This is a genomic window from Pseudomonadota bacterium, assembly GCA_027624955.1.
Lineage (GTDB): Bacteria > Pseudomonadota > Alphaproteobacteria > UBA828 > UBA828 > PTKB01.
The window spans coordinates 1-43,453 of record JAQBTG010000034.1 but is presented as its reverse complement, the minus strand read 5'-3'; the positions used below and the strand labels follow the sequence as shown (position 1 = coordinate 43,453).

The 43,453-nt window shown below is 60.5% G+C and carries 34 protein-coding genes and 1 other RNA gene; 7 read left to right on the top strand and 28 right to left on the bottom strand.

The features are described from left to right. Nucleotides 1-91: 91 nt before the first annotated feature. From O3A94_13080 to carA, 4 genes are all read right to left on the bottom strand, one after another. Nucleotides 92-1,531 (bottom strand): aldehyde dehydrogenase family protein, encoded by a 1,440-nt coding sequence (locus O3A94_13080; GenBank protein MDA1357184.1) that lies wholly within the window; start codon nucleotides 1,529-1,531, stop codon nucleotides 92-94. A 76-nt stretch (nucleotides 1,532-1,607) separates the two neighbouring features. Beyond that, nucleotides 1,608-2,081 carry a transcription elongation factor GreA gene (greA, locus tag O3A94_13075; protein ID MDA1357183.1) on the bottom strand — a complete coding sequence of 158 codons (474 nt, stop codon included), beginning with the start codon at nucleotides 2,079-2,081 and terminating at the stop codon, nucleotides 1,608-1,610. A gap of 98 nt (nucleotides 2,082-2,179) precedes the next feature. Then, a complete protein-coding gene (gene carB / locus O3A94_13070) occupies nucleotides 2,180-5,461 on the bottom strand; it encodes a carbamoyl-phosphate synthase large subunit (GenBank protein ID MDA1357182.1) in 3,282 nt (1,093 codons plus the stop codon). After that, entirely contained in the window at nucleotides 5,454-6,632 is a 1,179-nt protein-coding gene (gene carA / locus O3A94_13065) for a glutamine-hydrolyzing carbamoyl-phosphate synthase small subunit (protein ID MDA1357181.1), read from the bottom strand. Before carA ends, carB begins: the two co-directional genes overlap by 8 nt. 244 nt (nucleotides 6,633-6,876) lie before the next feature. Here carA and O3A94_13060 point away from each other — a divergent pair, with 244 nt between their 5' ends. The 6 genes from O3A94_13060 (at nucleotide 6,877) to O3A94_13035 (ending at nucleotide 14,862) form a co-directional block, all read left to right on the top strand. Next, nucleotides 6,877-8,673 carry a serine hydrolase gene (locus tag O3A94_13060; GenBank protein MDA1357180.1) on the top strand — a complete coding sequence of 599 codons (1,797 nt, stop codon included), beginning with the start codon at nucleotides 6,877-6,879 and terminating at the stop codon, nucleotides 8,671-8,673. 204 nt (nucleotides 8,674-8,877) lie between these two features. Beyond that, nucleotides 8,878-9,333, top strand: a complete 456-nt coding sequence (locus tag O3A94_13055; GenBank protein ID MDA1357179.1) for a GatB/YqeY domain-containing protein — start codon at nucleotides 8,878-8,880, stop codon at nucleotides 9,331-9,333. 174 nt (nucleotides 9,334-9,507) lie between these two features. Beyond that, on the top strand, nucleotides 9,508-11,379 hold the full coding sequence (gene dnaG / locus O3A94_13050) for a DNA primase (GenBank protein MDA1357178.1): 1,872 nt from the start codon (nucleotides 9,508-9,510) through the stop codon (nucleotides 11,377-11,379). Nucleotides 11,380-11,653: 274 nt separating this feature from the next. After that, nucleotides 11,654-13,720: an RNA polymerase sigma factor RpoD gene (rpoD, locus tag O3A94_13045; protein MDA1357177.1), complete on the top strand. Its 2,067-nt coding sequence runs from the start codon at nucleotides 11,654-11,656 to the stop codon at nucleotides 13,718-13,720. 73 nt (nucleotides 13,721-13,793) lie between these two features. After that, nucleotides 13,794-14,537: an AzlC family ABC transporter permease gene (locus O3A94_13040; protein ID MDA1357176.1), complete on the top strand. Its 744-nt coding sequence runs from the start codon at nucleotides 13,794-13,796 to the stop codon at nucleotides 14,535-14,537. Beyond that, nucleotides 14,530-14,862, top strand: a complete 333-nt coding sequence (locus tag O3A94_13035; GenBank protein ID MDA1357175.1) for an AzlD domain-containing protein — start codon at nucleotides 14,530-14,532, stop codon at nucleotides 14,860-14,862. Before O3A94_13040 ends, O3A94_13035 begins: the two co-directional genes overlap by 8 nt. On the opposite strand, the gene ligA is transcribed toward O3A94_13035, so the two are convergent. The 24 genes from ligA to O3A94_12915 form a co-directional block, all read right to left on the bottom strand. Further along, complete coding sequence (gene ligA, locus O3A94_13030) at nucleotides 14,859-16,961, bottom strand: NAD-dependent DNA ligase LigA (GenBank protein MDA1357174.1); 2,103 nt, start codon at nucleotides 16,959-16,961, stop codon at nucleotides 14,859-14,861. The genes O3A94_13035 and ligA overlap by 4 nt on opposite strands. Then, on the bottom strand, nucleotides 16,958-18,628 hold the full coding sequence (gene recN / locus O3A94_13025; GenBank protein MDA1357173.1) for a DNA repair protein RecN: 1,671 nt from the start codon (nucleotides 18,626-18,628) through the stop codon (nucleotides 16,958-16,960). Before recN ends, ligA begins: the two co-directional genes overlap by 4 nt. A gap of 11 nt (nucleotides 18,629-18,639) precedes the next feature. Further along, on the bottom strand, nucleotides 18,640-19,473 hold the full coding sequence (locus O3A94_13020; protein MDA1357172.1) for an outer membrane protein assembly factor BamD: 834 nt from the start codon (nucleotides 19,471-19,473) through the stop codon (nucleotides 18,640-18,642). A 141-nt stretch (nucleotides 19,474-19,614) separates the two neighbouring features. Further along, complete coding sequence (lpxC, locus tag O3A94_13015; protein MDA1357171.1) at nucleotides 19,615-20,547, bottom strand: UDP-3-O-acyl-N-acetylglucosamine deacetylase; 933 nt, start codon at nucleotides 20,545-20,547, stop codon at nucleotides 19,615-19,617. A 191-nt stretch (nucleotides 20,548-20,738) separates the two neighbouring features. Continuing rightward, on the bottom strand, nucleotides 20,739-22,598 hold the full coding sequence (gene ftsZ, locus O3A94_13010) for a cell division protein FtsZ (protein MDA1357170.1): 1,860 nt from the start codon (nucleotides 22,596-22,598) through the stop codon (nucleotides 20,739-20,741). 98 nt (nucleotides 22,599-22,696) lie between these two features. Continuing rightward, on the bottom strand, nucleotides 22,697-23,932 hold the full coding sequence (ftsA, locus tag O3A94_13005) for a cell division protein FtsA (GenBank protein MDA1357169.1): 1,236 nt from the start codon (nucleotides 23,930-23,932) through the stop codon (nucleotides 22,697-22,699). Nucleotides 23,933-23,956: 24 nt separating this feature from the next. Beyond that, entirely contained in the window at nucleotides 23,957-24,829 is an 873-nt protein-coding gene (locus tag O3A94_13000) for a cell division protein FtsQ/DivIB (GenBank protein MDA1357168.1), read from the bottom strand. Continuing rightward, complete coding sequence (locus O3A94_12995) at nucleotides 24,817-25,731, bottom strand: D-alanine--D-alanine ligase (protein ID MDA1357167.1); 915 nt, start codon at nucleotides 25,729-25,731, stop codon at nucleotides 24,817-24,819. Before O3A94_12995 ends, O3A94_13000 begins: the two co-directional genes overlap by 13 nt. Continuing rightward, nucleotides 25,728-26,699: a UDP-N-acetylmuramate dehydrogenase gene (murB, locus tag O3A94_12990; protein MDA1357166.1), complete on the bottom strand. Its 972-nt coding sequence runs from the start codon at nucleotides 26,697-26,699 to the stop codon at nucleotides 25,728-25,730. The genes O3A94_12995 and murB overlap by 4 nt, the downstream gene beginning before the upstream one ends. Beyond that, the gene (murC, locus tag O3A94_12985; protein ID MDA1357165.1) at nucleotides 26,696-28,153 is read right to left on the bottom strand and encodes a UDP-N-acetylmuramate--L-alanine ligase; all 1,458 of its coding nucleotides are present in this window, start codon (nucleotides 28,151-28,153) and stop codon (nucleotides 26,696-26,698) included. The genes murB and murC overlap by 4 nt, the downstream gene beginning before the upstream one ends. After that, on the bottom strand, nucleotides 28,150-29,298 hold the full coding sequence (murG, locus tag O3A94_12980) for an undecaprenyldiphospho-muramoylpentapeptide beta-N-acetylglucosaminyltransferase (GenBank protein ID MDA1357164.1): 1,149 nt from the start codon (nucleotides 29,296-29,298) through the stop codon (nucleotides 28,150-28,152). Before murG ends, murC begins: the two co-directional genes overlap by 4 nt. Beyond that, a complete protein-coding gene (gene ftsW / locus O3A94_12975; GenBank protein MDA1357163.1) occupies nucleotides 29,295-30,422 on the bottom strand; it encodes a putative lipid II flippase FtsW in 1,128 nt (375 codons plus the stop codon). Before ftsW ends, murG begins: the two co-directional genes overlap by 4 nt. Next, on the bottom strand, nucleotides 30,419-31,804 hold the full coding sequence (murD, locus tag O3A94_12970; GenBank protein MDA1357162.1) for a UDP-N-acetylmuramoyl-L-alanine--D-glutamate ligase: 1,386 nt from the start codon (nucleotides 31,802-31,804) through the stop codon (nucleotides 30,419-30,421). The genes ftsW and murD overlap by 4 nt, the downstream gene beginning before the upstream one ends. 4 nt (nucleotides 31,805-31,808) lie before the next feature. Beyond that, nucleotides 31,809-32,897, bottom strand: a complete 1,089-nt coding sequence (gene mraY / locus O3A94_12965) for a phospho-N-acetylmuramoyl-pentapeptide-transferase (GenBank protein ID MDA1357161.1) — start codon at nucleotides 32,895-32,897, stop codon at nucleotides 31,809-31,811. A gap of 8 nt (nucleotides 32,898-32,905) precedes the next feature. Continuing rightward, the gene (gene murF / locus O3A94_12960) at nucleotides 32,906-34,363 is read right to left on the bottom strand and encodes a UDP-N-acetylmuramoyl-tripeptide--D-alanyl-D-alanine ligase (protein ID MDA1357160.1); all 1,458 of its coding nucleotides are present in this window, start codon (nucleotides 34,361-34,363) and stop codon (nucleotides 32,906-32,908) included. Then, nucleotides 34,360-35,859, bottom strand: a complete 1,500-nt coding sequence (locus O3A94_12955) for a UDP-N-acetylmuramoyl-L-alanyl-D-glutamate--2,6-diaminopimelate ligase (GenBank protein ID MDA1357159.1) — start codon at nucleotides 35,857-35,859, stop codon at nucleotides 34,360-34,362. Before O3A94_12955 ends, murF begins: the two co-directional genes overlap by 4 nt. Then, nucleotides 35,828-37,585, bottom strand: coding sequence for a penicillin-binding protein 2 (locus O3A94_12950; GenBank protein ID MDA1357158.1), 1,758 nt, complete (start codon nucleotides 37,583-37,585; stop codon nucleotides 35,828-35,830). Before O3A94_12950 ends, O3A94_12955 begins: the two co-directional genes overlap by 32 nt. Then, nucleotides 37,582-37,872, bottom strand: coding sequence for a hypothetical protein (locus O3A94_12945; protein ID MDA1357157.1), 291 nt, complete (start codon nucleotides 37,870-37,872; stop codon nucleotides 37,582-37,584). The genes O3A94_12950 and O3A94_12945 overlap by 4 nt, the downstream gene beginning before the upstream one ends. Continuing rightward, entirely contained in the window at nucleotides 37,869-38,852 is a 984-nt protein-coding gene (gene rsmH, locus O3A94_12940) for a 16S rRNA (cytosine(1402)-N(4))-methyltransferase RsmH (protein MDA1357156.1), read from the bottom strand. Before rsmH ends, O3A94_12945 begins: the two co-directional genes overlap by 4 nt. Nucleotides 38,853-38,881: 29 nt before the next feature. Then, nucleotides 38,882-39,352, bottom strand: coding sequence for a division/cell wall cluster transcriptional repressor MraZ (locus O3A94_12935; GenBank protein ID MDA1357155.1), 471 nt, complete (start codon nucleotides 39,350-39,352; stop codon nucleotides 38,882-38,884). Nucleotides 39,353-39,785: 433 nt separating this feature from the next. Beyond that, nucleotides 39,786-40,208, bottom strand: an RNA gene (gene rnpB, locus O3A94_12930) — RNase P RNA component class A. 32 nt (nucleotides 40,209-40,240) lie between these two features. After that, nucleotides 40,241-40,993 carry an N-acetylmuramoyl-L-alanine amidase gene (locus O3A94_12925; protein MDA1357154.1) on the bottom strand — a complete coding sequence of 251 codons (753 nt, stop codon included), beginning with the start codon at nucleotides 40,991-40,993 and terminating at the stop codon, nucleotides 40,241-40,243. A gap of 10 nt (nucleotides 40,994-41,003) precedes the next feature. Continuing rightward, the gene (locus tag O3A94_12920; protein ID MDA1357153.1) at nucleotides 41,004-41,906 is read right to left on the bottom strand and encodes an EamA family transporter; all 903 of its coding nucleotides are present in this window, start codon (nucleotides 41,904-41,906) and stop codon (nucleotides 41,004-41,006) included. A 37-nt stretch (nucleotides 41,907-41,943) separates the two neighbouring features. Continuing rightward, nucleotides 41,944-42,690: a TerB family tellurite resistance protein gene (locus O3A94_12915; protein MDA1357152.1), complete on the bottom strand. Its 747-nt coding sequence runs from the start codon at nucleotides 42,688-42,690 to the stop codon at nucleotides 41,944-41,946. A gap of 248 nt (nucleotides 42,691-42,938) precedes the next feature. Between O3A94_12915 and O3A94_12910 the strand changes: the two genes are divergently transcribed. Then, complete coding sequence (locus O3A94_12910; GenBank protein MDA1357151.1) at nucleotides 42,939-43,403, top strand: GTP-binding protein; 465 nt, start codon at nucleotides 42,939-42,941, stop codon at nucleotides 43,401-43,403. The last annotated feature ends 50 nt before the right edge of the window (nucleotides 43,404-43,453 follow it).

Genomic DNA, 43,453 nt, shown 5'->3' with positions numbered 1-43,453 from the left:
AATTTCGAGAGGGGCGCCGAGCGTGTCCCTCATTGCCCACACTATCTAGTTTATGGGTTGCGGCACGAGGGGTCGTTTTGCCGCGCAGCTCTCAAAGTTGCGGCGAATTGAGCACCATCATTTTCTTGATCTGCATCTCATCCATGGTGTGGTGAATGCCGCCGACGCCGTGGCCCGAATGTTTGAGGCCGGTGAAGGGCATCCAATCGACGCGGAAGGCGGTGTGGTCGTTGAGCATCACTGCCGAGGCGTCGAGCCGCTTATAGACACGCAGCGCCGTATCCAAATCCTGGGTAAACACGGCGGCCTGGAAAGAAACGTCGAGGCTGTTGGCTTGAGCGATCGCTTGATCGAGCGAGCGGAACGGATAGACGCAGACCACCGGTCCGAATACTTCATTCTGGCTAACGCGCGCGTTCTTCGGCGGGTCCCACAGCACGGTCGGCGCATAACAGGTTTTAGAAAGGCGCTTGCCGCCGGCCAGCACTTTGGCACCGCCAGCTTTGGCTTCCTCGACCCATTCTGACACCCGGTCAACTTCGCCTGGGCGAATGAGCGGGCCGACTTGCGTGCTGGCTTTTGTCGGATCGCCGACTTTCAGAGCTTTGGCTTCCTTGGCCAAACCGTTCGCTACGGCTTTGGCGATTGAATGATGGGCGAAGACGCGCTGCACCGAAACGCAAACCTGCCCGGCGTGATAAAACCCGCCCTTGGCGAGAAGCGGCAATGCCCGTTTGAGATCGGCGTCCGCCGCCATGATGACCGGCGCGACGCCGCCATGCTCGAGCGCACAACGTGTGCCCGGCGCCAGTTTGGAACGCAGCATCCAGCCGACACCGGCCGAGCCGATAAAACTGAAAAACGCGACGCGCGGATCGGTGACGATTTTCTGCGACACCTCGCGCGCGGCCGTCACGATCGGCTGGCACCATTCGTCCGGCAAGCCCGCCTCACGTAGGATTTTAACGAAACGCAAACAGGAGAGCGGGGTATCCTCGGACGGCTTGACGAGCACCGGGCAGCCCACGGCAATGGCGGGGCAAACCTGATGAATAATCAGATTTAGCGGATGGTTGAACGCGCTCACCGCGGTTACCACGCCGATTGGCTCGAGGCTGGTGAATGCCAGGCGGTGCTGCGAAGAGCGAGAAATCCCCATCGGAATTTCTTCACCTGCCTGAGTACGAAGACCCTCAATGCAGAGCTTTACGCCATCGATGGCGCGCGCAACCTCATGTATCGAATCGACGAGCGGCTTGCCGCCCTCGCGGGCCGATTCAAGCGCCAGGTAATCGGCTCGCTTGGTCATGATCTCGACCGTGCGCTCCAAAATATCGACGCGCTTCCAGGCCGGCAGCCATGAATCGCGATCACGATAGAGCGCGTAGGCGGTTTTCAGCGCCTGTTCGGCGACCGCTTCATCGGCGGTCGCGGCGCTGCCAATCTTGCGACGGTTATAGGGAGATAAAACATCGACATAAGGCGAACTGCTTTTTGCTCCCGGCACCATCAACCCATAACGCTCGGCCATTCTTTTACTCCTTGTTCTGATACCTTTGGAGAAACTTACCTTGAGCCTGCGCTGGGCGACAACTCCGGCCGGATTCTCAATCGTAATTTATGGCAAGTATTTCGTAATTGCGTACGCCGCTCGGAGTGTTGAGCTCTATCGCGTCGCCGCTCTTCTTGCCTATCAGCGCGCGCGCCAGTGGAGCTGTAACGGAAAGCCGGCCCTCATTCACTTCGGCCTCGTCGGCGCCGACGATCTGATAGGTGCTCTCTTTTTCCGTTTCCTCATCCACAACCGTAACCCTGGCTCCGAATTGGACTCGGTCGCTCGATAGGTTTGAGATGTCGATGACCTCGGCCAAGCCAACCTTGCTTTCCAACTCGGTGATGCGTGCCTCGATCATGCCCTGGCGGTCTTTAGCCGCGTGGTATTCGGCATTTTCCTTCAGGTCACCATGCTCGCGCGCCGTACCAATTTCACGGATGACAAGCGGCCGTTCTATGCTTTTCAGGCGGCTAAGCTCTTCTTTCAACTTGGCGTGGCCCGCGGGCGTCATTGGATGCTTTTCCATCGCCTTTTCTCTGCCGTTTCTTTTCGTTCACTCGCCAATAGTCATACCGTCCGGCGGCTTTTGACGCCAGTGCATGAATATCCAAAATAAGCGAAAGACTAAACGCTTTGTCCCTCGAACTTTTGAGAATAGGACTGCAGCGTTGCAACTGCAAGGCCGCCGCTTTTGAGCGCGGCGATGGCGCGCAGCATCGCCTGGCTGCCGGCGATGGTGGTGAAATAGGGAATTTTATACTCCAGCGCCGACCGTCTGAGTTCGTAACTGTCGGCAATCGCCTGGACGCCTTCCGTGGTGTTGACGACAAGTTGGATTTCACCGTTCTTGATGGCGTCGACGATGTGGGGACGGCCCTCATGCACTTTGTTGATGGCGTCGATCTTGACGCCGGCGGCGGTCAGCACCTTGGCCGTGCCACGCGTGGCGACGAGGCGAAAGCCCATGCCGGAGAGTTCCGCGGCGATGGCAGTGAGCGCATTCTTGTCGCGGTCGCGAACCGAGAGGAATACCGCGCCTTCCAACGGCAACACCGTTCCCGCGCCCAGTTGCGCCTTTGCGAAGGCGCGGCCGAAATCGCTATCGATGCCCATCGCCTCGCCGGTCGATTTCATCTCCGGGCCGAGCAGCAAATCGACGCCGGGGAAACGGGCGAACGGAAACACCGCCTCTTTCACCGAAATATGTCCGCCGCCATGAATAGTCAGATCAAACGCACTGAGTTTCTCGCCGGCCATGATGCGTGCTGCGATCTTGGCAATCGGGCGGCCAGTGCTTTTGGCGACGAACGGCACCGTGCGGCTCGCCCGCGGGTTTACCTCGAGGACGTAGATTTCGTCGTCTTTGACCGCGAACTGCACATTCATCAAACCGCGCACGCCGATCTTCCGCGCCATTGCCTCGGTCTGGGCCTCGATACGCGCGATCAGATCGTCCGAAAGAGAATGCGGTGGCAACGAGCAAGCGGAATCTCCGGAATGTATGCCGGCTTCCTCGATATGCTCCATCACACCCACCACGACGACGCTTTCGCCGTCGGCCAGCGCGTCTACATCGACCTCAATTGCGTCCTCCAAAAACCGATCGATCAGCACCGGGCTGGTGCCGGAAACTTTGACCGCCTTGGTTAAATAGCGCTCCAGATCGCTAGCTTCGTGAATGATCTCCATCGCCCGCCCGCCAAGCACATAGGACGGGCGCACGACCACGGGATAGCCGATTTCATCGGCTAGGCGGGCGCCTTCTTGGGCCGAAACGCAGGTCGCATTGGCCGGTTGTTTGAGGTCTAGTTCGCTGAGTAGGGTGCGAAAACGATCGCGGTCCTCGGCCAGGTCGATGGCATCGGGCGGGGTGCCGAGGATCGGCACGCCGGCGGCCTCAAGTTCGGCCGCGAGCCGGAGCGGCGTCTGTCCGCCGAATTGAATATTAAGCCCGGCGAGTTCGCCCCTGGCGCTTTCGACACGCACGATATCGAGCACAGTCTCGATGGTGAGCGGTTCGAAATAGAGTCGGTCCGAAGTGTCATAATCGGTCGAGACCGTTTCCGGGTTGCAGTTAACCATGATCGTCTCGAAGCCGGCTTCGGAGAGCGCGTAGGCAGCGTGAACGCAGCAATAATCGAACTCGATGCCCTGGCCGATGCGGTTGGGGCCGCCGCCGAGGATAATCACTTTCTTCCTGTCGCTTGGTTCAGCCTCGCATTCAGCCTCTCCCGCCGCGCCGTCGGCGCAAATCTCTCCGGTTTCGTAACAGGAATACATATAAGGCGTGCGCGATTCGAATTCAGCGGCGCAGGTGTCGATGCGCTTGTAGACCGGATGGACGCCCAGCGCCGTGCGCAGCGCCCTGACGGCAGCTTCGTTGTGACCGGTCAATTCGCCCAGGCGTGCATCGCCGAATCCGGCGCGTTTCAGCGCCGAAAGACCGGCACGCTCCTGCGGCAAGCCGGACTTTATGAGGTTTTGTTCAATGGCCACCAATTCCTCGATCTGTTCGAGAAACCACGGATCGAAATGGCAGGCTTGATGAATTTCATCCAATTCGAGCCCGGCGCGGAAAGCTTCCGCCACCACTTGCAGCCGGTCGGGACGGGGCAGGCTGAGGGCCGCGAGCAACACTTTGGGGTCTCCGCCGCTACTCCAACCATCGACATCCACCGAGCTGAGGCCGGTCAAGCCGGTTTCCATCGAGCGCAGTGCCTTTTGCAGCGATTCCTGGAAGGTGCGGCCGACAGCCATGGCCTCGCCGACGGATTTCATCGAAGTGGTCAAGAGCGCGCTTGTGCCCGGGAATTTTTCGAACGTGAAGCGCGGCATTTTGGTCACGACATAATCAATCGTTGGCTCGAACGAAGCCGGTGTGACGCCGGTTATGTCGTTGTCGATCTCATCCAGGGTATAGCCCACGGCCAGCTTCGCGGCGACTTTGGCGATGGGAAAGCCAGTTGCTTTCGAAGCCAGCGCGGAAGAGCGCGAGACGCGCGGGTTCATCTCGATGATGACCATCCTGCCGCTCGCCGGATCGATGGCAAATTGCACGTTGGAGCCGCCAGTTTCCACACCGACCTTGCGCAGCACGGCGATCGAGGCGTTGCGCATGCGCTGATATTCCTTGTCGGTCAGCGTCAGCGCCGGTGCCACGGTGATCGAATCACCGGTATGCACGCCCATCGGGTCGATATTCTCGATCGAGCAGATGATGATGCAATTGTCGGCGGTGTCACGCACCACCTCCATCTCGAATTCCTTCCAACCCAAAACCGATTGCTCGACCAGCACCTCGCCAACCGGCGACGCGTCGAGTCCGGCCTGGACGATGTCGTCAAACTCGGCGCGGTTGTAAGCGATCCCGCCGCCGGTGCCGCCGAGGGTAAAAGAGGGGCGGATAATGGCCGGCAGGCCGGTATGCGGGATCGCATCGCGCGCCTGTTCCAGCGTTTTCGCGACCCGGCTTAGCGGGCATTCCAGGCCGATCTCTTCCATTGCGTCGCGGAATAGCTGGCGGTCCTCGGCCACCCGAATGGCCTCACGCGAGGCGCCGATCAACTCGACGCCATGGGCTTCGAGGGTGCCGTCATCGGCCAGCGCCAGCGCGGTGTTGAGCGCTGTTTGCCCGCCCATGGTGGGGAGCAGGGCGTCCGGCTTTTCATGCGCGATGATCTTGGCGACGATTTCCGGCGTCACTGGCTCGACATAGGTGGCGTCGGCGAATTCCGGATCGGTCATGATCGTGGCCGGGTTGGAATTGACCAGGATAACGCGATAGCCCTCTTCGGTGAGCGCCTTACAGGCTTGGGTTCCCGAATAATCGAACTCGCACGCCTGGCCAATAATAATAGGCCCGGCGCCAATCACGAGAATAGACTTAATGTCGGTGCGCTTAGGCATCAGATTCCCTTGAATCCATCAACGCGACGAAGCGTTGGAAGAGATAGTGCGAATCCTGCGGGCCGGGGGAGGCTTCGGGGTGATGCTGCACGGAGAACACCGGTTTGCCGGTGACTTCCAAGCCTTCCAAGGTGCCGTCGAAGAGCGATACATGGGTGGCTTTGACGCCTGTGGGCAGGCTGTCGAGGAGCACTTCGAAACCGTGATTCTGGCTGGTGATCTCGACCTTGCCGCTTTTGAGCTCTTTGACCGGATGGTTAGCGCCGCGGTGGCCGAACAGCATTTTTTTGGTTTTGGCGCCGAGTGCCAGGGCCAGCATTTGATGGCCGAGGCAGATGCCGAATATTGGCACGCCGTCGGCCAGCAGGGTTTGGATCGCCGGTATGGCATATGCCCCCGTCGCCGCCGGATCGCCAGGGCCGTTGGAGAGAAAGACACCGTCTGGCTTGTGCGCCAGAATCTCTTCGCCGTCCGCTGTTGCTGGCACCACGGTGACACGGCAGCCGAGCGACGTCAGCGAGCGCAGGATATTACGCTTGGCGCCGTAATCGACCGCGACAACATGATGGCGCGCCGCGATCGAGGTGGCGTATGCGCCAGTGGCAAAATTCCACACGCCCTCTTGCCAACCATAGCTCTGGAGGCAGCTCACCTCTTTGGCGAGGTCCATGCCTTCGAGGCCGGGCCAGGCTATGGCCTCGGCCGTGAGCGCTGCCGCCTCGGGCGCGCCGTTCGCCGCCGCCTGATGGCAGAGCGCACCGGCCTGTGCGCCACTCGTCCGTAGCAGGCGCGTTAGGCGCCGGGTATCGACACCGGTGATGCCGATCAGCCCATGCCGCTTCAGCCAATCGTCAAGATGTTCAAGGCTGCGCCAATTGGACGGCGTGGTGATATCGGCGCGCAAAATCAGGCCACGTGCTGCCGGGCTCAGCGCTTCGATGTCCGCTGCATTGCCGCCGACATTGCCGATATGAGGGAAAGTGAAAGTGATGATCTGCCCGGCATAGGAAGGATCGGTCAGAATTTCCTGATAACCTGTGATCGACGTGTTGAAGCAGATCTCGCCGACCGCCGTACCGTACGCGCCGATGCCGTGGCCGCGAAACAGGCTGCCATCGGCCAGCGCTAAGGCGGCCATTCCTGCGCCGGGGTTCTTTCCGGGGTGGGACATGGCAGTTTGATCCATGTTGGTTGTCTCGCGAGGCCGTGCGCGCGGGTGGTTTTCTCGCCGGCCGGTGACGGCGCGTGATCGCCGAAATATGGCTTGCACGCGAGTCGCAAAATCACCGGTAGGCGCCGCGCGGCGCAAGTTACGGAGTAGCGCCGAGTCCGTCAAGTAATCGCCGTTGGCGGGCATTGCCACGGTCTGATATTGGGCGTGCTAACATGAAAGGAAGGAGGGTCGGCCTGCGCAAATGATCGGTGGAAATCGCTGTAGTAAATTCGTGATGGGATGCTTCGCCGCTTTGTGCTGGGCGCTTTTGGCGCTGCCCGGCGGAGCCGAAGAATCCTTGCGCGACGACGCCAGAAGCGTGCTGACTGTAGCCGACCTTAAGGCCGCACAGAATGCCGACGAGACGCCAGTGCAAAACGCCGAGTTTATGCCGGTGGGTGAGCACGCGCCGGCGCACCATAGCTTCGAGGGCACGCTCAGCCTACCGGAGTTTGAGCTTCACGCAGTGCTCGCGGCCACAGCACAGAAGGCGCCCAATCTCCTGCCCGGCCAGGCACTTTTCCCCGGCGTCGATCTCCAATTTTTTGTTTATGACGGCTATCTGGTGCCGGTTCGCCGCGACGTGGTCAGACCGCGCGGTGGCGCCAGCTGGTCGCAAATCATTGTGGCGCCGGGTCGCGTCTGGTCGGAGCCGTCCGACAACGGATTTTCGCGTGCCTCATTTCCCTTCATTGTCGTCAATGACTACTCCAACGACAGCCATAACGGTGTCGCCACGTTTGTATTTGACGACACCAATGTTTCGTCGTTGCGCCTGCAAATCACGCAAGAGGCGGCGCCTTGGGCGATCTACGATATGTGGGGCCAAACGCCGATGACCTATCGGCCGCACGCGATCCAGGAGCGATCCGTGTTGGCGGCCAAATTTTCTGAAGAATTGTCGCGCGAAGTGCCGATGCGGGCGTGGTCGGAGCTTGAGGCTATTGCCGGGGCGGGTTCGGTATCGGCGATAATTCATCAGCAAGGCAGTTCCGAGGGCGTGTCGGCGGCGGGCCTGATTGTCGATGGTGTGATCTACGCCCATCCTTGTCGCGCGCGGTATGGCGACTATCCCTATTGCGGGCAGATGCGTCACGGCGTTTATTCGGTTACCAAATCCATGGGCGCTGCGCTGACGTTGCTCCGTCTCGCCGAGAAGTACGGGCCGGAGGTGTTTGATCTCAAGATCGTGGATTACCTCGATATCAGCGCCCGCCATGTCAGCCATGGCGGCTGGCGCGACGTCACCTTTGCCCATGTGCTCAGCATGGCGACCGGCATCGGCTACAGATCGCGGGTGCGCGAGCCGCTCAAATTCGAAGCCAACGAAGACAATCCGACGCTGCTCAAATGGCTTCAGCTGTTGAGCGCCGAAGAAAAGCTCTCGATGGCGCTCTCTGTCGGCGGCGACTATCCGTGGGGGCCCGGAGAAGTGGCGCGCTACGACACGATGCACAGCTTTATTCTTTCGGCCGCGATGAGCGCTTTCCTGAAGTCGCGGGAGGGCCGCGAGGCCGATCTCTGGGACATGGTGCAGAAAGAGGTTTTAGAACCCATCGGCGCCTATCACGTTCCGATCATGCGCACTCTGGAAAGCGTTGGCGGGCGCGGCCTGCCGATCATGGGTTTTGGTCTTTATCTACGAATCGATGACGTCGCCAAGATCGCCCAGCTCCTGCATGACGGCGGCAAATATGGCGGCCGGCAATTGCTTCACCCAGGCAAGCTTAGCGAAGCGCTCTATCAGACGGAAAAGCGCGGCCTGCCGACCGGCGGCATCGGCCAAGACCATGAATATCAACTATCTTTCTGGATGAAACCGTTTAACGACAATCATGGCTGTGAGACATGGTTGCCCAAAATGATGGGTTATGGCGGACATATTGTCATGATTTTGCCGAATCGGACGACCGCCTTTCGCTTTGCCGACAATCACCACTACCAGGCCCGCGACCTTGCCCTCGCGGCGCATAGCGTGCGCCCGCTTTGCCCGCGTTGAAGCGGCGGGTGGCGGCAACCTCGAAATCGCCACATCCGCGCGTTTGGCGCGCGCCGTGTCGCGAAATTCGAATCGGAGTAAAACTTCGCTCCATCTAAACCACCGACGCCGAAGGGCGAATTTGTCAACCCGCATTCTGGGGTTGATCCCTGCCCAAGTGGCGCTATCTTTCGGCGCTTCGTTCGTGAACCATATGTTCAGGCGATGATTAGAGATCAACTCAGTGATGCATTAAAAATCGCGATGAAGGCGCGCGACGAGCGCACGACTCTAACCGTGCGCTTGATTCTCGCTGCCCTCAAGGATCGCGATATTGCTGAGCGTGGCAAAGGCAATCCGGATGGCCTCGGCGAGGTGGAAATCCTGCAATTGCTGAATACCATGATCCGCCAACGGCGCGAGAGCATCACCATGTATGAGAGTGGCGGGCGCATCGACCTGGCTGAGCGCGAAGGTGAAGAAATTGCTGTGATCCACCGTTTTCTGCCGCCCCAAATTGAGGGCGAGGATATGGTGAAGGCGATCCAGGTTTTGGTCGGCGAAGAAAACGCTAAAACTATCAAAGACATGGGCCGTACCATGTCGGCGCTCAAGGAAAAATATGCCGGACGCATGGATTTTGCCAAGGCAAGCGGCGTGGTGAAGGAACTGCTGGCCTGAAACAACGCCGGAGTTATCCCGTATTTTCCACAGGTTAGTCACATGGCTAGCCACAGCTTTGTCCCCAGGAAAATAACGAGCTTGGTGCCCTAGCCCTCGCGCCGGTCACGGCGCTACGCTACTGTAGTTGGAAGCTGGCCGCGCTTTCGCCGCCGGCGGGAGATCGTCCCGACAATGGCCTTTACGCCGCAATTTTTGGACGAAATCAGAGCGCGCGTCCCGCTCTCGGATGTCATTGGCCGGCGTGTCCGCCTGATTCGGAAGGGGCGCGAGCACGGCGCGCTCTGCCCGTTTCACAACGAAAAGACACCGTCGTTCACAGTGAGTGACGACAAGGGCTTCTTTCATTGCTTCGGCTGCGGGGCGCATGGCGACGTCATCGGCTTTGTCATGCGCGACGAGGGATTAGCATTTCCCGAGGCGGTGGAAAAACTGGCCGGCGAAGCGGGCCTAGAGATCCCCAAGGAAACGCCACAGGACCAAGCCCGCGCCGATGAACAGCTGTCGCTTTATGGTGTGCTCGAGTCAGCCGCCAAATTTTTTGAATCGGAACTGCGGGCCGATTCCGGCGCTGCCGCCAGTGCGTATCTCAAGGGACGTGGGCTGAAGCCGGAGACGATCGAGGGCTTCCGTCTCGGTTACGCGCCGGAATCGCGAAGTGCCCTAAAGACTGCCTTGCTTGGCAAGGAAATTTCGGAAGCGATGTTGGTGATTTCCGGGTTGTTGATCGAGCCGGAAGGCGGCGGCGCGAGCTACGACCGTTTCCGCAATCGCGTGATATTTCCCATTCAGGATCGGCGTGGACGGGTGATCGCTTTCGGCGGGCGGGCGCTTGGGGACGCCCAGGCTAAATATCTTAACTCGCCGGATACCCCGGTTTTTCACAAGGGTGCGGTGCTCTACGGCATGCATCTGGCGCGCGGCGTGGCGCGGAAATCGGGGCGGATCATCGCCGTCGAAGGCTATATGGACGTGATTGCGCTGCATCAAGGTGGCTTGACCGAAACGGTGGCGCCACTCGGAACTGCCTTGACCGAACTGCAAATGGAAGAAATGTGGCGTCTGGTGGACGCGCCGGTGCTTTGTTTCGACGGCGATGTGCCCGGACGGAAAGCGGCGGCTCGGGCCGCGGAGCGCGCCCTGCCGCGCTTGAAATCAGGGAAATCCCTGGCCTTTGCAGCCCTCCCCATGGGCCAGGACCCCGACAGTCTCATCGGCGAAGGCGGCAAATCCGCAATCGAGGACGTGCTGGCCGGCGCGGAACCGTTATCCGAGCAATTGTGGAAAATTGCCGGCGGCGGCGAGGAATTGACGACTCCGGAGAGTCGCGCCGCACTCAATCGCCGTCTGAACGGCTATCTCGAGCAAATTCCCGACGACGATCTCAAATTTTACTTTCGCCGCCACTATAAAAATCGCCTGTTTGAACCCTTCACCAAGAGCAAATCGCAGCGCGGGCCGCGCCCTGCGCCGCGTCGCGGCCCGCGTGATGACGAGAAAATCCTTCCGCAACATGGGCTGGGCGGGCGCGCCGAAGGCAGTTCGGCCCGGCGCGAACGCACAATTCTTCAGACAATTCTCAATTTCCCCGAATTGCTGAATGATTTTCATGAAGAGATCGAACGCCTGCCTTTGCTTGCGGCGCGCTACCGCGCGTTCCGCGACGCGCTGCTGGCAGCTGATGTCGGCGGCACCGCACCGGACAAATCGAAAATCAATTACGTCTTGATCCAGGCAGGACTGGAAAAACTCCTCGATGAGTTGGTTGGCGGGGATGCCGCCTATCTGGATTGGGCTGCAAAATCCACGGCGGCAAGCGTGAACGACGCCCGTGTACAATTGCGTCATGCGCTTGATCTGCACCATCGTCTGATCGACATGGAGAAATTCCGCCGTGAGGCGGAAGAAGCGCTGGCCGGCGATATGAGCGAAGAAAATTTTCGCCGCCTGGTGGAAAGCGGGCGCGCCGTTAACGAATCGCCGGGCACAGAAGTGCTCATTCCCGGGTACGGAGACAATGATAATACGGAATCGGGACGGGGCTGACTTGGCCTGCGAAGGGTATCGAATTAATTCGCACGCTTGACAGCCGAAACAAGCCGATTTAGACATTTGGCAGCTTAGGCTTGAATTGGCGGGCTCCGCGCTCCATTTCAATGCTACAACAAATTTGAGGAATCCCCATTGAACGCCTTTCGCCGTCCTGATCCAGGCCGGCGACCATAGGCGTTTCGCGAATTGTCGCGAGATATGGGGACAAGTTGTTGAATCGATTGTGTTTTCAGGCTCGAATTGAGAGCCGAATTAGAAAGGTCGTTTGATGGCGACAAAGCCCGCGAAATCCGCTGATTCTTCCGAACGCACTGAGGAAACGGCGGACAGCCCCGTTCTCGATTCGTTGACGGCGGCAGTACGCAAGCTCGTAAGCCGCGGCAAAGAACGCGGCTATGTCACATATGACGATTTGAACGAAGCGCTGCCCCCGGACGAAGCGAGTTCTGAGCAGATCGAAGACACGATGGCTCAACTCTCGGAGATGGGCATCAACGTCATCGAAAACGAGGAGTCCGACGAAGCCGCGAACGAGGACAAAGCCGAGGGCTCTGGAACCGAAGCGCCGGCCAAGGTCTTAGACGAGGATTTGGGCCGCACCGATGATCCGGTGCGCATGTATTTACGCGATATGGGAAGCGTCGAGTTGCTTTCGCGCGAAGGTGAAATCGCCATCGCCAAGCGAATCGAAACAGGCCGGCAAACCATGATTAGCAGCATTTGTGAAAGCCCGCTCACCATGCGCGCCATTATCGAATGGCGCGAAGCGCTTTCGGAAGGCCGAATTCTGCTGCGCGACGTGATTGATCTGGACGCGACTTATGGCCGCGAACCTGGCGCCGCCGTTGAGGGCGGCGGCATACCGGGAGCGGCATCTTCAGAGGAAAACAGCCCAGAAAAAGAAACTGCAGAAGGCACGGCAGAAGGCGCAGCAGAAGGCGCAGCAGAAGGCGCAGCAGAAGGCACAGCAGAAGGCAGTGACAGCGAGAATGGAAAAGACGGGAGTGCGGAAGGCGAAGAATCTCAAAATCGCCCCGAGTCCGATGATGAGGACCTCGACGAAGGCACGGTTTCGCTTGCCGTTATGGAGGAGGCCGTCCGCGGCGACGTTATTGAAACTTTCGATAGCATCGCTTCGGCCTACAAAAAATTCCGCCGGTTGCAGGATCAGCACCTCGAGCTCGCCCTGAAGAATGAGCAGCTGTCCGGTCCCCAATTGAAACGCTACGAAAAGCTCAGACAGGAATTGGTGACGTTGATGCAAAGTGTGCGTCTCAATAATGGGCGCATCGAGGCGATGGTGGATCAGCTCTACGGAATCAACAAGTTGGTTCAGAACCGCGAAGGCGAACTGCTGCGTTTGGCAACTCGCCACAAGGTAGACCGCCAGAGCTTTATCAAGCGCTATGTCGGGCGCGAGCTCGACCCGCGCTGGCTGTCTCGAGTGTCGCGTCTATCCGATCCGGCGTGGAAAAACTTCGCCGCTGCCGAACGGCCTCGGGTGGTGGAAATTCGCAAAGACATCGCCGAGGTGGCGCGCAATACCGGGCTAGAGCCCGTTGAGTTCAAGCGTATCGTCTCGACCGTTCAAAAGGGCGAGCGCGAAGCCGGGCAAGCCAAAAAGGAAATGGTCGAGGCCAATCTCCGCCTGGTGATTTCGATCGCCAAGAAATATACCAATCGCGGCCTGCAGTTCCTCGACCTGATTCAGGAAGGTAATATCGGCCTGATGAAGGCGGTGGATAAATTTGAGTATCGCCGCGGATACAAATTTTCTACATACGCGACCTGGTGGATTCGCCAGGCCATCACGCGCTCCATAGCCGATCAGGCGCGCACCATCCGCATTCCGGTGCACATGATCGAGACCATCAACAAACTGGTGCGCACGTCACGCCAGATGCTGCATGAAATTGGCCGCGAACCGACGCCGGAGGAATTGGCCGAGCGTCTCGGCATGCCGCTAGATAAAGTGCGCAAAGTACTGAAGATCGCCAAGGAGCCGATTAGCCTTGAGACGCCGATTGGCGATGAAGAAGACAGCCATCTCGGTGATTTTATCGAGGATAAGAATGCTGTCCTGCCGGTTGACGCGGCCATTCAATCTAATTTGCGTGAAACGACGACGCGCGTGCTGGCGAGCCTCACGGCGCGCGAAGAGCGCGTGCTGCGCATGCGTTTCGGCATCGGCATGAACACCGACCACACGTTGGAAGAAGTCGGGCAACAATTCTCTGTAACCCGGGAACGCATCCGCCAAATCGAAGCCAAAGCGCTGAGAAAACTCAAACATCCCAGTCGCTCGCGCAAGCTGAGAAGTTTCCTCGATACGTGAGTGAAGCGGAGCGTCCGCTTCTAAGAGCTGAATTCCCGCCCCAATATTCGGCAGTCGGCGGTGCGGTGGGGCGATGAATCCGCCACCGCATAGCTTCGGCAAGTTCAACGATATCACTCAGCGCCAAGCTTATCGCATCGGCATTTCCGACGGTAGCCGCTTGCCGGCCGTGGTCCTCGTTATCAGCCTGATGGGATTCGGCGCGTTGTGCCGCGAAAGCGGCCTCGGCCTCGACTTTGCCATAGTGCAACTGGTCACGATGTGGGCGCTACCCGGACAAATCGCCTTCGTTGAGCTCTACGCGTCGGGCGGCACCGTCGTCGCCATTACCCTCGCCGTTGCCATGGCCAATGCGCGCTTCATGCCGATGACCGCGACCCTGATGCCGCTGCTGCGGCCCGGCATGCGCCAACCCGCATGGCTATACGCCATGGCCCATCTGGTCAGTTTCAATGCCTGGATATGGGTGTTGAGGCGGTGCCCGGAGCTGCCCCCTGAACGCCGCGCCGCATACTATATGGGCTTCGTCACGGTGACCGCTTCCGCCGGAATTGTAGGTGCCGTCGCGGGGTATCTGTTAGCCGGCGTGGTGTCGGAAATCGTTTTACTGACACTGGTCTTCGTCAATATCGTTTACTTCGTTCTGATGATGGCCGCTGCACGCGGCATGGCGGCCATTCTGGCGGTGATTGCCGGCGGTGTAGCCGGCCCGCTGCTGCATATGGCGACGTCGGATTGGGGTTTGCTGCTGAGCGGCGTGATTGGCGGAACACTGGCTTTTGGTGTGGCACGCGCCTGGCGTGACCACCATGTCTGAAAACGTCGCTTGGATCGCTTTGCCGGCGGCGGTAGCCGTGAGTTTCCTATGGCGCGCCATCGGAGTTGCAGTATCGGGGCGCATCGATCCGGCGAGCGATGTCTTTCTCTGGGTCCAATGCGTGGCATACGCCATGTTGGCCGGCTTGGTCTCGCGCATGCTTTTTCTGCCTACAGGCGCGCTGGCCGAGAGCGAGTATTGGATTCGCCTCGCGGCGGTGGGCATAGGCCTCGCCATCTTCTTTATCCTCAAGCGCAATCTGTTGATTGGGATATTGACCGGCGTGATGGCCTTCCTGGTGCTGCAATATATTCAGGCGCCCTAACCGCTGATCAGATCGAGCCATTCCTGCTCGCTCAGCACGGTAACGCCAAGCTCGACCGCCTTTTTGAGCTTTGACCCGGCGTCCTCGCCGGCGACGATGAAATCGGTTTTTTTGGAAACCGAGCCCGAGACCTTAGCGTCCAGCGCTTCGGCCCGAGCCTTGGCTTCGGCGCGGCTCATGAGTGACAGTGTGCCGGTGAAAACAACCGTCTTGCCGGATACCGGCGAGGTGGCGGCGGGGGCTTCGAATGGCGCAATTTCAAGCGCCGCTTCAAGCTCACTGAGGACCCGCGAATTATGTTCCTCAGCGATGAACCCGACCAGCGCCTCGGCGGCAGCAGTGCCGATGCCGTCAATATCCACCAACTCAGCATAGGCCTCGCCGTCGCGATCGACGGCGGCGGTGAGTGCCTGATGCAGCGAATCAAAATCGCCGTAGCGGCGGGCCAGTAGACGTGCCGTGGTCTGGCCGATGTGGCGGATACCAAGGGCAAAGATCAGGCGTTCGAGCGCAATATTCTTTCGTGCGACGATGGCCTTGAATAAATTGCCCGCCGACAATTCGCCCCAACCGTCGCGTCCGGCAAGGGGGTGATCCGCCGCATTGTCGCGCGCCTCCAGGGTAAAAATGTCGGCCGGGCTACGAATCAAGCCGTCGATCCAAAAGGATTTGATCTGTTTTTCGCCCAGGCCCTCGATGTCAAAGGCATCGCGGCTGACGAAGTGACGCAACCGTTCGACGGCCTGGGCCGGACACACCAACCCGCCGGTGCAGCGCCTGGCCACTTCTCCGCTTTCTTGTACCGCGATTGAGCCACATTCCGGGCAGGTCGTAGGAAAATCGAATTCTCGCGAACCTGTGGGGCGTTTTTCGAGGACCACCCGCACGACTTGCGGAATCACGTCGCCGGCGCGCTGTACAATCACATGATCGCCTTCGCGGATGTCTTTGCGCGCGATCTCATCCTGATTGTGCAGGTTCGCGCGGCTGACCGTCACTCCGCCGACCGCGACCGACGCTAGTTCTGCGACCGGCGTCAACGCGCCGGTGCGGCCAACCTGGATAGAAATTTTCTCGAGTATCGTTTCCGCCTGTTCGGCAGCGAATTTGTAGGCGATTGCCCAGCGTGGCTCGCGCCCGGCGGCGCCCAGGCGCTCTTGCCAATCGATTCGGTCGATCTTGAATACCACGCCGTCGATCTCGTAAGGCAGGCCATCGCGCTTGGCGACGATGTGGCGGTAGTGCGCAAGGCCATCCTCGAGTGTGTCGTACGGCCGCGCCATTGGATTAACCTGGAAACCCCAATCTTTAAGACTTTCGAGATAGTCGCCGTAGAGGCCGGCGACAGGGTTGCTCATTTCGCCCCACGAATAGGCAAAAAAGCGCAGCCGGCGCTTGGCGGTGAAGGAAGGGTCTATCTGACGCAAGCCGCCCGACGCGGTGTTTCTTGCGTTCACGAAGGGGCGCGCGCCCTCGGCTTCGCGGTCTCGGTTCAGGGCCAGAAAATCCGCCCGCGTAATATAGACTTCGCCGCGTACTTCGATCACTTCGGGGATGTCCTGGCCAGTCAGTTTGGCGGGCAGGTCGAGCACGGTGCGCAGATTTTCGGTCACGTCCTCGCCCTCTTCGCCGTCGCCGCGCGTCGCGCCCTTTACATAGATGCCGTTTTCGTAGCGCAGTGACGCGGAGAGGCCGTCAATTTTGGGCTCGACCATCAGGGCGACGATCTCATCCGCGTCGAGTTTCAAAAAGCGCCGTGCGCGGGCGATGAATTCGGCCATGTCGGCATCGTCAAAGGCGTTGCCGAGGGAGAGCATGGGCACGCGATGGCGCACCTTGGCAAAGCCGGCGGCAGGCGGCGCGCCGACCTTGTGGGTCGGGCTGTCGGACCGCACCAGCGCCGGGTAACGCTGTTCGATGGCAATATTCTGTCGGCGCAGCGCGTCATAAGCCCGGTCTTCGATCTCGGGTTCGGATTGTTGATAATAGAGCCCATCATGGCGGGTGATTTCGGTGGCGAGATATTCCAGAGCCTGCTCGGCCTCAGTTTCGCTCAGTTGCTCTACGGGTTTGTTCAGAGATGCCGGCGGGCGGCTCATGTCGGGTCGCCAGCGATTAGGCTTTGCGCTGCCGCACGCGCTTCGTCGGTGACCTGTGCGCCTGAAAGCATGCGCGCGATTTCCTCGCGCCGCGCCGCGCCATCGAGGATTTCGACCTTGGCGCGGGCGCTATTTTTGGCGCTTTCCTTGAGCACGCGGATGTGGCGTTCACCGCGCGCCGCCACCTGCGGCGAGTGCGTGACGACGAGCACCTGAACATCCTGTGCTAAACGGGCTAGCCGCTCGCCTACCGCGTCAGCGACCGCGCCGCCGACCCCTTCATCTACTTCATCGAAAACCAGGCTGGGCACGCCTTTGGACCGTGTCAGGCAGACCTTAAGCGCGAGCAGTAGGCGGGCGCGTTCACCGCCTGAAGCGATTTTTTCCAGCGGTCCAGGGGGCGATCCCGGGTTGGTGGTGATTTCGAAATGCACACGCTCCAGGCCTGCGGCGCCGGCTTGGCTTTCTTCTAATTTGTCGATGGACGTGCGGAATGTGGCGCCGCCGAGCTTCAGCGGTGCCAATTCACCCTTCAAGGCTTTGTCGAGCGCCTTCGCGGCGCGGGCGCGTGTGGTGCTCAGGCGCTGGGCTGCCTGCAGGAATTCGACGCGGGCATCAGCGCTCGCTTGGCTGAGCTGCGCATGCGCCGTGCCGCCTTGATCGAGCTGCCCAAGGCGGCGGCGAAAATCAGCCAGCAAGGGCGTCAGCAATTCTGCTTCCGTGTGATGTTTGCGCGCGGCGGCGCGGAGCGCGAACAGTCGCTCTTCGGCTGCGTCTAGGCGGCGCGGGTCGAGATCGAGTCCGCGTTCCGCTTCGGCCAACGCCGCTTCTGCTTCCGCCGCTTCGATCGCAGCCTGCCCGAGCGCTGCGATCGCTGCATCCATGTGGCCGCCGGCCTCTTCTTGCACATGTTCGAGCGTCCGGGTGGCCGAGCGCAGGCTCGCCGCTGCCGGATGTTCGCCGGCGATCAGCTCGCGGGCATCGGCCATTGCCTTTGACAGCTTTTGTCCGTTCATCAAGCGCCGCCGCTCGGTCGCAAGCTTCTCTTCCTCGCCTGCCTGGGGGGCAAGCGCCTCCAACTCAGCGCTGACATGGCGTAAATATTCTTCGTCACGGCGCGCCTCGGCAAGTTCCGCCTCGGCCTTCTCTAAAGCCGCCACCGATTCGCGCCAGGTGGCGCAAGTAGCCGCTGTGAGGGTGCGCTCCTTGTCGTTGGCGGCAAAAGAATCGAGCAGGGCGCGATGATTTCTTGGGTCGAGCAGGCCGCCCGAAGCAGATTGGCCTTCGATTTCCACCAGGGAACTGCCGAGTTTGCGCAACCAGGCAGCACTTGCTGGTTGGCCGTTGGCGAAGGCGCGACTGCGTCCATCGACGCCAAGAACGCGGCGCAAAATTAACTCATCGGTGGGTTCAAAGCCCTGCGCTTTGAGCATGGCCCAGGCTGGATGACCGGCGGCCAACTCGAAGCTGGCACTGACGCTGGCCGATTCGGCGCCATGACGCACCAATTGGGCGTCACTGCGGGCGCCCAGCGCCAATCCCAAAGCATCGAGCAGGATCGACTTGCCGGCGCCGGTTTCACCGGTCAGGACACATAGGCCGGGGCCAAACTCCAGGTCCAAGCTATCGATAAGAACCAGGTTGCGGATCGATAGACTGCGAAGCATGCGACAGCCAATCAGAAAATCGAATTGAAGGCCCGGCTGATCCAGGATTCTTCGTCGGCTTCAGGGCGCAGATCGACCCCTTCCAAGAGAGCATAGCTGTCGAGATACCACTCACTGCCCGGAAAATTGTGACCCAGCACCGCCGCTGACGTCTGGGCTTCTTGCGACACGCCCAGCGCGAGATAGGATTCCGTCAATCTGTGCAGTGCTTCCGCCACGTGGCTGGTAGTTTGAAAGCGCTCGATGACTCGGCGAAAGCGATTGATTGCGGCAATGTAGTTGGCACGAGTCAAATAATAGCGCCCGATATCCATTTCTTTGCCTGCCAGATGATCGCGGGTGAGGTCGATCTTGAGGCTCGCGTCGCGCGCATAGGAGGTGTCCGGAAAACGGCGCACCAACTCCTCGAGTGACGCCAGCGCCCGCTCAGTCAATTCCTGATCCCGTCCCACATCCGAAATCTGTTCATAATAAGATACGGCGTTCAGGTAATAAGCATAGGCGACGTCGCGGTGACCGGGATGTAGCTGGATAAACCGGCCGGCGGAGATGATCGATTCGTCATAGTCATTGTTCCTGTAATAGGCGTAGGACGCCATGATCTGCGCCCGGGTCGCCCATACGGAATAAGGATGTTGACGTTCCACTTCGTCAAACGCCTTGGCGGCATCGACATAGGATCCGTCCAGCAGATTGTCCATCGCTTCGTTGTAGAGTTCTTCCACGGGCCGCTCTTGGTACGCCACGTCGTCTTCTGCGCAGGCGGCAAGAATCAGCAGCGCGGCGAGGACGCTGGCGAATCCACGTAGGATGGAAGAAGAGCGCTGGATAATGTCGAAGGTCATATTGGTCCCGAACTCGAAGCTTGAATCGGCGGGATTATATCACGGTCGACGGATGAGGGGAGGCATGTCGCGCTAAATCATCATCTAGGGGCCGATTGAGACCCGAATTAGCACATGTTTGTAGAACGCGGGCGAAATATATTAGGCGCTGGCAGCCGCCGCAGCGTGACGCACTTGCGGCGCCGCATCTATCCGGTCGATGCATCGTGCGTCCATGTCGGTCCAGCACCAAGCCGTTTCATCGTCGAGCAGTGCGTTGAGCAATTCGTGGTTCATCGCGTGCCCGGCACAATAGTTTTCAACATGGGCCAACAGCGTCGCGCCCGCCAAACTCAGGTCGCCGATGCAATCAAGCGCCTTGTGGCGGGCAAATTCGGTGTCGTAGCGCAGGCCTTCCTCATTCAGTAGGCCGTGCTCACCGATCACGACAGCGTTGTCCAGCGAGCCGCCCAACGCCAACCCGGCGGCGCGCATTTTTTCGACATCAGAAGCTAGGCAAAAGGTGCGCGCACTGCTCAGGTCTTCCTCGAACGAGGTTTGCAGCGAATCATAATCGAAATACTGCTCGCCGATGGCGTCATGATCGAAGGCAATTTCGCAATGCAACGAGAAATGGTCCGATGGAGCAATCGAAGCCCAGCGGCTTTCATTGCCGACGGCAATCTTCCTGAGTACCTGAATGGCGCGGCGAGGTACATTTTGTTCGACGATGCCGGCGCATTCGATCAAAAATACGAAAGAACGTGAACTGCCATCCATGATCGGAACTTCGGCGCCGTTCAGTTCGACGATGACATTCTCCACACCGCAGCCGGCGAACGCCGCCATCAAATGTTCGATCGTGCCGATGGACAATCCGTTGCCGTTGCCGATTGTCGTGCACAGCTGAGAATCGACAACATTGTCGCGATGCGCCCTGATTTCAGCGTTCGCCCCCATATCTGTGCGACGGAACAACACGCCCGTGTCCGGCGCCGCCGGGAGGAGCGCCATGGATACCTTGACATTGCTATGAAGGCCGGCGCCGGTGCAGTGAATCGGCGCTTTCAGGGTGCGTTGCAATTGTTTGGTCAAAAACCGATCTTTCTATTCTAGCGCCGCCGAGCGACCCCGCTGACGATTGCATCGAATGCGAATCGTCAGCTATGAACCGCTTTGGAGGGGTTGTAACAGCCCCCTCCAAAGCACTCAAATCACTCTTTGTTACAAAATGTTACGGCCAATACCCGGAGTATTTCTGGTGCTTTTTTGAGCACATTAACGGGCTAGTTCGCCTGGCGCCGGAGAAATGCCGGTATTTCCAACGGATCTTCTTCTATTGATTGTATTTCTACAACCGGTTGCACGGATAGTGGGGCGGTTTCGAACGTTGGCTCTTTGCCTCTGGATTCTCCAGCGGGCTTTTCGGCACCCGGCCTGGCGGGCCGCTGTGGCTCCGCCTCGACATTCGCCAGATTTGCTTCCGGCATTTCCCGCCGCGCTTTGCCGCTTCCGGTCATCCGCTCGAACAGTGAAGGCCCGCGTTTCTTGCCGCTACCTCCGGCGTTTTCCACGTCGGACACAGCGAAAGGATCCGCCGCCTTTTTAAGCCCGGCTGAGGCTGTATCGCCCGGCGTTACGGCTGGCCGTGGGATGAACCCGAAACGACCGGTATCCGGCTTCGCCATCGGCGCGGATGGGGTCGTCGTCGCCGTCTCCACGATCTCCGGCTGAGAGGTGGGGTCGGATTCGTCCAAGTCGGGCGCAACCACGTCTGGCTGATTTTTCCGCATGACAACACCGGCCCGTATGCCGCCAGCCGAAGAGGCTATCACCATCTTGCGCTGTGGCGGTGAGTTTTCGACCACCACCGGCTCAGAGACTTCTACCGGTGCGTCCGGCTCTACTTCCGTCTCGGTATTTTCGAAGCTCTGCTCGACGCTGTTGAGCGCAATGCTGAGACCCTCACCCGTGACATCGGTTTCGCTGGTGATTGCATCACCGGCGATTGCGGCTAGAGCGTCTTGTTCAGACGCTTCGGTCTCTTCGACCGTGGCCGTCGGCGCACCATAGTCGGCGGTACCGACGGCACCCGCAGAAGGACGGTCGCCGCCCTTGCGTTGACTAAATCCGAGGACATGCACCTTGTCTGAGGGCTCTGGCACCGGTTGGCGCGCCAAATCCGCTTCGATCCCGGTGGCGATGACGGCAACCCGCATATGCCCTTCCAGTTCGTTCGACAGGGACGTGCCGAAGATGATGTTGGCATCGTCGTCCACTTCCTGGCAGATGCGTGAGGCAGCTTCGTCGACTTCCATCAAGGTGACGTCGGACCCGCCAGTAATGTTGATGAGGACGCCGCGTGCGCCCTGGATGGAGGCATTGTCCAGGAGCGGATTGTTGATCGCCGCCTCTGCCGCCTCGATCGCCCGGTTATCGCCTTCGGCTTCGCCAGTGCCCATCATCGCTTTGCCCATTTCGCCCATCACGGTGCGAATATCGGCAAAATCGAGATTGATCAGTCCGGGGCTTACCATCAGATCGGTGACGCCACGCACGCCGGCATGGAGCACTTCATCGGCCAAGTTGAAAGCTGCCGCGAACGTGGTCTGCTCGTTGGCCACCCGGAACAGGTTTTGATTGGGAATGACGATCAGCGTATCGACATATTGCTGCAATTCCTGCAGCCCCGCTTCCGCCAGGCGCATGCGCTGAATGCCTTCGAACTGGAACGGTTTGGTAACTACACCAACGGTCAGGATGCCGCGCTCGCGCGCGGCGCGGGCGATGACCGGTGCGGCACCCGTACCGGTGCCGCCGCCCATGCCGGCGGCGATGAACACCATATTGTTGGCTTCGAGATATTGCAGAATATCGTCGAGCGCCTCTTCAGCGGCGACACGTCCAATATCGGGCCGTGCGCCGGCGCCCAGGCCATGTGTGACCGTGACGCCAAGCTGAATGCGTTGCTCTGCAAGAGATTGCTGAAGCGATTGCGCATCGGTATTCGCGACAACGAATTCCACGCCTTCCAATCCGCCGTTGATCATATTGTTAACCGCGTTACCGCCAGCGCCGCCGACGCCGATTACGGTAATGCGGGGTTTGGTCTCTTCCCATTGCTGCGGTGCAAAATCGATGCTCATGTCGCCCTCCAGAACAACTCGTTGATTCTCGTCAATCCCTTACGTCTCTTGGTTTCAACCCGGTGCGCCAGGGATATGGGCGCCAGGCCGGTTATCTTCTAGAAATTCGCTCGTAGCCATTGGCCGATGCGCCCCAGCGCGCTCTCGGCGGGTTGTGGAGATGGGTGTTCCCGCGTTTGCCGACGAATCTGGGAATCGTCATGACGTTCCGCGGCGTAAATCAGAAGTCCGGCGCAAGTCGCGCAATTGGGTCCGGCGACGGCTTCGGCCAGCCCCTGCATCGGAAGCGGCCGTGCGAGACGGACCTGCTTTTCTAAAATCTGCGAAGCGAGCTCACCGACACCCTGCAATTGACTGGCGCCGCCAGTCAGCACGATGCGGCGCGCCGACGCGCTGGCGGCACCCGATGAATCAAGAAAGTCGCGTACCAGCTCGAATGTTTCCTCCAGGCGTGGGCGCACGATGCCAGTCAACAGGGAGCGCGGAATTTGCCGCGCCGAGTGCAGTTCCGGCTCACCCAATTGCGGCACTTCGATCATCTCACGATTGTCCGCTGGCCCGCCGATGGCGCTGGCGTACAGCCGCTTCATATGTTCGGCGTTGGCGAGCGGCGTGGTGAGGCCGAGTGCGATATCGTTGGTGACATGGGCGCCGCCCAGCGGCACCGTCGCCGTCCAGTTAAACTCTCCACCGGAAAAGGATGCCAACCCGGTGCCGCCGCAGCCCATATCGATAATCGTGACGCCGAGATCCTTTTCGTCTTCGACCAGACACGCGAGGCCTGAGGCATAGGCCGAGATCACCGGCGCCTCGAGGTCTAAATCGCAGCGCGACAAACAACTTAAAAGATTGCGGAAGGCGCCATGCGCGACGCTGACCATATGCAATTGCACGCGCAGCTGGTTGCCATACATCCCTTTCGGGTTTCGGATGCCGCGGCTGCCATCGAGATCGTAGGCCGTCGAGACCGCATGGACGATTTCACGACCCTCGATGGCGCCGTCGGTGCGGGCGGCGTCGAAAGCGGCTTGAATATCGGTATTGCCGATTTGCCGCCCGGAAACATCAAGAGATATATCGGCATAAGTGGATCGCGGCGCGCCACCTGAGACACTAATAAAAAGTTCGCGAACGCGCGTGTCGGCCATCACCTCGGCGCGGTGAACGGCGGTGCCGATGGATTTCACAGCCGCCGCCATATCGGTGACCGTGCCGGCCTTCAGTCCCTCGGCCGTATCCTGACCGATGCCGACAATGGCGAGCTCTCCCTGGCCGTTCCGCTCCGCGATGAAGCAGGTCACCTTGGAGGTGCCAACATCAAGTGCCGCAATCACGATATCAGTTTCCTTCTAATTTGGTCATGTCGAACTGCCGTCGATTGTCTCTTCAGGCCGCTTGCCGAGGACGACTCGGTCGGGCAAGCGGAGATCGATGGAGACGATGCGTTCTTCTTGCGTGTCGTAGGTGCCGAGCAGACGTACCAATCTTTGCCACGCTTGGGCCGCGCCGGATTCGGGAAGGTGCACGGTCAGTCCGCTTTCGAAATGTAAATCCCAGCGCCGCGACCCGACCCGCACAGCGGAGACCAGGCCGCGCAATATGGTGGGCGCGCTGCTCATGGTGTCGAACAAGGCCGGCGCGTGATGTGGTGCGCCGCTGCCGACGATCAGCGGTAGATGGCCGAATCTTGGGACATCTTCGGAATTGATGATGCTGCCCTTGCGATCGACTATTTGAAGGCGTTGCTCGTGCTGCCACAGCGCGAAAGCCTGCCGCTCGACGATCTGGATGCGGATGGTGTCGGGCAGGCGGCGCTCGATGGTGGCGCTTTCGACCCAATCAAGGGCAAGGAGGCGGGTGCGCGCGCGCTCGGGCGCAAAGGCGAGAATCGGATCGCCGCGCTTGATTTCGAGTGCGGCCAATATCACTGCCGGATCAGCTTCGCGGTGGCCGGTGCTGTAGACATTCTCGACCGTCATGCCGATACCGGCGGTGGTGCTCATGAACGCGTGCCGAACACTGGCGCCGAGCTCTGCCGCATTGCCAGGCTGAACCAGCCACCAACTTGCCGTGGAGAGGACGGCGACACCGGCTGCCAACACGCCAAGTAGGCGCGCGCGGCGGCGCAATAGCCTGAGCCAACTAGTGCGTATCCGAGGGCGCCCGCCCGGCCGGCTGGCGGCGCCGGCACGCTGTGGCGCCAGACGATCATTGAAACTCAGTTGTCGCATGAAGCGTTCTCCACCATCCAGGCAACCAAATCAGAGAAAGTCATGCCGGAGTCGGCGGCAATTTCAGGCACCAATGAGAGCGGCGTCATGCCTGGCTGGGTATTGATTTCGAGCAGGTAGAATGTGCCCGGTTCGCCGGCCTCATCGTCATACCGCAAATCCGCCCGGCTGACGCCGCGGCAGCCTAAAGTGCGGTGCGCGCAAAGTGCGATATCGAGCGCCTCGGTATAAGAGTTGGGATGGATCGGCGCCGGCATGAAATGCTCGGCCTTTCCTTGCGTGTATTTGGTCTGATAATCGTAGAAGCGGCCGCGCGGTCGGATTTCGATGGCGCCAAGCGCGCGTTCGCCCATCACGGCAACCTGGATTTCGCGGCCGGGAATGTATTTTTCTACAAGCACATCATCGCCGAACGGCCAGGGTTCGTCCTCGAGGCGTCGATGGTTGTCGCCATTCAAGACGATATAGACGCCGACACTGGAGCCTTCGTTGAGCGGCTTGATCACATAGGGCGGCGCCAGCCCTTCGCCCGCCATCACCGCCTTGAAGTTCATCACCCGGCCTTCCGGGCAGGTCAGCCCGGCATCGGCAAATAGCTTCTTTGCGACGGGCTTGTTCATTGCCAAGGCCGAAGCCAGCACACCCGAATGGGTGTAAGGGATGCCGAGAACTTCCAGCAAGCCCTGGACGCAGCCATCCTCGCCGAGGCGGCCATGCAAGGCATTGAACGCGACATCTGGTTTGCATTCTAAAATTTTGGCTGGCAGCGTGCGGTCGGCATCGATCGTCGTGACCCGGTAGCCGAGCTCGATCAGGGCGTGCTCGACGGCGCTGCCCGATACCAGCGAGACTTCGCGTTCGACCGAGGGGCCGCCCATGATTACCGCGATATGCTGGCTCATGACGCGCCACCGTCGCGCCCGTCGGCCACGGCAGTTTGGCCAGTTGCGTGGCGGCCGACGCGACGGATTTCCCATTCCAGCGTGATCCCGCTTTGCTGCTTAACTCGGCGGCGGATTTCTTCGCCGAGACCTTCGATGTCGGCAGCGCTGGCGCCGCCGGTGTTAATCAGGAAGTTGCAATGTTTTTCCGACACCATGGCACCGCCACGTTTGAGGCTACGGCAGCCGGCGCGGTCGATAAGCTGCCACGCCTTTTCGCCCGGTGGATTGACGAAGGTGCTGCCGCCGGTGCGGGTGCGAAGTGGTTGGCTGTCTTCGCGGCTGGTTTCGATTTCTGCGATGCGCGCGGCGATTTCCGGCGATGCGCCGCGCTTGCCGCGCATCGTAGCGGAGACAAAAATCAAATCTTCCGGCGCTGCCGAATGGCGGTAGGAATAGTCCAAATCGCTGAGTGTCAGGTGCTGGCGAGTACCGCCGGCATCGAGGGCGTCGGCCGCCACGATCACATCCGCCATCTCCTGACCATAAGCGCCGGCATTCATCCGCAGCGCACCCCCGATGGTTCCTGGGACGCCGACCAGGAATTCGAGACCGGCAATGCCTGAATCGCGGCAAAATCGCGCCACACTGATATCGATGGCGCCGGCGCCGACATGCACCAACGCACTGTCCTGGCGCCACTCGACGCGGCACTCGCGGAAGGCGCTGCCGAGACGGATCACAACACCGGGAATGCCGCCGTCGCGCACCAAGATGTTGGAGCCGGAGCCAAACAGGGTCACCGGAATATCGCTCGGCTTGGCGGTGAGAAAGCGTGCCAAATCCTCGACGTCCGCTGGGCGGAACAATATTTCCGCCGGGCCGCCGACACGGAACCAGGTCACCGGCGCAAGCGCAGCATTTTCTATGTAGTCGCCGGCGACTCTGGGCAGGCGTTGGAGAAGACTATGATGTGCGGCTGCCATCATGGCGCTCCCCCGCCTGTGCGATGGGCATGGGCGGGCCGCACAGCCGCTTTGCGCCAGGCGGTAAGTTCCTCGGGCAGGGCATTCGCCCAATTGGTAACGGTACCGGCGCCGAGGAAAACCACAAGGTCACCGGGCGCCGCCAGCGTGCCGATAATACCGGCCAACTGCTCGGGCGCCTCGAGTGCCGTGACCTGGCGATGGCCGCGCGTGCGCAGACCGTCGACCAGGCTGTCGCGGTCATAACCTTCTATCGGCGCTTCCCCGGCGGCATGAACCGGCGCCACGATCACCGCGTCGGCATCGTTGAAGCATGAGCAAAAATCTTCGAATAGATCGCGGAGGCGGGTATAGCGATGGGGCTGCACCACCGCGATGATCCGCCCGGCATAGGCATCGCGCGCCGATTTGAGCACGGCCGAAATCTCCACCGGATGGTGGCCGTAATCGTCGATGATGGTGATGCCGTCAATGACGCCGGTCTTGGTGAAGCGTCGCTTGACGCCTTCGAACCCGCTGAGCGCGGCGCGAATGGTTTGCTCCGGAAGCTTCATCTCGCGGGCGATGGCGATGGCGGCCAGCGCATTTTGCACATTGTGCGCGCCCAGCATCGGCAGGCGTAGATTTTCGAGCGTGTGGCGGGCGCCACTTTGGCGATCCGAGATGTCGACATCAAACACCGAGCCGAGCGCGTCCGAGCGCACGTCAAATGCGCGAATCTCGGCCTGTGGGCTCATGCCGTACGTGATAATGCGGCGGTCCGAAACGCGCCCGACCAGCGCCTGCACTTCCGGGTGGTCCAGACAGAGAGCGGCAAAACCATAGAACGGAAGATTCTCCAGAAAGGTGCGATAAGCGTCGCGTACGGCGTCGAAATCGCCATAAAATTCCATATGTTCGGGGTCGATATTGGTCACCACGGCGACGGTGGCGGGCAATTTGACAAAGCTGCCATCGGACTCATCGGCCTCGACGACCATCCAATCACCGGCGCCAAGCCGCGCGTTGGTGCCGTAGGCATTGATGATTCCGCCATTGATCACCGTCGGGTCGAGACCAGCGCTATCGAGCACCGCAGCGACCATCGATGTGGTCGTGGTCTTGCCATGCGTTCCGGCAACCGCAACGGACCATTTGAGGCGCATCAGTTCGGCTAGCATTTCGGCGCGACGCACCACCGGAATGAAACGTTGCCGCGCTGCCGTCGCCTCGACATTCTCCTGTTTGACGGCGGAGGAAATCACCACCACTTGGGCGTTCCCTAGGGCCACTGGGTCATGGCCAATTGTAACGTTGACGCCGAGCGCCCGGAGGCGGCGAACATTGGCGTTCTCCGACAGATCGCTGCCCTGCACGGTGTAGCCGAGATTGTGCATCACCTCAGCAATGCCACTCATGCCGATGCCGCCAATGCCGACGAAATGAATGGTGCCGATGGAGAGGGGCAGCGCCTTCATGCAGCTTTCCTCCCGATCGTCCGATGCGGATTGCCATTGGCCGCAATCAGACTTTCGACAAGGTCAGCCAGCGCCTGGCCGGCGGCCGGCCGGCCGATGCTGAGCGCGGCACGGGCGGCCTGTGTCAGGGCTTCCGGAGAGGCAAGAAATCCATTTAAACATTCTGCCAAGCGTCCGGCAGTCGCCTCCGATTCGGCTAACAGAATGGCGCCGCCGGCTGATTCGAGCGCGCGCGCATTGGCGCTTTGATGGTCGTCGGTGGCGTACGGGAACGGCACGAGAATGGCCGGCCTGCCCGCCGCCGCGAGTTCGGCTACTGTTGAAGCACCGGCGCGGCAGATGACCAAATGGGCGCTTTGCAGGCGGGCCGGCAAATCATCGAAGAATGCCGCGCACTCAGCTTGGATTCCGTCCGCAGCATGGCGCGCGTTCACGCGTTGCACATCCTCAGGACGGCACTGCTGGATGATGTTGAGACGCGCGCGGATTTGCGGCGGCAGTAAGGCAAGGGCGGCTGGTACCAGCTCGGCAAACACGCGGGCACCCTGACTGCCACCGATGATGAGAAGGCGAAGCGGGCCGTCCCGATCCGGAATCGGATATGCGCCGGTAGCCAGTTGGGCGATGGCGTGACGGACCGGGTTGCCGGTCATCGTAACTTTGACCCGGTTGACGTTAGCAATGCCGCTGGTTTGCTCGAAAGAAGTTGCGATGCGCAGCACGCGCGATGCCAGCAGCCTATTGGCCCGCCCGAGCACGGCGTTCTGCTCGTGAATGGCGGTTGCCACATGGATACGGCCGGCGGCAATCATGGTTGGCACCGAGGGATAGCCGCCGAAGCCAATGACGGCGACGGGCTGGAGGCGGCGCAGCAGACGGGTCGCCTCGCGCACACCCAACAGTAGTTTGACGATGCCGAGGCCGCGCGCGATCAGACCGCGCGCAAGCGGCGTGCCGGCGGAAATATGATGGCTTTCGATATCCGCCAAGGCGCCGCCAAAACCGACGCCGCGACGGTCGGTGATGAGAACCAGGCGGCGGCCGCGCGCTTTAAGTTCCAGGGCGACGGCTTGCGCCGGGAACACATGCCCGCCGGTGCCGCCGGCAGCCAGCACGATCGGTGCTTGGGGCGCGGGCATGCTCATGCCGACGAAACCTTGTCGCGATAGCCGCTCCGGGTAAGCGCCAGCACCATGCCCATACCGAGAGCGCTGGCGATTAGAGAAGAGCCGCCATAGCTGACAAAGGGCAGTGTCATCCCCTTGGCCGGCAGCAATTGCACGGTGACGCCCATGTTGATGAGCGCCTGCAGGCCAAACTGGGTGAGCAATCCGGCAACCGCCAGCAAGACAAACAAATCGACCTCGCGCACCACCCGGGTGAGACCGCGCAAGACGATGAAGGAGAACAGGCCGACGATGGCCAGCGCCGCGAGCACGCCGAATTCCTCGGCCGCGACGGCAAATATGAAATCGGTGTGGGCGTCCGGCAGATATCCTTTGACGACGCCTTCGCCGGGGCCCTTGCCCAACAGGCCGCCCTGCTGGAAGGCTTTGAGAGAGGTCGTCACCTGATAGGAATCGCCTGACAGGGGATCGATGAAAAGATCGATGCGTTTGGCTACATGGGGGAAGATGCTGTACGCCGCCGTCACCAGTCCGAGCGTTAACGCCAGTGACAACCCGACCCACCACAGCGACAAACCGGCGAGGAAAAATTGCACGAACCAGACGGCGATCACGGTGACGGTCATGCCGAAATCGGGTTGCAGCAGCAACAGCGCGACGATGATCAGCAGCAGCACGCTGGCAATGGCGCGTCCCGGGAAATTTTCCGACTGGCGATATTCGGCGAACATCCAGGCGGCGACAACGGCAAAGCAGGGTTTCACGAATTCGGACGGCTGAAACTTGAAGCCGCCGAGCGAGAGCCAGCGACTGGCGCCCTTGATCTCGATCCCGGAAAAATTGGTCGCCGCGACGAGGATGACGCCGGCGCCCAAAACCACAACCGCCATGCGCCGCACGCCGCGCGGCGACAACATGGAAACCGCCAACAGGATCAGCAGCGCCGGGACCATGAACGCGAATTGATGACGGACGAAATAGAACGGCTCCAATCCGATGCGCGCGGCGGCGCCGGGGCTGGCCGCGACCGTTAGAATGGCGCCGACCGCAAACAACAGCGTGAGGACCAATAACGCCCAGCGATCCAGGGTCCACCACCAACGGCCCAGAATCGAAGCATCGGTGCGCGAAAAGCTGGTCATCCGGCACAGACCCGCAGCGCCTGTTCGGACTGGCGCTGTTCCAAAATACAGACGCGTTCGCGGAACGCTTCGCCGCGAGCTTCGAAATCGGTGTATTGGTCGAACGACGCACAGGCCGGCGAAAATAGGACAACCGCACCTGGCCGGCCGTCGACGCGGGCCTGTGCTGCCGCCGCATCGAGCGCATTGTCCAGGGTTCCGCACAAACTATAGTCAACGCGCCCGTCGAGTTCGGCGGCCAGGGTTTGTTCGGCCTCACCGATCAAAAAGGCATGCGCGACGCGCTGAAAATGGGGCTGCGCCGCACGCAGCCCATCCGATTTGGCGCGCCCCCCGGCAATCCAGTAAATTGGGTTGAAGCAGGCCAGTGCACGAGCCGCAGCTTCGCCGTTCGTCGCTTTGCTGTCATTGATGAACTGGACGCCGTCGATGGCGGCAATATGTTCCATCCGGTGCGCCAGGCCGGGGAAATTGAGTATCGCGCGGGCGATAGTTTCGGGATCGACGCCAAGGGCGCGCGTGGCGGCATAGGCGGCGGCGGCATTCTGCCAATTGTGCTGGCCGGGCAGAGCTATCGCGGCTTCCAAGTCACAAATTGCGCGTCCGTGATCCTCCAGCAGGCCACCATTGGTCGCGACCCCGTCCAACAACCGCCGGCCGGTGGCCACGGGTATAACGTTAAGGTCATCGCGCAGACACAGCTCTTTATAAATGCGAAGCGTATCCGGCCCGTCGATGCCGACCACCGCAGTTTTCAATCTACCCGGCCGGAAGATATTATTCTTGGCGGCGATGTACGCGTTCATGCTGCCGTGGCGGTCGAGATGATCCGGCGTGATGTTGAGAAGAACAGCGATGTCGAACGACATGGTGGGAGTTAAATCGAGCTGGAAGGACGACATTTCCAGCACGTAAGTTCCTTCCGCCCATAGTGCGTCCAGGCTCAGCGCCGGTGTTCCGAGATTGCCGCCTATCTGAGCGGTTTGACGGGCATGCTCAAGGATGTGGCCGATCAATGCGGTGGTGGTAGATTTGCCGTTGGTGCCGGTGATGCCGACAAATCGACGCTCCGCCATGGCGCGCCATAGAATTTCGACATCGCCGAGAATATCGACGCCCGCAACCCGGGCCGCGACAATCGCCGGATGGTTGAGCGGGATGCCGGGGCTCGGCACCAGCGCGGCGATGCCGCGCCAATCGAAGTCGGGGCCTTTTCGAATCGGGATGCCGGCCCGCGCTGCCGCGGCCACGCGTTCCGGCGAATCGTCCCAGGCGAGGACCTGGTTGCCGCCCGCCATCAGCGCACGAGCCGTCGCCATGCCGCTTCGGGCGAGACCGAGAATCGCGACGCTGCCGTCGAAATGCGATGTGCCTACTATCATCCGGTCACCTCAATTTGAGCGTCGCCAAGCCGGCGAGCGCCAGGATCACGGCGATGATCCAAAAACGGATGACGATGGTGGATTCGGCGTAGCCCTTTTTTTCATAATGGTGATGGAGAGGGGCCATTTGAAACACTCGGTTACCGGTCAGCTTGAACGACGCCACCTGGACGATGACCGAAATGGTCTCCAGCACGAACAAACCGCCGACGATTACCAGAACCAATTCATGCTTGGTCATGACCGCCACCGCGCCGAGCGCGGCGCCCAAGGAGAGAGAGCCGGTATCGCCCATGAAGACCATGGCGGGTGGGGCGTTGAACCACAGAAATCCGAGCCCGGCGCCGACCATCGCGGCGCAAAACACCGCTAGCTCGCCGACTCCGGCAACATAATGAACTTGCAGATATCCGCTGAAGACAGAGTTGCCGACCACATAGCAGATCAACGCAAAGCTGATCGCAGCAATCATGATTGGCACGATCGCCAAGCCGTCTAACCCGTCGGTAAGATTTACCGAATTGGACGCGCCGACCATGACCAAGGCGGCGAACGGCAGGAAGAACCAACCGAGATCGACGAGCACGGTCTTCACAAAAGGGAGCGCCAGGCCGTGCGACAGCGAATCGTCAGAGATCGAAGTGATCCAGATGCCGGCCGCCACGGCGAGAGCGATTTCGACGACAAACTTTATTTTGGTCGGGAACCCCCGGCTTGAGCGGTTGCGCACCTTGATAAAATCATCGACGAAACCGACCGCACCGAAGCCGACGGTGACAAAGAGGATAACCCAAACATAGGAATTGGTGAGATCGGCCCAGAGCAAAGTGCCGGAAAGAACACCGAGAAGAATGAGAAAGCCACCCATTGTGGGCGTACCTTGTTTGGTCTTGAGATGGGATTCCGGTCCGTCCTCGCGGATTGGCTGGCCGCCGCCCTGACGGGCGCGGAGAGTCCGAATCAACATCGGACCGACCAGAAAACTCACCAATATCGCGGTGACGATCGCGGCGCCGGCGCGAAACGTCAGATACTGAAATACATTGAAGATGCCAACAGAATCGGAAAGCGGGAACAGGAGATTATAGAGCATCGGTTTTCCTATCCAGCTATCCGCGCCGCGCCGGGCGCCGTTGCGGGGGCTGCTTCCGCGGCATGTTTTAAGGCATCGATCAGAGCCCGCATCTTGACGCCGAGCGAGCCTTTGATGAGCACCACATCGCCCGGCCGAGGCGCTGCGCAGAGTGCGGGCAGCAAATCGGATGAGGTCTCTGCCTGGCCTGCCTGCATGCTATTGGGCAAGGCGGCATAGAGATGGGACATGAGCCGGCCAACGGTAAAGACGAGGTCGACGCCAGCTTCTTGCAACACCGGCGCCAGAGCGACATGGGCTTCGACCGCGTTTGCACCGAGTTCGAGCATGTCGCCGAGCACGACGATCCGGCGTGCGCCTGGAGCGGGCGGGATGTTCTTTAAGCTGCGGATGGCCGCGCCAACGGCGACCGGGCTGGCGTTATAAGATTCATCGATCAGTTCATATTCGCCGCCCGGCACGGCGAGGCGATGACGCGCACCCCGGCCAGCCGTCGGCTGATGCAGGACAAGGGCGGCGGCTGCCTCAATTAGCGGCGCGCCGGCGGCAACAGAGGTCGCCAAGGCCGCCACACTATTGAGTGCCCAATGTTCGCCGCTCAAGGCCAGGCGATAGGAACAGCGCACGCCGCAGATTTTCGCCTCAACCTGCCCACCTTCGCGGTCAGGCGTCCAAGCGAGCAAGCGCGCCTCGGAATCGCCGCCGCAGCCGAAGGCGATGATGCGCGCCGCGCCCGCTGCGCGTGCCCGAGCCGCGAGAAAATCAAAATATCTGTTATCGCGGTTGAGCACCGCTACTGCGCCGGGCTCAAGGCCGGCAAAAATTTCCGCCTTGGCCTCTGCCACGGCATCGACATGATCGAAAAATTCGGTATGGACCGCCTCAACATTGGTGATCAGCACGACATGCGGGCGCGCGAGGCGGGAGAGCGGGGCGATTTCCCCCGGCTGGTTCATGCCGAGCTCGAAAACGCCGAACGCGGCTTCCGCCGGTAAGCGCGCCAGGCTCAACGGCGCGCCGATGTAATTGTTTAGATTGCCGGCGCTGAGAGACACGCTGCCCGCCACCGCGAGGGCGCGGCTGATTAGGTCTTTACTGCCGGTTTTACCGACGCTGCCTGTGACGGCGACAATACGTGCCGTACTCCGCGCGCGCGCGGCCCTGGCCAGGGCGGTCAGTCCCTCGAGGCTGTCGGGCACGATCAACAGCGGCGCTTGGGCGTTGGCGAAATCCGCCGCGCGCTCCACCATCGCCGCTGCGGCGCGGGCATCGAGTGCCTGGCGTACATGGTCGTGGCCGTCATGATTGGGCCCCTTGAGGGCGACGAACAAATCGCCCGGCACGAGGGTGCGGCTATCGATGGAAACGCCGTCGGCGCGCCAATCGCCAATCAATTCGCCGCCGGTGGCCTGGGCGGCTTGCGCTGCGCTCCACAGGGGCGCCGCCACTTTTTCCGCAGTCGTCATGACGATATCCGCGAGGGCGCGGGTGACTGAGCCATTGCGGCGCGGCGCGCCACCTCGGCGTCATCGAATGGGATCATTCGCCCGGCGGTGCTCTGGCCCTGCTCATGCCCTTTGCCGGCAATTAACAGCAGGTCATTGTCACGCAACTCGGCAATCGCTGCAGCAATCGCCTCGCCGCGTCCGGCAATTTCGACGGCGTCAGGGCAGGTGGCGATGATGTCTCGGCGAATCGCCGCCGGGTCCTCGTGGCGCGGATTGTCGTCGCTCACGAACACCCGGTCCGCCAGCCGGGCGGCGATTTCGCCCATTTGCGGGCGCTTGCCGGTATCGCGGTCGCCGCCGCAGCCAAACAACAGAATAAGGCGTCCGCGGATATTGGGCCGCAGCGCCAGAAGCGCCGCTTCCAAGGCATCGGGTGTGTGGGCGTAATCGACATAGATCGGCGCGCCGCCCAGCAGCCGGGCAACCAATTCCAAGCGGCCGCGCACAGTGGTCAACAGCGGCAGACCGGCCGCTACCTCGTCCCCGGTCATGCCGGTAGCGATGGCCAGTCCGGCGGCGGCCATCATGTTCTGCACCTGAAAGGCGCCAGGTAAGGAGATCGACAAATCGTAAGTCTTGCCGAGCAGTTCCAGCTTGATGCGCTGGCCAAAATTCTCATCAGTCCGCGACACCAGGCGGATTTCGCCCGCCATGCCGCCAAAACGTATGATGTCGTGACCGCGGGTGCGGCAGATATCGGCGATATGCTGGTAGTGCGGCGAGTCAGCGTTCAGCACGGCATGACTGCCCGGCGCCATTACGTCGTCAAATAGACGCGCCTTGGCCGCCAAATAGCTTTTCAGGTCGCGATGATAATCGAGATGATCACGCGTAAGGTTGAGGAACGCGGCGGCCGTGAGGCGCACGCCATCCAGGCGGTATTGATCGAGACCGTGACTCGACGCTTCGAGCGCGCAATGCGCCACGCCGGCATCGGCGAGGGCCGCCAGGGTGTGATGCAGCGTTACCGGATCGGGAGTCGTCAATGCCGCCGCCGTGGTCGGGCCGTCGCCCTCAACGCCGAGACTGCCGAGGCTGGCGGCTTTATATCCGCGGCCACGCCATAGTTCGCGGATGAAAGTGGCGGTCGAGGTTTTGCCGTTGGTGCCGGTGATGGCGGTGATCGTGCGGGGTTGGCGGGCAAAAAAGCGAGCCGCCATCTCAGCGAAACGGCGGCGTGGATTGTCGTCCGAAATCAAACATGCGCCGGGTGGCGCCGCGTCGCCGAGATCGGTTCCGGGCGGCGCCAAAATGGCGGCGGCGCCGTTCCGCAGCGCCTCGGGGATAAATTCGGCGCCGCGGGCGCGGCTGCCGTCCAGCGCCGCGAACAGGAAGCCCGGATGGACTTCGCGCGAATCCGAAGTCAGGCCTGTTATCTCCACATCCTTGCCCTCATGCGCCCTGCGGCCTTGCCCCGTTAGTTCAAAAAGACGCAAATCGGCGGCCCTTTCCATCGGCCCGCACCAACAAACGTTCTGTTTCTTCTTCGTCTTCGCCCGACGGCCGGATCGCCATGACGCCCAACATTGGTGCGATCTGTGAAATTATTCGGCCGACCGTCGGCGCAGCATTCCAGCCGGCGGCAGCGTAGCCATGCGTTGCCTTGGTGCCGTGCGGCTCATCCAGCATCACCAGGACCGCGTAGCGCGGCGCATCCATGGGGAAGGCGCCGACGAAGGTGGTGATCAGGGCGTTTTTCTTGTAGCCGCCCGCCACCGCCTTTTCCGCCGTGCCGGTCTTGCCGCCCACCAGATACCCTTCGGCTTCAGCCTGCTTGCCGGTGCCGTCTTCGACCACCATCCGCATCAAAAGGCGCATTGCGTCGGAGGTCTCGCGCGTCACCACGCGTGTGCCGCTGACCTCTCCATTGCGCCGGAGCAAGGTCGGCGGGCGGGTAATGCCGCCGTTCACCAGGGTGGCGAAGCCGCTGATCAAATGAAGCGGAGTTACCGCGATGCCATGGCCGTAGCCGATGGTCATGGTGTTGATTTCACGCCAGTGGCGGGGCGACAAGGGCCTACCGTTTTCGCTCAGCTCAAGCGGCAGTGGCGCGAGCATGCCGAGGCGGCCGAGAAATTCTTTTTGGCGCTCGGCGCCGACATCTCGGGCCATCTGCGCGGCGCCGATATTCGACGAATGGACGAAGATTTCCGGAATATCGAGCCAGCGGTTTTGCGGGTGATCGTCGCGGATCACAAAGCGCGCCACGCGGAGTGGCTTGGTGGCGTCATAGCGGTCACTGAGATTGACTACGCCATAGTCGAGCGCCATGGCGGTGGTAAACGCCTTGAAGGTCGAGCCCAGTTCGTAGACACCAAGAGTCGCGCGGTTGAAGCGCTGATTTGGGCCACTGGAATTTAGATCATAGGGGTTGAAGTCGGGCAGGCTCGAGAGCGCCAGGATTTCACCGCTGTGCACATCAAGCACAATGCCGGCACCGCCTTTGGCACCAAATTCTGCCATTGCGGCCGCTAATTCGGCATTGACGATATGTTGAACGCGGCTGTCTAGCGACGTGACTAGGGCGCCACTATGACTTGCCGCCAGGTTCTTCAGATCGGCGTCGCGGGCGGCTTCCAACCCGGCCAGGCCGCTATTGTCGACACCTGCGAAACCGAGGCTATGGACGAACAACGAGCCATGCGGATAAACGCGCCGTTCCTCGCGCTTGAAGCCGAAGCCAGGCAGGCCAAGACGGTTAACGGCATAATATTGTTCGGGCGTGAGATTGCGCTTGATCCAACCGAAATTTCCTTTGGCGCCGGCTTTGCGGAATATCTCTTCGCGCGCCAATTCAGGCAGAACGCTGATGATTTTATCCGCCGCCTCATCGGCATCGGGTACCTGGGTCGGGTTCACATAAAGCGATTGCGAGGGCAGATTGGTTGCCAGAAGGACGCCGTTGCGGTCGACGATGTCGGCGCGCTGAAGCGTCAGCAGGGCGCCATCATGTTGGGCGATCTGTGTGGCGTCGGGCCCGCTGTTGAGAAGCGAAAGCTGAACTAGACGGGCGCCCAATATGACAAAACAAAGCGCGAAGATTGCGCCGGCAACTATCAAGCGGGTGCGCGCCGTTTCGAGCGGCCGGCGCGCATCTTGGGCGCTGAGTTTGTCGATCCCGCTGGCGTCACGCATTTCACCGGCGGCATCGCGCCAAGTGCGGACGGAAAGTTCGCTCATTGTTCAGTACCTTGGAATGCAGGTGCGAGGGTGAAGGAACTCATCTGCGATGGCGTAACCGGCGTCAGTTCCAAATGGCGCCCAGCCAAACGGGCCAATCGCTCGGGGCGGTTCAGAAAACTCCACTCCGCATTCAACACGTGGATTTCCTCCTGTTGCGCGATCGCGGCGCGCTCCAGAGTTTCCAATTCGTTTTCGAGGCTCTGAACTTGATAGCTGACGAGCAGCAGGGCGATCGTCACAATGGCTGGCAAGCCGATCCAAAGAATGAGGGCGGGGCGAATCATAACGCTGCTTTCTCGGGCCAGGCCGGCGCCGGCGTGCGTGCCGCTGCGCGCATTCGTGCGGAGCGCGCCCGCGGGTTGGTGCGGCACTCAAGATCGGTGGGCTTGCGCGCTCGTTTGCTCAGCAAGTTAAAACTGGGTTGCGGCATTTTTGTGGCGTCGCCGATGGATTCAGGAAGATGGCGGCTCGGCCGGGGCAGCGCGCCGGCGCGCTGATTGAGAAATGTCTTAACGCGGCGATCCTCAAGTGAATGGAAAGACACCACAGCCAGACGGCCGCCGGGGCTGAGCATCTGCTCGCTGGCAGCGAGGCCCAAATCGAGCTCACCGAGCTCGTCATTGACGTAGATCCGGAGTGCCTGAAAAGTGCGCGTGGCCGGGTCGATACCGCCGGCGCCGCGGCGCACAACAGAGCGAACGATATCGGCAAGTTGGCTAGTGCGGGTGATCGGCGCCTCGGCGCGCGCCGCCACAATCGCGCGGGCAACGGCCCGGGCGCGGCGCTCCTCGCCATAATCATAAATGAGATCGGCCAGCATCTCCTGCGAGGCGCTATTGATGACTTGTTCCGCGGTCGGCCCGCCGCTGCCCATGCGCATGTCGAGAGCGGCGTCGTAACGGAAGGAAAATCCGCGCGCCGCATCGTCGAGCTGCATGGACGAAACGCCGAGATCGAAGGCGATGCCATCGACTTCGCGAATGCCGTGCGGTGCCAATAATTGTTGCATCTCACCGAAACGGCCCTGAATCAGGGTGAGGCGTCCTGGGTATTGCGCTGCCAGTACCGCGCCTCTGGCGATCGCGGCGGGGTCGCGGTCGATCGCGCAGACCCGACATGCCGCTGCTTCTAGAAGGCCGCGGCTGTAGCCGCCGGCGCCGAGGGTGGAATCGACATAGATCGCACCGTCGCGCGGCGCCAGAGTCTCCAATACTTCGGCCAGCATGACGGGAGTGTGCCCGCTCTCAGGGCTGACGGGCCCCATTCCGGAGCGCCGTGAGGAACCGCGGGCCATCAGCTCACAACCTCCGGAGTGCAGTTCTGCGCCACGCTTTCGAACTCGGCCGAAGCGCCGGCGATGGCCTCGCCGAGGACGGTTTCACCGGCTTGAGGTTGCCAGATCTGGAACGTATCGCCCATACCGATGAAGGCGGCGGTGTCACTGATTCCGGCATGCTCCATGAGGCCGCGCGTCAGGATGACGCGGCCTTCCGGGTCGAAACTCAATCGTTCGACCTGACCAAACAATGCCATTCGGGATTTAGGCATTTTTGGAGCGAAAGGATTGGCGCTTCCAAAATTGGTGCTAAGATTTTCCAGCCAGTCTATGCCTGCGCCGTCGATGGCGGGCAGGCCCTCTGGAGAGGGAAATACAACGATGCCAGGGAAACTCAGTTTGGCGAGCTCATTGCGGAACGACGCAGGAACGGAAACCCGTCCCTTGCGGTCCACCCTGTTGACGACATGGCCGGTAAATAAAGCCAAGTCCGTGCTCCCCAAATAAAACCGTGCCCCACGCGTGTTGCCTAAAAACCCATGGACGGCGTAATTACGACGCCCAACCAAGCATTTGGGACATCATGGTATATCGTGGGAAAGTTTGGGCGTCAAACGCTTTTCAAATAAATATCAAGTCTTTGGCAGCAGGTATTAATGCAAAGCAACCGGATTTTATTGGCGAAAGAACTTATTGAGCGGTCGGTTACCTGCGCCCCAAAACGGAACTTCAAATAACCGAATGTGAATATTGTTCTTATTATGTTCTTTTTTTGGCGTGGAGCATGCAATGACGCTGGTGTTCAGCTTGCTACTGTATATTGTTATGCCAGCGCTGTGAGCCACCATATGTAGAAATATCAAGCAATATTACTCACTTTCTTAGTAACGGCGGGTAAGGGCCTGTTTTGTCGGAGAATAAAGCGCCAGACGGCCTGTAAGCCGGGTTCTGTGCGCCGCAAATGGGTATCCATTTACGGGCGATGACCATTCCTCTGGGACGCTCGTCGCCGAGCGCCTCTAGCGACCGACCCGGGCGGCGACGCGGGAAATCGCCTGCCGATTGCGAACAATCGAGCTTGCCGCCCCTATTTGGTCTTGCTCCCGGAGGGGTTTACCATGCCGCCACCGTTGCCGGCGGCGCGGTGCGCTCTTACCGCACCCTTTCACCCTTACCCGCCGGTATCGCGCAAGCGCGAATGCCGGACAGGCGGTTTGCTTTCTGTGGCACTTTCCCTAGGGTCGCCCCCGCCGGGCGTTACCCGGCTCCGTCTTCCCGTGGAGCCCGGACTTTCCTCGACCCAATCCGCTCAGCGAATTAGGCCGCGGTCATCCGACCGTCTGGCAAAGTTCAGATTATACCGCAAGGTGGCGCCGTCAAGCCGCGCGCCCAGTTCGCTCCAAAAGATGGTGCAGAATCGCTCGGGTAGCGCCATCGGCGACACCATCCACACGGGCTTGGCGGAAATGGCGTTGAAACGCCCGCACAATGGCTTCGCTTTCCTCGCCATAATGTCCATCGACCCAAAGGCCATAGCCGAAGTCGAAGAGATTTTTCTGTAGAGCCCGCACGTCCGGTCCGGAAGCGCCAACGCCGAGTGCCGTTATTTGAGGCTCCGGCTCGCCGGTCGGCTGCGGCCACAGGCCGATGCCATGATGCGCAAGGCGGGCCCAATCAAATAATTCGCCGGGGTCTTGTTTTCTGAGCGGCGCAATATCGGAATGGCCGACCACATTGGCGGCAGGAATTTGATGACGCGAAACAACATCGCCGGCGAGCGCGATCAGGGCGTCCATCTGGCTGCGCGGAAACGGCCGATAGCCGAACTCGTGGCCGGGATTTACCAGCTCAATGCCGATTGACGTGTCGTTCACCAGCTGGCGCCGCTGCCAATTGCTCAACCCGGCATGCCACGCGCGCATTTTCTCCGGCACGAGGCGATAGGTTTGTCCGTCTTCATCGATGCACCAGTGCGTACTGACTTTGGCATCAGGGTCGCGCATGCGGTCAAGCGCGATCGCGGCGCTTTGCATGCCGGTATAATGCAGCACCAATATGTCAATCTGTTCGGCGCCGTCCGGGCGCGCGTCCTGATTTGGGGTTGGCCAGTCTTTATAGGATGGCGCCATAAAAAGCAGTTTAACCTAGCTTTTGCGCCGGCGTGCGCGGGCTGGTTTCAGCTTTGGCGTCGGGTGGTCGGCGAGAGCGGACGATTAGAGTGACCCCGATCAGGGTTACGAAGCCACCGAGCGCCGTCGGCCATGTCATCGGCTCGCCAAGGGCAAAGATTCCCGACACCACGCCGGAAAACGGGACCAATAACATGAAGCCCGTGACCCGCGACACCGGATACCTGGCGAGCAAAAAATACCAGATCCAGTAGGCCAGCACGGTTGAACCCACCACCTGATAGACAAGTGAGCCATGCAGGCGCCAGTCGGCAACCAGAAAACTCTTCAATTGTCCGGTCTCGAAAATGAGCGAGCAAGCCAGCAGTATGATTGCCGAAAACACTGACATCCAAGCGTTCAAAGCCAGAGGCTCGACCGTGGTCAGTTTTTTGGCCTGAATATTGGCGATCGCCCACATGATACAGGAAGCAAACATTAGGCCGATGGCCAAGCCGTTGTCGAAATGTCGGGGCTCGCCGACCAGCATCAGCACGCCGCCGAATGCGATGGCGATGCCGAGAATGCCGACCCAGCCCGGCCGGTCGCCGAGGAAGAGGGCAGCAAGGATCACGGTGAGGGGAACTTGAGATTGCCAGATGATGGAAGCGGTCGAAGCTTCGACACCCATCTCGAGGGCAATATAAAACAGACCGAAATGGCCCGCGCCCATACTGCAGGCGAAAAGCATGACCGCTTTTAACTGACCGCGCGGCAAACGAACGAACCATACCAGCAACAAGGAAACCGCGATAAAGCGAAGGGCCAAGAAAAACAGCGGTTCCATGTGGATAGCCGCATATTTGCTGGTCACGAAACCGAAGCCCCACAGTATCGCCATGGCGATGGCGAGTAGGATATGGAGCGGCGTCATACGGTGTCTGGTCTTGAAGCGCCCGGCAAGGCTCGTCTCATTTCATGCCGCGCAGTTTTTCGACGCGGTCATAGGCGTCATTGATATGCGCAACCTTCTCGTTGGCCACATCGATCATCTCCTGCGGTAGCCCTTCCGCCATCAGGAGGTCGGGATGATTCTGGCGGATGAGCTGGCGATAGGCGCGTTTGATTTCTTCATCGTCGGCGTCACGTTCGACCCCTAGAATTTCATAGGGGTCGGCATCGTCGGAGCCGAGATGACTTGAGAAAATACGATCGAAATCGCGATCATCGAATTGGAATATGCGCGCGACGTTTTTGAGAAAGGCGAGTTCAGCCGCGTGAATTACGCCGTCGGCTTGGGCGATATGAAAGAGCGCCGCCAACAACTCCTCGCGGACCTGGCGATTATGCGGAAATATCTCCATGACCTGTTCAGCATAGGGTTCGAAGCCGGTTGATTCCTCGCGCGCCTCGTTAAAGATTTGGCCGACCTGAGCCATTTCATTGTCGGGTACTCGGAAGATGCGCTTGAACGCCTCTATCTCGTCGCGCGTAACTTGGCCGTCAGCTTTAGCCATCTTGGCGCAAAGTACGATCAGGGCGATGGCAAAGACTTGCCGTTTGGTCTCGATTCCGGAAGTCGCCGATCCCTGCGCAAGGCGGCCACGTGTGCTTGCCCGGTCGACAAAATGACCAGCCGCGACGCCGACCAGCGCGCCGATCGGCCCGCCCAGGGCAAAGCCCGCAGCGCCACCAATAATCTTACCCCAAATGCTCATCGACGATCCCCTCGCTGAGATCGGAGCAACATAGTCCGCCGACCCGATTCGCGCCAGTGTCCAGCCGGGCAGAGCGGCTCAAAAGCCAGAATTGCGAGATATGAAATTCTCTGTTGCAATAAGCGTCGAGCGTTGGAACCATTCGTCGCGGAATGTGAGGGTGCTGGGTCGCATGTCCTTCACACGGGAGCGACCAGCGCCACGAGCCATAGCGCCCCTATGAATTGGCGCCTAACATGGGAGATATCATGAGCGATAAAGCTGGCGAGCCGCGCAGCGTGGCTCTCGTGGGTCCCTATACGAGCGGTAAAACGACACTTCTCGAAAGCATGTTGTTTATTTCCGGCGCTATTACCCGGCGCGGCAGTGTACGCGATGGCAACAGCGTCGGCGACGCATCGCCGGAAGCGCGCGTACGCCAGTCCGGTGTCGAAGTCAACACGGCCACTTTCAATCATGCCGGCACGCAATTGACGGTGCTGGATTGCCCCGGTTCCGTCGAATTTTCCCAAGAAACCTTCAATGCGCTGATGGGGGTCGATCTAGCGGTCGTCGTGTGCGAACCAGATATCGGGCGCATTTGGACCATGGGCCGGCTGTTCAAGTTTCTCGACCAGAACAATATACCTTATCTGGTGTTCGCCAATAAAATCGATGAATCGACAGTTCGGGTGGCGCAACTCATCGAAGCTCTTAGCCCGGATTATTCATGACGGCCACCGGATTTGAGCGGGGCGAGCGGTAGCGGCCGGGTTTCCGACGG

Bases quoted from the DNA above. Each gene is read 5' to 3' on its own strand.
- O3A94_13020 (MDA1357172.1), bottom strand. From the start codon at position 19,473: ATGACCTTCGACATTATCCAGCGCTCTTCTTCCATCCTACGTGGATTC.
- dnaG (MDA1357178.1), top strand. From the start codon at position 9,508: ATGGCCTTTACGCCGCAATTTTTGGACGAAATCAGAGCGCGCGTCCCG.
- carB (MDA1357182.1), bottom strand. From the start codon at position 5,461: ATGCCTAAGCGCACCGACATTAAGTCTATTCTCGTGATTGGCGCCGGG.
- O3A94_13080 (MDA1357184.1), bottom strand. From the start codon at position 1,531: ATGGCCGAGCGTTATGGGTTGATGGTGCCGGGAGCAAAAAGCAGTTCG.
- murC (MDA1357165.1), bottom strand. From the start codon at position 28,153: ATGAAGGCGCTGCCCCTCTCCATCGGCACCATTCATTTCGTCGGCATT.
- ligA (MDA1357174.1), bottom strand. From the start codon at position 16,961: ATGAGCCGCCCGCCGGCATCTCTGAACAAACCCGTAGAGCAACTGAGC.
- carA (MDA1357181.1), bottom strand. From the start codon at position 6,632: ATGTCCCACCCCGGAAAGAACCCCGGCGCAGGAATGGCCGCCTTAGCG.
- murG (MDA1357164.1), bottom strand. From the start codon at position 29,298: ATGAGCATGCCCGCGCCCCAAGCACCGATCGTGCTGGCTGCCGGCGGC.
- recN (MDA1357173.1), bottom strand. From the start codon at position 18,628: ATGCTTCGCAGTCTATCGATCCGCAACCTGGTTCTTATCGATAGCTTG.
- O3A94_12995 (MDA1357167.1), bottom strand. From the start codon at position 25,731: ATGAGCCAGCATATCGCGGTAATCATGGGCGGCCCCTCGGTCGAACGC.
- greA (MDA1357183.1), bottom strand. From the start codon at position 2,081: ATGGAAAAGCATCCAATGACGCCCGCGGGCCACGCCAAGTTGAAAGAA.
- murD (MDA1357162.1), bottom strand. From the start codon at position 31,804: ATGATAGTAGGCACATCGCATTTCGACGGCAGCGTCGCGATTCTCGGT.
- O3A94_13035 (MDA1357175.1), top strand. From the start codon at position 14,530: ATGTCTGAAAACGTCGCTTGGATCGCTTTGCCGGCGGCGGTAGCCGTG.
- O3A94_12910 (MDA1357151.1), top strand. From the start codon at position 42,939: ATGAGCGATAAAGCTGGCGAGCCGCGCAGCGTGGCTCTCGTGGGTCCC.
- rsmH (MDA1357156.1), bottom strand. From the start codon at position 38,852: ATGGGGCCCGTCAGCCCTGAGAGCGGGCACACTCCCGTCATGCTGGCC.
- O3A94_12955 (MDA1357159.1), bottom strand. From the start codon at position 35,859: ATGGAAAGGGCCGCCGATTTGCGTCTTTTTGAACTAACGGGGCAAGGC.
- ftsW (MDA1357163.1), bottom strand. From the start codon at position 30,422: ATGACCAGCTTTTCGCGCACCGATGCTTCGATTCTGGGCCGTTGGTGG.
- O3A94_12945 (MDA1357157.1), bottom strand. From the start codon at position 37,872: ATGATTCGCCCCGCCCTCATTCTTTGGATCGGCTTGCCAGCCATTGTG.
- O3A94_12920 (MDA1357153.1), bottom strand. From the start codon at position 41,906: ATGACGCCGCTCCATATCCTACTCGCCATCGCCATGGCGATACTGTGG.
- O3A94_13060 (MDA1357180.1), top strand. From the start codon at position 6,877: ATGATCGGTGGAAATCGCTGTAGTAAATTCGTGATGGGATGCTTCGCC.
- rpoD (MDA1357177.1), top strand. From the start codon at position 11,654: ATGGCGACAAAGCCCGCGAAATCCGCTGATTCTTCCGAACGCACTGAG.
- O3A94_13000 (MDA1357168.1), bottom strand. From the start codon at position 24,829: ATGCGACAACTGAGTTTCAATGATCGTCTGGCGCCACAGCGTGCCGGC.
- O3A94_12915 (MDA1357152.1), bottom strand. From the start codon at position 42,690: ATGAGCATTTGGGGTAAGATTATTGGTGGCGCTGCGGGCTTTGCCCTG.
- O3A94_12925 (MDA1357154.1), bottom strand. From the start codon at position 40,993: ATGGCGCCATCCTATAAAGACTGGCCAACCCCAAATCAGGACGCGCGC.
- murF (MDA1357160.1), bottom strand. From the start codon at position 34,363: ATGACGACTGCGGAAAAAGTGGCGGCGCCCCTGTGGAGCGCAGCGCAA.
- O3A94_12950 (MDA1357158.1), bottom strand. From the start codon at position 37,585: ATGAGCGAACTTTCCGTCCGCACTTGGCGCGATGCCGCCGGTGAAATG.
- ftsZ (MDA1357170.1), bottom strand. From the start codon at position 22,598: ATGAGCATCGATTTTGCACCGCAGCAATGGGAAGAGACCAAACCCCGC.
- murB (MDA1357166.1), bottom strand. From the start codon at position 26,699: ATGATGGCAGCCGCACATCATAGTCTTCTCCAACGCCTGCCCAGAGTC.
- O3A94_13055 (MDA1357179.1), top strand. From the start codon at position 8,878: ATGATTAGAGATCAACTCAGTGATGCATTAAAAATCGCGATGAAGGCG.
- O3A94_13040 (MDA1357176.1), top strand. From the start codon at position 13,794: ATGAATCCGCCACCGCATAGCTTCGGCAAGTTCAACGATATCACTCAG.
- mraY (MDA1357161.1), bottom strand. From the start codon at position 32,897: ATGCTCTATAATCTCCTGTTCCCGCTTTCCGATTCTGTTGGCATCTTC.